This is a genomic window from Flavobacterium sufflavum (genome assembly GCF_004016525.1).
Lineage (GTDB): Bacteria > Bacteroidota > Bacteroidia > Flavobacteriales > Flavobacteriaceae > Flavobacterium > Flavobacterium sufflavum.
Genome location: NZ_SACJ01000004.1, coordinates 173,015 through 230,685, shown reverse-complemented (window position 1 = coordinate 230,685; position 57,671 = coordinate 173,015). Strand labels below are relative to the sequence as shown.

Here is a 57,671-nt window from a genome sequence, read left to right as displayed (position 1 = left end):
TTCCAGTATTTTTCTATTATTTCAGTAGATTCTTTTGGAGAAACAGTGTTTTCTGAAATCGATTTTTTGCTGGTACAGCAAGAAGTAAATAATAGTAATAAAGAAAATAAACTAATTGTGGTTAAGTAGTGTTTCATTTTTGAATTTTTAAGCGGAGATTAAATTTGGGATTCTTTTATAGTCATTACTGTTTATACAAAGATAAAAAGCATTTACTCAATCATTGTTTATAATATCCTAATTTTTCGAATTAAAAGTGCTGCTATTATTTGGCTATATTTGGTTCTTCTAAAAAAATAAATATGGGATTCAAGCATTTGTTTAAAGCTAAATTAAATTGGACATCAGTTCCAAAAGAAACGATTTCTGATTCAAAAAGATACAGTAAAACACACCAAATAGCCATTGAAGGAAAAGCAATATTAGATGTTTCGGCTGCCAAAGCATTCAAAGGAGATCCTGTTTTGTATAATCCGGAAGATTTGTTGCTGAGCAGTGTGATTTCCTGTCACATGATGTCGTATTTGTATGTGTGTTCACAAAACGGTATAACGGTAGTTTCTTATCAAGATGACGCTGAGGCAACGCTTGAAGTTTCTGAAAATGGTTCTGGACGTTTCATAGAAATAAGATTAAAACCCCAAGTTATCATTAAAGAAAAAGAAAAAATAGACGAAGCTTTAAGTTTACATGAAAAAGCAAACGAACTTTGTTTTATTGCCAATTCATGTAACTTCCTGATTTTGCATTTTCCAAGTTGTGAAGTTGAATAGAAAGTGAACATTATTAAGGGTTTTCCATAACACCACAGGATAGAGTTCGAATTATATAATGATATATTTACGCCTTAAATAAAATTAGTTTATGAAATAACTATTTTTGATTTTTAAACCAATCATTTTTAAACAAAATAATATTATGAATGCTAAAACAGCAATTGTTACTGGAGGAAATTCAGGATTAGGTTTTGCAACGGCAAAAAAATTATGCAACAACGGTGTTAAAACTTATATAATAGGTAGATCTAAAGATAAAACCGAAGAAGCTTGTGCTGAAATAGGCAGTAATGCCATTCCCGTAATTTTTGATTTGGGTAATTTAGATGGAATTCCGGCTATGATTGCCGAAATTGCTAAAGATACACCAATCGATATTTTAGTTAATAATGCAGGGATTAATCTTAAAAAAGAATTTACTGATGTTACTGATGAGGATTTTCTATCGGTCATTCATACTAATCTTTTAAGTGTTTTTGCTGTGAGCAGAGAGGTTGTCAAAAACATGAAAGAACATAAAAACGGAAGCATTGTCAATATCAGTTCTATGGCTTCTCAATACGGAATCCCAAAAGTAATTGCTTATAGCGCAAGTAAAGGTGCCATCGAAGCTATGACTCGTGCGATGGCTGTTGAATTGGCAACTTTTGGAATTCGTGTAAACTGTATTGCTCCGGGATTTATCAAAACTAAAATGTCAGCTAAGGCATTAGATACTGATCCTGAAAGAAAAAATAAGGTTTTAGGAAGAACACCTATGGGGTATTTAGGTGAACCGGATGATATAGCTGATGCAGCTTACTTTTATGCTACGGCCGAATCAAAATATGTAACGGGAACAGTTTTACCGGTAGATGGTGGAAATAGTATCGGATTTTAATTTTTTTTCCAATGATAAAAATGCAACATAACATGCGTTGGTTTGGACCTCAGGACGCAGTAAATTTAATAGATATTAAACAGGCCGGTGCAACCGGAATTGTTACTGCTTTGCACCAAATTCCTGTGGGAGAAATTTGGACTGTTGAAGCCATTCAGGAAAGACAAAACCTGATTAAAGCAGCCGGAATGGAGTGGACGGTGGTAGAAAGTTTACCTGTTCATGAAGAAATTAAAAGAGCTTGTGGCGATTTCAAAAAATATATTGAAAATTATAAAATTAGTCTGAGAAACCTTGCCCAGTGCGGAATTGAAGTTATAACCTATAATTTCATGCCTATTCTGGACTGGGTTAGAACAGACCATGATTATAGTAACGCAGATGGCAGCAAAGCATTATTGTACAACCATATTGCATTTGTTTATTTTGATATTCATTTATTAAAAAGACCTAATGCCGAAAATGAATATACTAACGAGCAAAAAGAGCAGGCTCTTGCTTTTGGCGCATCACTTTCTACCGAAGAAAAAGAGTTATTGTTTAAAAATGTCCTTTTAGGATTGCCGGGAAGTAAAATCAATTTTACAGCGGAACAAATTCTTTCTTTATTGGATAACTACAAGGATATTGATGATACTAAATTAAGAGAGAATCTTATTTATTTCCTGTCTGAAGTTGCCCCTGTAGCAGAAGAATTAGGGTTGAAATTAGCCATCCATCCTGATGATCCTCCTTTTTCGGTTATGGGATTGCCCCGTATTGTTTGTACCGAAGCCGATATCAAAAAAATATTTGAAGCCGTTCCTTTAAATGCCAACGGTTTATGTTACTGCACAGGTTCTCTGGGGGCTGATCCTAACAATGATTTGCTTAAAATAATTGATGATTTTGGCGATAGAATCCATTTTTTGCATCTTCGAAATGTTATCAGGGAAGATGAAAATATCTTTAGGGAATCAGAGCATCTTAATGGCGATAACCCGATGGAAGCAGTTATGGAGAAATTGATTGTTCTTATGAATAATAAAAAAGTGAGTTTACCAATGCGACCTGACCATGGATTTTTACATTCGGTGGAAGATGGAAAAGATAAATATCCGGGCTATTCTTTGATAGGAAGATTAAAAGGATTAGCTGAATTGAGAGGGTTAGAAATGGGAATACAATACACGTTAAGCCATAACTAATTTTTGCTTTATGAGGCATCTTAAAAAGATTCTCACAGCGACATAAAAATTATTAAATCGGGACAGAAATATATTCTATCCCGATTTTTTTATTCTTTTTAACTGATTGAGATATTGGGAACAACCGCTTTCATTGGGAAATATTCATATTTATTTATTTTTCCGGCAGGGTCGTTTGCAATGATGTCTTTTAGTTCCTGTTCATTATCGACAGCTACGATTCCAAGTCCGTAAATTTGTTTAGGATCCATAACAGGCCCAAAAGCATAAACTTTTCCTTGTTTTAGAATTTCTGTCCAGTAGGCTACATGTTCTGTCATGATTGCTCTTTCTTCCTCAGTCATTGTCATTGCAAAGTCAGGTCTTGAGGGGTTCAGATAAACTGCATAAAATTGTTTTTCCATTTTTTTGTTCTATTTAAATACTATTATAATCCGTTGGGTGAAATTATTAAAAAAGTCTGTTCGAGGTATAATTTTTAGCCTAAAAAAAGTAATATGAAATGACGTTTGTGTTACATCCGATTGTGTCCTTAGCTTCCGCAGTCGAGTGTCAAATGTTTGAAGAATACGTAAAAAGAAAAGCTGTTTGAGCGTAGCGAGTTTCTTTTCTTTTAGTATTCGAAAACTAATTTGACCGAGGAGGAAGCGTAAGACTTGATTTTTTTGTTTCTTTTTTGATCAAGCAAAAAAGAAAATTAGTAAACCGTAATTTCACATTTAATAAAAAAGTCATTGGTAGTGTTCTTTGTTCTGTCCCGACACTTCGGGACGAGAACCGTTTTATTGAAATTTTTCTTGTTCTCGATACAATCCCGTCCAAAAACGGGATCACTCGAACGGACGAGAAATTATCATCAAAAACTAATTTCACCCAAAAGTTTATTATAATGATTGGCAATGTGAGTTCGTTTAAAATCTTTTAAGTTTTCTGTTTGGCTATGCCAAAACTTTAATACAAAAATAACCTCAGTTTTTATTTTTTCCATTTTTTGTCCGAAGATGCAAATAGATTGAGGATTTCGATTTGAGCTTTTCCATCCAGTCCAATTTCGTCCCTTTGTTTTTGAAATTCCAGAAAAGAAGGAACGTTCAACAACTGTTTTTGAATATCTTCATTTTTATATAAAGAATGGTGGACAAATGTTAATCCATCTTGTTTGGTGAATACTTTGTATTCGAATAGAGAAGAATCTAGTTTTTCAAAATCCTTTATGAATGTCTCAATATTGGCTTTGTTTTGCTCAATAAATTCTTTTTTGATTTGGTAGGTGACAATTACGGATATCATTATTTTTTTTCTTTAGTTTGAATTACTTTTAAATTCTTCCATTGTTTCTTCCATTGTTTTTCCTCAATTCTTTCCTGAAACATATTCCAATCAAAATTAGGAGTAGGGGCAACCACTAAATTAAATAAATCATTCAAACCATGTGGTGCCAAAATTTCGATTTCTTCATTTGGATTTAATCTTGCTGCAATGGCTGTAGCCGTTTCAGGCCAATAAGAAATGGCGTTTTCGGTGTTGCTGTATTGCTTATGATTGTTGCGTAAATGCATTCTTGCCTGATTTTTAACCGACCATTTCACGTTGGGATTGATTTGGATCAGTTTGGCTTCTATTTCTTTTTCCAGAGCTTCCGAAAGAGTAGTCGCATCAAAAAAGACAACATCGATATCATTGCGTTTTGTTGTTTTTATCTGGTGTAAGCTATCCCAAACCGCATTTCGAATCAATCCGGCGCCTACCCAGCAATCATTTAGCTTTAACCCTTTAGCGATAGCAAGAGTTTCCATAATGAATGCATCTTTTTCAATGATGTTAATTAATTCGGTTTTATATTTCGTAGAAAGTAAATCCACTGTTCAGTTTTTTTTTGATTAGTTCAACTGTAAATATAGCCGATTTAGCTTATAATTTTTAGTTTGATTTAGTTGTTAATACAAAAATAAACCCCGCTTAAATCATCTTAAACGAGGTTGTAATTTATGGCTGTTTTGAAAATTAGTAGTTTTTAAATCTTTGAATAAAAGTTTCTTTTGTTAGCGATTGTTTTAACTTATTGAACACTTTTATATTCTTCTTCTGTTACCGGATTTAACCACGTTACTGATATATCATCTTTAAAATTTGTGATAGCTATATGTATCATTTTGCTTGTTGCTGAAGCTCCGTGCCAATGTTCGATGTTTTCAGGAATATTTATAACATCACCTTTATTTATTGGTTTTGCCGGTGAATCTTTTTCTTGGTAAAATCCACTTCCTTCAATAACTATCAGAACCTGACCTTTTGGATGTGTGTGCCAATTTGTTCTTGCTCCCGGTTCAAAAGTAACACAGCCTGCAGAAAATTCGTTGTTCTTATCTTTTGTAACTAATGGAGTTAAAAATGCATTTCCAACAAACCAGTCATTTGGTAATTGTTGCCCTTTTGGGAATATATCAGTTGTGTTCATAAAGATTAGTGTTTATTTGTTTTAAAATATAGGATGTTTATAAGTCCCGGCATCCACCCAGTAATCATTTAGTTTTAATTCTTTAACGATAGCAAGAGTTTCCATAATAAGCGCATCGGTTGTGATAATGTCAATTAATTTGGCTTTATATTTTATTAAAAATATTGGGCTATAATTTATTCAGCTCCAATAGTTCCTGTTTCGACTTTACCAGCCCGCTTGTAATTGGCAATAATGATTCCGCTTGGTGTAACAGTGCTCTCTATTAATGTAAATGCTGCGGCTATCGTGCCAAAGTCAAACAACTTTTTTCCTTTACCAAGTGTCAACGGAAAAATTTTGAGCCAGAGTTCGTCCACTAAATCATTTTCTAGTAGTGTCTGGACGAGATTGGCGCTGCCCCAAACTTTAATATCAGAACCTTCTGTGGCTTTTAGTTTTTTGATGTCTTCCAAGTTTTTGAGAAAAACAGAGTTTTTCCAGTTTGATTTTTTTACGGTCTTGGACAAGACGTATTTGGTGACCTCATTAATACCAGGCCATCCTTTTTCATGTTCTGGCCAGTAGGAAGCAAAAATCTCAAATGTTTTTCGACCTAAAAGAAGATCTGCAGCTTGCATTTGTTTTTCCAGAACCTTGGCAAAAACTTCGTCACCATAAGGAGCCAGCCAACCACCGTATTTGAAACCACCTGATTTATCTTCCTCAGGTCCGCCGGGTGCCTGCATTACTCCATCTAGGGTAATAAATGATAAAATAATTATTTTTCTCATAGCTTTAGGGGATTTTGTTTATCAAATTAGGATGAGATGAGAACCGAAAGTTAGTCGGCGTTTATTAATACAATAACAATAGAGGTAGAATTGTATTGACGAAATTCGTTTTGTTATTTATTGCTAATGTTTCGCGGCTATGTTTCCGCTGCGGCTAAACGAACAAGCGTTTTTTTCGCTAAGATATAATTTTTCGAGATGAAAAGGTGCAGTTATGAAAAACCAGCAATTATGCTTGACTGCTGTATAAACGTCATTAATTTTTATCTCTTGAATATTTAGCTAATAGCAGATATAGATTATTTAAGTTTTCCTCAAGAGAATGAATACTATCTTTCTTTACAGAAATTTGAAATTCTTTTTGTCGAATAGTAGAATTTTTAGCAACAATAGACTTTTGCAAATTTGTTTTGTCAACTTTTAAAATTTTGACTTGTTCATAGTAATCACTTTTTTCTTTATCAAATTTTGCTTGCCCAAAATATACTCCTAATGCAAATGCTCCACCTACAGAAATAGATAAAATTGTCCAAAATATTTCTGCTGAAAGTCCAATCGATTTGGTCTCATTTACATTTTTTGTTTGGTTCTTTTCAACTACTTTTTTATTTTCTTCAATTATTTTATCATCTTCATCAAATAGTTCAACCATTTCAATCATTTTTTCAAAATTTTTTATTTTGTTTTTTAAATCTGCTCTATATTCTTTTACTTCATCTAGCCAATATTCTCTTGCTGGACCCAAAGTTTTTCTTTGACGTTGATATTGTTCACTGATTGTTTTGTCAGAAAAAACTTTTTTTAAAAGTAAAACATTATAATTATCCCAATCTTCTAATCCATCTTTTAATTTTTCAAATGAATCATTCGTTGAGTTACTAGTACTATTTAATATATCCATTGCCTTATATATTCTATCTTTGAATAGTCGAATAGCTTCTTTTCTATTAATTAAAAGTTTTGGATAGTCATTCATTTGATGATGATTTATATTTGTTGCGCGGGTTATAACGTTCTGATGTTTTGAGTGGCTGGGGGGAATAATAGAGTATTTTGGTTTAATGGAATTATGTTAAAAAACGGTAATTCTACTAAATCCGCAAATCGATTAAAACGTGTGTTATAAGCCGTTTTTTTGTTTTTAATGATTGAATTTAGGATTATGAGATATTATTTTATTAAATTTCGGAATTAGATTTTTTTCCATAAAATCTATTAAATTTTCATCTGCTTCTTGTCTTTTAAAATGTGGTAAAGTATTACAAGTATAATGAGTTTCATTATTATCGTCTATTGAATAGTCAAAATATAAAAAACAAATTAATCCGAACGATTTATTTGGATTAATTTGTTTCTTTTTTAATTCCTCATCTAATTCTATTAATGTTTGAAAAATTAATTCATTTTCAAGAGTCAAGTTTATATTTTTTGAATGGTAATTTAAATTGGTAATATCTATAAATAAGGCAGTAGATGAATTCATATATTCTTTTATCATCTTTCCTCTTATCACGCTTTTCAATTTTTTTAATATTTGATTTTTTGTTGGAACTTTATCAAAATTAAATTGCGCACTTGTACACTCGATATAAATTTCTTTATTATTGTAGTTTATAGAAAAGTCGGGTCTTTCACTTTTTTTATATGTTATCTTTTTTTGAACTAAAGTCCAGTTCATATAGAGTTCAAAAATGTCTCCGAATATACCAACATTTTCTTTGTTATTTACTAATCTTCTTCTCCATATTTTCCATTCATCTTGTGAAGAATTTTTAATTGTTGATAAATATTCTAATGAATCAAATAAGGAATGATATAATATGTAGTTATATTTTTCAGATTTTGGTTGTAATTTTAATAATATTTGATAATTGTCATAAAATGCGTGTCCTTTATTTTTAGAATTTTCTAAATCAAAACTTAATTCTTTTAAGTAAAGTTTTTTTATGAATTCAATATCTTCGTTTGAGTTAATAGCATCTTTCATACTTTGGCTTTAGACTTTAGTTTGGATTGTTAAAAATGACCATTTTAATAATTTATAAATGAATCGAATTGGATATACAAGGGTAAAAACGATAATAGCTATCCATTTTATTAGATCTATGATATTATCTTTAGAATTTATTTTTTGCTTAGTTTCATTTATGTCTTTGTTTGCTTCATCAAACTCCTTCCTGTATTTTTTATAGGCAGTCGATGTACTTGTGGTTGGTGGTAATGGAAGCCCTTGCATTGTAAAGCAAAATTCTTTAAAGCCTACAATGATGCAATTTTTAGTTTTCAGAAAGTCATAGTAACGTTTTAGGTTCTTCTTTTCTGGAAAGTTAGTTTCAAATTTTTTAGAGATACTTTGCAAAGTGTCAAATGGAACAGGCTCCTGTAATTTACTAAAGGGACTTATTTTAAATCCATCAAACTTGGCAAATTGGTTTATTGAATCAATGTCAAAAGGTGGTTTGAGTTTTTGTAGGAGTAAAAAAAGTCGTCTTTTAGTGAAAAAGCTGGTTTGTTGAACTGAAAATTCGTCAAACATTATTTCATCAAAAAAAAAATCAGGTGGTATAATGATAGGCGGTCTCCCTTTATCAAAATATTCAGTCGGTACATTTTTCCTGTCGAGCATTTCTTCGAAGGATATTGATTTTGAATATCTTGTTTGAATGGAATCAATATCATGTGAAAGAATTGATGTTTTCTTTTCTAATTTTTCCGCCTTACTAATACGGAATTCATTTATAGACCAAAGTATTACCCAACTAAGTCCTATAAGAACTGAACAGATAAATAGAATAATTATTTCTCTCGCTACTTTTCTTTTGGTTATTTGTTTCATTGTTTGTTTTTCTATTTCTTAGTTAAATATTAGTAAAGTCATCATAGAAAAACCAGTAACATATTTGTTTTCTCTATTGTTACATTTTTTCCGCAACATTTTATTTTAGTTCACTCAAATAATTAAGACATTCGATGCTTAATTCTTTTTTAACGTCTTCAATATTGAATATATTTTCCATAAAATACATTAATTTTTCTCCAATTACTCCTCTACTATTCTTGTCATATTCTTTTAGGCAAGCAGTATAAAGTAATGCTTTTCTACAATTATTAATAGTCCAATAAGTTGCATAAGTTACATAGTCTGGCGTTCCAATATAACTATTCATTAATTTTTCAAATTTGTATCCGTAGTCCATAGTCTTAATTTATTAGTTTTTGCTAAAGTTTTAAAATATTTTTACTGTTTTCCGTTATTCTTTTGTGTCATTTTTGGAATTGGTTGCACACAACTTGTATATTTTTATTACAGAATCATAAAGAGTCATCCAATTTTCGGATAGATAGGTAACGCAGTAGTCATACTTTATTATATTCCAAATATATTTATTTTTTCTTACAAATGATTTAGGGTTTTAATAGTATGTCAAAAATCAATATCAATTTTAAAAAAAAATGATACACTTGTACGCATAAAAAAATCCGAGTTGTTTGTCAATCGGATTTTAGAGTATTTTCTGTAATGATGTATCGCTGTCAAAAAGGAATGGTTTTATCCAGAAAATACGAGTTTACTTTTTTGCCGGTTTCATTTCTGTTACAATCAATTTTAGGGTTGTCATACCGGTATTTTTAGCCATGTGGGTTACCGCAGGCATATAGATGGCAGTTCCGGCTTTGATGTCCATAGCCATGGCTTTTTTGCCTTTTTCGGTAATCTCAATTTTTCCTCCTGCCACAACATAAACAGTGTGGTTAGGATGGCTGTGCATGGCTGCGGTTGCACCCGGAGCAAAAACTACTTCCATCACTCTTACCTTGTCATTTTCTAATAACACTTTTTTATAGACGTTGTGGGCCGCTTTCATTGGGTCTTGCGCATACAAACTGACACTCTGAAAAGTGAATACTCCAAAGAGTAAAGCCATTACTATCATTTTAATTGTTTTCATCTTGTTTGAATTTTAAATTTTAGACTAATTTAAATTGCGCTACTCCTAAAGCTCTTGGTTGGGCTCATTTTTTAGAGTAGTAGATGGTTGTTGTGTGTAATTGATACGGTTAGGCATAAAGAAAAATCTTTGGTATGGATTGTTCTCTCTGTCCGTTTTATGAAATATAAAGTGTTTTGGGGTTTGTTTATATCTCAAAACTTTGTGTACTAAAGATTCCGTAGGAATTTTGAAGTACACGGCGCTGTTCCTTTTTGTAAATCTAAATTTACGAAATATTCGGCTTGAAAATATAAGTAAGCTCTTGTTTTTTATGTTTAAGGTTTTGGTTTTGAGTGTTTTTTGGTGTGTGTTTTATCTTTTGGAATCAAAATAATAAGCATAAAAAAATCCGATTGCTTTTACAACAATTGGATTTTGTATATAATCTGAAATCTTTATTCTATCCCGATAGCTATCGGGACTAAAATCTATAAGTGGACACATCATCTTTTAGTCACAATTTTTATTTGGGAGAAAATAGTTGTTTAATTTAAGAAAGGGTTTTGCTTTTTAATTGGTTTTATAATCGTGGGATTTTTTGTTTCTGGCTTCCATTCGCTAGTGTTTGGTTTTAACCAGAACAGAATTAAATTAATGATGTTCTGCTAATATGTGGCTATATACATAATGTACCGGCATTACTGTAGGTGCTTTTTTAGGTATGTTGTTTTTTTCAAGTATTGGCATAAGTATTTCGCCAAAATTTTTGAAATCTTCTTCGGATTCCCATTCATCGACTACCATCCAGCCATCTGAAGTTGGAGCGCCAATATGGTATAACAACCCATAAGGGTTAGAATGACCTGTAGCACGTAAATCGTCCCATACGCGGTCGTATTCTTTTGATGTCATGCCAGGAAAATTGAATAAAATCATTACATTTTTCATTGTATAAATAATTTTTGTTACTAAATTTTGAATACTGTATTTCTTGTATCCGTTTTGAATAATACAGTATATTATAGAAGTTTAAAGATGCTCTTTTGAATAGAATGAGCTACAATAATTTGTTTATATAACCAATGTGCCTAAATGGCAAAACCCTTTTTCAGTTAATAGCTGTTACCAGTGATTTTTGGGTATACTAAGTTACGAAAAAATGCAGTTAATTGTTTGGTTTTTAGTTTTGTATTTGTGTTTTTGATGCAAAAAATCCGTCCCGATAGCTCGAGACGGATTTTGTATATAATCTGAAATCTTTATTCTATCCTGATAGCTATCGGGACTGAAACCTATATGTGAATTACCTCACCATAAGCAGCGGCAACCGCTTCCATAACCGCCTCACTCATTGTAGGGTGAGGGTGGATTGATTTTAGGATTTCGTGTCCTGTAGTTTCCAGTTTACGGGCTACAACTGCCTCAGCAATCATATCAGTAACACCGGCACCAATCATGTGGCATCCTAACCATTCGCCGTATTTAGCATCAAAGATTACTTTTACAAATCCGTCAGCATTTCCAGATGCTTTTGCTTTTCCAGATGCTACGAATGGGAATTTTCCAATTTTCAAATCGTATCCTTTTTCTTTAGCTGCTTTTTCAGTTAAACCTACAGAAGCAATTTCAGGAGTAGCATAAGTACAACCCGGTACGTTTCCGTAATCGATAGGTTCTACGTGCATACCTGCAATTTTCTCCACACAGTTGATTCCTTCAGCTGAAGCTACGTGAGCTAAAGCCTGTCCCGGAGTTACGTCACCAATAGCGTAGTAACCTGGAATATTAGTAGCATTGTAAGCGTTTACTAAGATTTTATCTCTGTCAGTAGCAATACCTACTTCTTCTAATCCGATGTTTTCGATATTAGTTTTGATACCAACAGCAGAAAGTAAAATATCAGCTTCTAAAATTTCTTCTCCTTTAGCTGTTTTAACGAATGCTTTAACTCCTTTTCCAGTAGTGTCAATTTTCTCAACAGAAGAGTTAGTCATAACTGTAATTCCGGATTTTTTCAAAGATTTTTCAAATTCTTTTGAGATATCTTCGTCTTCAACAGGTACTACATTAGGCATGAATTCTACAATAGTAACTTCAGTTCCCATTGAGTTGTAGAAGTGAGCAAACTCAACTCCGATAGCTCCAGAACCTACGATAATCATCTTTTTAGGTTGTGTTGGCAAAGTCATTGCCTGACGGTAACCAATTACTTTTATACCATCTTGTGGTAAGTTAGGCAACTCACGAGAACGAGCACCGGTAGCAATAATGATATGATCAGCACTGTATTCAGTAACTTTTCCGTCTTTATCAGTAACGTCTAATTTTTTACCTGGTTTTAATTTTCCAAAACCATTAATAACGTCGATTTTGTTTTTCTTCATTAGGAAAGTAATTCCTTTGCTCATTCCATCTGCAACATTACGGCTACGTTGAATTACTGCAGGGAAATCTTTGTCAAATTCAGAAACCGTCAATCCGTAATCGGAAGCGTGTTTTAGATAATCAAAAACCTGAGCCGATTTAAGTAAGGCTTTTGTTGGGATACAACCCCAGTTCAAACAAACCCCGCCTAAGTTTTCTTTTTCAACTACGGCTACTTTAAAGCCTAATTGTGATGCTCTAATGGCAGTTACATACCCGCCAGGACCACTTCCTAAAACAATAACGTCGTATTTCATTTTTTTCTGATTTATTTTTTAAGTTGTAAAAATAAAATTTGCTAATAATGCGCCTTTCATTTTATATCTAAATTCTAATATTAATTGAGACTGCGAATTTAATGATTTATTCTGTTTTTAAAAGTCGCAAAAGCACAAAGTTTTAACAGAATGCTGTTTATAAAGGATGATTTTTCGAAATCTAACAAAATACCTTCTGTTTCTTATATAATTTTAGGAATCCGTTAATACTGTTTTTTAACCGCAAAGACTTACAAAGAAAACACAAAGACTCGTTAAGCTTTTTTTAATCGCAAATTTAAAATCATTTTATAAATCAATAATTTGCGAATTTGCGGTCAAAATTTGTATCTACCCCACCATTTTCTGTTTTCTTAGTAATAACCAAATCACTATTGGTGCACCAAAAATAGACGTTACCGCATTGATAGGCAAAGTAATTTCGCCACCGGGAACTTGCGAAATGGTATCGCAAATCAGCATGATAATGGCTCCAAAAAGCAGGGTACTCCAAAATAAAATAGTATGATTGCTGGTTTGGAAAACCAATTTAGCAATATGAGGAACTGCCAGGCCAATAAAGGCAATAGGACCTGCAAAAGCAGTGATGCTTCCCGCTAAAATACTGGTGGCAAACAAAATAATCAATCTTGCTTTTTTGTAATTCAAACCGAGGCTTCGGGCGTAGTTTTCTCCAAGTAGTAGTGCATTCAAAGGTTTAATACAGGCTACACTCAATAGTAATCCCGTTAGCACACAAACAGCTAAAATAATAATCGAAGTCCAGGAAAGATTTCCTAAATTCCCTAAAGACCAAAAAGTGAATTTTTGCAATTGCTCAGCAGTGCTAAAGAAACTCAATGTTCCTACAATTGCAGAGCTTAAGCTGCCAAACATTAGTCCCACAATCAGGATGGTCATGGTATCCCGTAAGCGTATGGAAACCAATAAAACGGCTACTAATACACAAGAACTTCCTATGGTTGAGGCTAAGACGATTCCGTAAGACGAAAGTACTATTTCCTGTAAAAAAGGAGGAAGTAAACCCGCACCTAAAATCACAAAAGCCACTCCTAAACTCGCTCCTGAACTCAGTCCCAAAACATAAGGTCCGGCCAATGGATTCCTGAATAAGGTTTGCATCAATAAACCACTAATCGAAAGTCCGATTCCAACTAAAACTACCGTAATTGCTTTAGGTAACCGATAATTGATAATAATGTATTCCCAAGTTGACTTGCTGGCTTGCCCGCCACTTAGACTTTGATAAATTTCTTTAAAAGGAATAGTTATCGAACCTAAACTGATGTTTGTAAAAAACAAAAAAAGCAGTCCTATAACAAGGTAGGAAAATAGAATTGTATTTCGTTTTTGGTTTTTCAATTGGGCTTAATTTAGTTTCGTTGCAAAGGTAAAATTATAGTTGGCTAATAATTCAGGATGAAAAATCTTGATGTAATCTTTCAGAACTAAATCAGGTCGGCTAGGGGCTAATTCATAATAAATAGTTCCTCCCGTTGTGCCTAATTTGCTTTCAAAAGTATAGACGTTTTTCACAGCAAAAGCATCAAATTGGTTGTAATGCGGATTGCTGTCTCCTAATTCTTTTGAGTTTTTAAAAGAGCCTGTCGCAATCCAAACCTTCGCAGTTTTTGCTTTGTCTAATATTTTTTCGAACGACAATCCTAAACTTCCGCTGCCTTCAATATCAGCCCATAAATAATTGGATTTGGCGTCTTTCATAAATTGGGCAACCCAGCTGTTTCCTTTGGCTACAAACCATTGGTTTTGGTACATAGAACCGTATAAAACTGTTGCCTCTGCTTTTTGATTAGCGACTAATTGCAAGGCTTGATTGTAGTTTTTTACAATGTTGTCAAAAAGGATTTTGCCTTCTTTTTCTTTGCCAAATAAAGCTGCATACAATTTAATCCATTCGGCTTTTCCCAGCGGGGATTGCTCCATCCAATCGGCCTGGATAATTACATTTAAACCACTTTTTTCCAGATTGGCAATCATCGGATTGTTATTGTCTACGCCAAAAGTCACGATGGCTTCGGGAGCTAAATCAATTAGCTTTTCCATATTCAAACGTTCGTTTTGTCCCACATTTTTTACGATTCCTGAATCAATCAGTTTTCGGGTTTTTGCAGAAGAAACATAATTGGTGTGTGGAAAACCTACTAAAGATTTTTCTACCTGAAGCATTTCTAAAAAAGGAATGTTAGTAGTCGAAGTAACCACTATGGATTTTAAAGGAACCGATAGTTGAGTATACTTTTGCAAACTATCAGGAACAGTGGCGTTTTTTTCTTTTAAGATATAGGTGAAATCTTTATTGGCATCAGGCCAGGGATTTAAAACCTTAACAATCGAGTAACCATCGTATTTGTAAATGGAAAGATTGCTCGAATATTCAATTTCGTTTTTTATGGTTGCTATTGGAGCGGTAGTCGATTGTTTGTTTTTTTGACAGGCTGCAAGGCTTAAAATAGCCACAAAAAGAAATATTTTATTGTAAAAAGAATTCATGTTTTTATTTTCTATGCCGGCAAAGGTATAGCAATTTGTAAAAATTACTGTATATTTTCTAGGATAAAAAAAACAACAAATACTATCTTTACCTCATGAATGCTATAAAAGTAAAACGCTGTTCCGGTTGTGGAATTGCCTTTGATTGCGGAGATATTTCTCAGAAAAAGAAATGTTGGTGCAATGATTTTCCACCTATTTTTACTCTTTCGGAAGGAGCGGATTGTCTTTGTCCAGATTGTTTTAAGAATAGTTGTATGATAAAGATTGAAGAATATGTGGCTACCATCTCTCCAGAAAATGCTTTAGAAAATAAAGCCAAAGATTTGCCTAAAACTACTCATTTGATTGAAGGAATCGATTACTATTTAGAAAATGGGAATTATGTTTTCAAAGCCTGGTTTCATCTAAAAAGAGGTTCTTGTTGTGGTAATGGCTGCCGTCATTGTCCATACTGAAAAAGTTATGAGTTGTGTGTTATGGGTATGATGGAGGGGAGTTTTTGACATAGAGGTTTAGAATTTTTTGGAAAAATAATAAATGAAGATTAAAGTTTTATAGCTGTGTTAATTGGAAAAGAAAGCGTTGTTTATTAAGAGGTTCGACGTCCTTAGCTTCCGCAGTCGAGTGTCAAATGTTTGAAGAATCCGTAAAAAGAAAAGTTGTTTGAGCGTAGCGAGTTCTTTTCTTTTAGGATTCGAAAACTAATTTGACCGACGAGGAAGTGTAAGACTTGATTTTTTTGTTTCTTTTTTGATCAAGCAAAAAAGAAAATGAATAATTAATGTTTTTTATTTTCAATAAAAATGTCATAAGTGATTATTCAAGTGTCTTTGAAAAAAGTCTTCGAAAAGCTCAGACTGACAACATAAACAGATAAATTTATACTAAAAAAACAATTAAAAATGATTTATTTCATAACAGGAGGAGAGCGCTCAGGAAAGAGCAGTTATGCCGAAAATATAGCCAAAGAATTATCGGCAAGACCTATGTATGTTGCTACAGCCCGAAAATGGGATGATGATTTCCAGAAGCGAATTGACCGTCATCAAAAAGATAGAGATGAGCGTTGGATTAACATTGAAAAAGAAAAATTTTTAAGCGAAATTGATTTTTCAGGTCAGGTTGCTGTGATTGATTGCGTAACTTTATGGTTGACAAATTTTTTTATTGATACTCAAAATGATGTCGAGTTGAGTTTGATTCAGGCCAAGGCAGAATTTGAAGCTGTGGCTAATCAGCCTAATGCAACAATTATTATTATTTCTAATGAAATAGGAATGGGCGTTCATGCCGAAACGCATATTGGTCGAAAGTTCACCGAATTACAAGGTTGGATGAACCAATATTTGGCAAAAAAAGCGGATAAGGTGGTGTTAATGGTTTCCGGAATTCCGGTAACAATAAAAGGAGGATTATGAATTTTGTAACCTCTTGGTCCGGTGGAAAAGACAGCTGTTATGCGATGATGCAGGCAGTCAAACAAGGATTTACGCCAAAGGTTTTGCTCAACATGATGAATGAAAATGGTAAAATTTCCCGTTCGCATGGTTTGCCATTAGCTATTTTGAATCAACAGGCACAAAAAATGCAATTGCCGATAGAAACTGTACCAGCCACTTGGGGTGATTATGAGGAAAAATTCATAGCAATTTTAAAATCACTAAAAGCAAATTTTGATTTGGAAGCTGCTGTTTTTGGAGATATCGATTTGCAGCCTCATAGGGATTGGGAAGAGAAAGTTTGTCAGGCGGCCTCGTTGAAAGCTATTTTGCCGTTGTGGCAGCAAGACCGTATTGTACTGGTAAATGAAATGATTGAAAACGGAATCGAAACCATGATTGTTTCCTGTAATACGATGATGGGGGAAAGTTATTTAGGGAGGATTTTGACCAAAGAATTAGCCTTGGAGTTATTGGAGAAAGGAATAGATCCTTGTGGGGAGAATGGCGAATTTCATACTATGGTAGTTAACTGCCCCTTGTTTTCAGAAGCTATTGAATTGCCTGATTTTACGACTAAAACCTATAAGGATTATTGTTTTGTTGTTTGGGAATAAATAATTTAGCAGATTTCAGAAAGCAGATTTCAGAAAGCAGAATTCAGTCTGGTATAATGTCTAAATTCCGTAGGAATGCCTTATATTGTTGCAACGTCCCGAAAGCATTCGGGATTAATCCGTTGAAATAAAAAATAAAGAAATAATTGACGATGACCAATTTAGACGAAATAATTAAATCACGCCGCGATACCCGTCATTTTACTAATGATGCCGTTCCTGATGCCGTAATCGAAAAAGCATTAGAGGCTGGGCATTGGGCGCCTTCTGTTGGTTTGACTGAAGCAACTAAATATTATCTTATCAAATCGGCGGAAATTAAGAAAGCAGTTAAGGAATTGTTCTTGGAATATGATAAAAAAGCTGCAGCCTGTACGGATGACGAATTACAAAAAGTACAATATCAAAACTTAAAGCTTGAGGCAATTGAAGAAGCACCACTGGGATTAGTCATTTGTTACGACCGTTCGGTGTTGAATCATTTTACTATCGGGACAGTGGGAAGCAATGAAGCCATAAAGTTTAGCGCAGTTTGTGCGGCTCAAAACATTTGGCTTTCGTTAACCGAACAAGGCTATTCAATGGGCTGGGTTTCGATTTTGAATTATTACCAATTCAAGAAAATATTGGGTTTACCGGAACATATTGAACCGCTTGGATATTTTTGCGTAGGCAAACCAGCGACAAATTACGAGAACCAACCGATGTTGCAACAACTGAATTGGAAACAAAAATCGGAAGCACCTTTTGTTTCAGAAATTAGGCAACTTCATTCAATAGCAACAAAGGAACTTGAAGAAGATGTTGTTCGTACCAATAAAGTTGATTTTTCATTGAAAGCCTTGGAAGATAAAATCAACAAAAAAACAAAACCGATTGGTTCATTAGGTGTTTTGGAAAAAATAGCGAAACAAATAGGAACTGTTTTTCAAACTTTGGAACCTAAAATCAGCAATCCAAATATTGTTGTTTTTGCTGCCGATCACGGAATTGCGCAACATGGTGTAAGTGCTTATCCGCAGGATGTAACGCGCCAGATGCTGACTAATTTTCTGGAAGGTGGAGCGGCAATAAATGTGTTTTGTAAGCAAAATAAAATAGCTCTTTCGGTAGTTGATGCGGGTGTGAATTATGATTTCCCGTCTAATACAACACTGATTTCGGCTAAGATTGACAAAGGGACACATTCATTTTTAAGTGGTCCGGCTATGAGCAAAGCGCAAGTGGAATTGTGTTTTAGCAAAGGAAGCGAAATTGTGGCAGCTATTGCAAAACAGGGGAGTAACTGTATTGGTTTTGGCGAAATGGGTATTGGCAACACAGCTACAGCTTCGGTTTTAATGAGTGTACTTTGTAATTTTTCTATCGAAGATTGTGTAGGCAGAGGTACAGGAGTTGATGACGAAAAGCTGCAATTTAAGATTGATATTTTAAAAAAAGCGATTGAGAATTACCATGGTTCGAAAGATTTAGAGAGTTATTTGACTTATTTTGGAGGATTTGAAATTTTGCAAATGGCTGGTGGAATGCTGGAGGCTTACAGACAGAATATGATTTTTCTGGTAGATGGTTTTATTTGCAGTGTCGCCTTTTTAATCGCTTTCAAAAAAAATCCTGCCATAATGAATAACGCTATTTTTAGTCATCAATCGGCTGAAAAACCACATAAAAAACTTTTGGATTATCTTGGAGTGTCGGCTGTTTTACAATTAGATTTGCGCTTGGGCGAAGGAACGGGTTGTGCGCTTGTGTTTCCAATAATTGAATCGGCTGTAGCTTTTTTAAACGAAATGGCCAGTTTTGAAAGTGCTGGTGTGAGTGAAAAATAAAAGTTAAAAGTTAGAGGTGGGAAGTTAGAAATAGGTTAAAAAGATTTATAAAAAAAATGAAAAAAGAACTCCATATATTTTTTACGGCAATGATGTTTTACACCCGAATTCCTTGTCCTAAAAATATAAATCACCATCCTGATTACTTAAATAAAGCTTCGAGATATTTCCCTGTAATTGGCTGGTTAGTAGGTGGTATTAGTTTTGTTGTTTTTTATTTTGCAGCTTTGGTTTTTTCAAATGAAATTGCCGTTGTACTCTCGATGATTGCCAGTATTCTTGTTACCGGAGCTTTTCATGAAGATGGTTTTGCCGATGTTTGTGATGGTTTTGGAGGCGGATGGACCAAAGAAAAGATTCTGTTAATCATGAAAGACAGTGCCATTGGAGCTTATGGAGCGATTGGTTTGGTTTTACTTTTTTTATTAAAGTTTCAGAGTTTGGTTCAATTAACAGACAATATTCAAATACCAGATTTTGGTTTCGGAATTTATGATGTAAATATTGGAATTTGGCTTCTTTTTATAACTGCTCATTCTTTAAGTCGATTAGCGGCAATATCTATTGTTTTTACCCATGAATATTCAAGAGAAGATGCAACTAGCAAAAGCAAGCCTATTGCTCAAAATTATACTTGGAGAGAAGTATTTGGTGCTTTCTTTTTCGGATTGTTACCACTTTTAGTATTGGCTGTTTCTCATTGGCAAATACTGTTTGCTGTAATCCCCGTTTTCTTATTCCGATTTTTTCTGGCTCGATATTTCCAAAAATGGATTGGCGGTTATACCGGTGATTGTCTTGGTGCAACACAGCAGGTTTGTGAAGTAGTTTTTTATCTTTCAATAGTAGCATTATGGAAGTTTATTTAGTGCGTCATACCGAAACGGTTTGTGAAAAAGGCATTTGTTACGGACAAACCGATGTGACTTTGAAAGAACCTTATTTGGAACAATTTGAATCGATAAAAAGTCAAATACCATCTGATGCTGTTGTCTATTCGAGTCCTTTGTCCCGTTGTGTCCAATTGGCTAATTATTTAGCCCCATCGATAATTACTGATTCCCGATTGATGGAGATGCATTTTGGTGATTGGGAAATGAAAAAATGGGATGACATTCCCGAAGCCGATTTTACACCCTGGATGACCGATTTTGTAAATGTAGCCGTTCCTAATGGCGAATCTTTTGTTGAATTACATCATCGTGTAACCGATTTTTTAGCGACACTGATTTCAGAAAACAATTCGAAAAAAATAGCCATTGTTACCCATGCTGGAGTAATCAGAAGTATTTTGTGTGCCAATTCAAATACGCCGTTGAAAGATGCTTTTACTAATAAAGTAGATTTTGGAGCTGTTATAAAAATAGAACTATAACTTCAAATAAAATTATTTAATTAGCTGGTTATTAGTTTTTTATTTGTTCTAAATCAAATATAGATATAAATTTGATTTTTAGCTGAATTAAGTTTTATCTTTGCCGCCGTATTGAGGTTGCTGTTTTTCTATTTGAAAATAGCATTAAAAGGGAATCAGGTTAAACACCTGAGCTGTACCCGCAACTGTAAGTTATCAAGCTTGTTGTTATCTACAAAACCACTGTCTCGTCACAAGACGAGATGGGAAGGTCAACAACAAGACGCAAGCCAGGAGACCTGCCTATTACATCGAGTATCAAACTTTCGGGAAAAAAGGTTTGGGTATGGGTAATTCTATGCTTTTCTCCCATTTATTAGTCATGTAACAGTTAAGCTGTTATTAAATGTTTTTTAAAATGAACAAAAAAATCGTTCGTATTAGTGCGTTATTCGTATTAATAAGTGCTTGTGCTTTTGCGCAAAAAAAGGGAGTTGTGCTTCCGGTAACCAATGAATTAGCTGAAGTAGTTGTTTCAGATTCTAAATTTGCATTGCCTAAGGAAAAATCAGGAAAGGTGATTGTGAAAATTACGGCTGATGATTTAAAGAAAAGACCAGGACAATCAGTAGCTGCTGTTTTGAGTACTGTGGCAGGAGTGGAGATTAACGGAAATCAAAGCAGAAACGGAAAAGATTTAGGGGTTTTTATTAGAGGAGGAAGAGGACATCAAGTTTTAATTTTAATTGATGGAGTTCCTGTTACAGATGCTTCAGGAATTAGTTTGTCTTATGATTTGCGTTTGCTTTCAGCTGATCAAGTACAAAGTATTGAGGTAATGAAAGGGGCTGCCAGTACGCTTTACGGTTCAGGAGCAGCAACCGGAGTAATCAATATTACTTTGAAAAAAGCAGCTAAGAATGCTATTGCAGGAAATGTTTATATGAATGTAGGAACACAAACAGCTGCTAAAGACAAAGATTATTCTGCTCAGGATTTTAATCAGGGATTTTCATTTAATGGAAAATCAGATAAGTTCAATTATTTTGCTTCTTTAAATAGTACTGAAACTACAGGGATTTCAGAAGCTAAGCCTGCTTCGGATGCTCAAACTTTTGAGGATGATAGTTTTTCCAGAGTGAATTCGATTGTGAAGTTTGGCTTTACGCCAAATGAAAAACTATCATTGGATTTCTTTGCTAATTATGATAAAATAAAAAATGAATTCGATTCAGGTTCGTTTGCAGATAATCCTGATAATTTTTCTACTTCAGAGCAATATAGAGTTGGTTTTTCTCCAAAATACAAATATACAAATGGAGAAATAGTGCTTAATTCTAGTGCTAATATGATTGATAGAGCACTATTTAATTATGGGAGTTTTTCTTATTATAAATCAAGAAGCATCAATACTGATTTGTTTAATAAGTACAGTATATTACCGGAATTGTTTCTTGTAACTGGTGCTCAATTTCAATTTCATGAAATGTCTAATAAGAGTGATTATGTTGACTTACCTAAAGAATTAGCTAAATTCAATATGATTGATCCTTATGTAACAGCGGTTTATAATTCTGATTTTGGATTCAATTTTAATGCAGGAGCACGTTTTACTATTCATAGTAAATATGGGAATAATTGGGTTTTTAATTTAAATCCATCATATTCAATTCCGAATACCTCAATAAAAATATTAGCAACTTATAGTACGGCATTTATTGCGCCTAGTTTGTATCAGCTTTATTCTTCTTATGGAGATTTGAATTTATCACCGGAGAAAGATAAAACTTTAGAGGCTGGTTTTGAAGCTGAATTATTTAATAAAAAACTGACTTTAACTTCAATTGCATTTTTAAGAGATGAAGTTGATGCTATAGGTTTTGATATGACTTTATATAAATATTATACTGTTTCAGGTGTAAATAAGGTAAGAGGAATTGAGACGATGCTTTCTTATAAACTGAACAGTAAAATAAAATGGAATGCAAATTATACTTTTTCAGAGATGGAAAAGCAGTCTAGCATTTTGAACCCTAAGCATAAAGTAAATACTGGGTTAGATATTCAGGCAACAGAGCGTTTAGCTTTTAGTGCTACGTATCAATTTGTTTCAGATAGGTATACAGAGTACACAACTTATCCTGCACCAACGTATGATGCTGTATTGAATTCAGAAATTTTAAAGGATTATCAATTAGTGAATGCTAACGTTCGTTATACGGTAATTAAAAACAGATTGAATGTTTTTGCTGCTGCAGATAATATTTTAAATAAAGATTTTGTTGAGGCCAGAGGTTTTAGTACCAGAGGCAGAAACTTTAAACTAGGTTTGAATATCAATTTATAATATTCAATTTTGGGGTTTAACAAAAAGGCTTTCAGTGATGAAAGCCTTTTTTTATGGTCAAAATGTTTTTATTGTTCAAAGTACATTTGATTTTGTCCTCTGAGTGTTTTAGAATCATTAAGGAATTCAAAATCAGTTGTTGTTTTTTCGGGTACTATAAATTTAGCAGTTCCGGTTATTTTTCCAATAGCTGTACTTAATAGAGGTTCAGCAGGATCTCCAAGGACACCTAATGTTATTATTCTTTCGGACAATTTATAATCAGGAATTAAGCCATCTAAATAGTCACCAAAACCTACGGCATTTACCGAATGGGCAACAATAGGTTGCATAGCATAGCGATGAGATGGATTTACATTAGTTTTAGTAAGAGTAGGAGAATCATAAAGGGTAACCGAAGCGACATTTTTTCCATAGGTCGCATCACCTATTTGAACCACATTAATATAGGGGGCGAGACCATTAATGATGAGTTCACTTGCCGAAGCGGTACTTCTGGTGGTTAAAACATAAACGGTGGTTAGATTTAAATTATTAAGAGCTGTACCGTCTATTGTACTTGTAAAAAGGTACTTCCTGTTGAGGTATGATTTTCTGTTGTTATAAGCCAATTCGCTGAAAACTTGCCCGTTAAATTGCCCTGTAAGCATACTGGCTAATCGGGTTGCCGTAAGTACAGAACCACCACCGTTGTATCTTAAGTCTAAAACCAAATCGGTTACAGCTTCTGATTTGAAATAAGCAAAGGCATCGTTTAGTTTTGAATCATAGCTTTGGTAAAAACCATTGTACATCAGATAACCAATTTTATGTGAGCCACTGCTGATTGTTTTTTTTATAAGAATGGGGTTTTCTGCTAAGTTTGTTTTGGTTAAAGACAGACTTTTACCATTAGGAGTAATTACAGGATTGTTATTGGTGTCATAAGTAAGGTTGGCAAAATTTAAAGTGTAATTTGTGGCGGAACTATTTAATAAACTGGAATAATTAGTTAGATTTAAGCTGGTTCCGTTGACGGCATAAAATACTTCGCCGCGTTTAATATCTTTTGTTGCAGCATCAGAGTTTGGAATAATATAACGCACATAACCAATAACCTGGTCGTTACCCGAAGAAACAAGACTTAGACCATATTCTACACCGTTATTTTTTGTAGTTCCTTGTAATTGCTGCTCTAATGTAAGATAGTCGCTAACTATCCAGCTGAATCGATCTACAATTTTAGGGTCTTCAGTATCATTAGGGTCTTTTGGTCGAGGAGGTAGGTAAAGTAATTTTTGAAATAATTCTTCTGGTGAATATTGTTCCAGAAAACTATAATATTCTGAATTTGAGGCAAATCTATTATTGGCCAAATCAGGAATTTCTTCTTGCCACAAGTACATTTGGTTCAATCCTCTCCATATAAATTTTTGAACGTCAAGACTGGTCGATTCAGGCAATGTATCATCTTGATCCTGACAACTTTGTAATAACAGGAAAGGAATAATCAGGAGAAATAAGCGTTTGAATAAAATGTTCATATTTTGTTAACGATTATGGGTGTTTATGTAAAAGTACTATCTTTATTTTTTAGAATTAATAATTTTCTAATTTTTGCATAAATCTTGCTATTTAGGCGTTATAGGCTGTAAGAGAAAGGTCAAATATTTTGGCATGAAAATGGTAAGTATTCTTAGAAAGAAGAATGTAATTTTAATATAAAGATATAAAAATGAAAAAGACACTAATCACATTGTTAATTGTGTTTGTTGCTTCGGTTACATCTTATGGGCAGGCTGTTTTTGATCAATTTGATGGGCGGGAAGAAATTGTTTCGGTAATTGTAAACAAAAAAATGTTTGAGTTAATGAGTAAGGTAAAAGTGGATCCTTCGGATAAGGAAACGCAACAATATTTGAAATTAATTCAAAATTTAGACAATTTAAAAGTTTTTTCGACCACTAATACTAAGGCTGCCCTTGAAATGAAAGCTGCTGCAGATGGTTACATTAAATTAGCTGATTTAGAAGAATTAAAGAAAGTAAATGAAACTGGGAAACAAGTTACAATAGACGTAAAACGTACCGGAGGCAATAACCAGCTTAGAGAGTTTTTGATGTTTATTGACGATGATGCTAATGGAATTAAGCGTTCTGTTTTAATGTCGTTGACAGGAGTTTTTAGTTTAAGCGATATTTCAATTTTAACTGATAAAATGCAAATTCCAGGTGGGACAGAACTTAAGAAATTGACTCAAAAGTAATTTTATCAAAAGAAAAAAACAAAAAGAGTAAGCCAGCAGCTTACTCTTTTTGTTTTATATATACTTTTCTAATAACAATTAAAACAGGAATTAAGACCGAATAGATGATAAAAAAAGGAATGATAAATTCAATCCAATTTAATAGTAACATTACACAAATTAATAATAATTGAAATCCTAATCCATATAGGGAAACTAAGCTCATGAACCAATTAGGGAAGGTTTTTAATTGGGAAGCACTGCGGTCTAGTTTGTAAATTATTTTATCAAAAACACCGTAAACAATAATGTAAATCCGGAATAGGATAGTTACCCATTTTTGATTTTCTCCTTCAAATGCTTTTGGAGTTTTGTTTTCAAAAATTCTACTGGTTTTATCTCCATCGACTGATTTGGTTCTTAAAATCACATAATAATAATTGTATAAGGTTCCCTGTAACTGAATACAAAAAAATGCGAGAAGAGTAGTCTGAAAAGAGTTGTCGGAAACAGTACAAATAGCCATTAGAAACAAAAAATTGAGAACAATGTCAAACAGACTGTCAAGGTACCTTCCTGTATAAGAAGGCGTTTTTTTTATCCGTGCCAATTCGCCATCAGCGGCATCAATAATGGATTTTAATATAATGAAAAAACAAGCTAAATTATAGTGACCTTTTAGGATACAGTAAATCGCTATGATTCCCGATACTCCAAAAAGTAACGTGACATGAATAGGTGTAAATCGCGTGTTTTTTAGTGTATTGGCAATCCATTTTCCAGCAGATCTTCCGTAATCAGATAAATCAATAAATCTGTTTTGTGAAGCAAGTTTAGACATTTATAGAAATGAATAAGAAAATGCGACAATATAGTCTGTAGTAAATATAGTCAAAAAAAAATACTATTTAGACAATCGGTGTAAGCTGTAAGTCATGGCTGACAACAGGAAAAAAGCATTCACTTGATGAATTAGTCCCAACCATAACGGAACTCCATAAAGCAATGTGAAAACACCCAGAGCAAATTGAACGAAGACAAGGAAAACCAATGTTTGGATTCCTTTTCTCTGATTGTAATCTAAATTAAATTTTCTACTTTTAAAATATAAAAAGAGTATAAAGGCAACAACTACATAAGCTAAAGTTCTGTGGACAAATTGTACACCGCTTTTGCCTTCGGTAAAACTTAAAAGAAGACTGTCTTGTTCTAAAAATACACTGTCATGAATAAATTGTCCATCACTCATTAAAGGCCAATGATTGTGGATTAAACCGGCATTTAAACCTGCAACAAAACCACCGTAGATAATTTGTAATAACAGAAAAAACAAAGCGTATCGGGCAATAGAGCGAAGTGATTTTTCTACATTTCTTTTTACAGGATATATTAAATCTAAGGCTACCCAAAAAGTATAGGCAAAGGTGATAAAAGCCGTAGTAAGGTGTAGTGCTAATCTAAAATGACTTACATCAGGATTGTCAATTAATCCGCTTTTTACCATAAACCAGCCAAAAAATCCTTGTAATCCACCCAATCCTAAAAGAATAACACATTTTTTAATAGTGCTATTGTCGAGTTTTTTTCGAATTAAAAAATAGATAAAAGGAACAATAAATACCATTCCGATAGCACGACCTATAAAACGGTGAAACCATTCCCAGAAATAAATGAATTTATAGTCAGAAAGTGTAAAATCGTTATGAACGTTTATTAATTTGTATTCTGGAAATTGTTTGTATTGATTGAAAGCTTCCTGCCATTTGGCTTCGGTAAGCGGAGGCAGGGTGTCGGTGATGAGATGCCAGTCGGTCATGGATAAACCGGAATTAGTCAGTCTGGTGATTCCACCTACAATAACCATTATAAAAATTAATACACAGCCTGAAAGTAGCCAGATAATAACGGATTTATTTTTTTTCATGAGATTCAAAGTTTCAAAGCTTATATGATTATGTGATTCACTTTGTTTGGTATGATAATTCTAATTTTTTCAGTTGATTTTTTTTAATCCCAATTTTTCCGCACGTTTTAAAACAAATTGATAGGCTGCTTCGTATTCGTTTGGAATTTCTCCTTCTAAAATAGCTTCTTTTACAGCTTCTTTTAAAATACCGATTTCTCTGGATGGTTTTAAATCAAATATTTCCATGATTTCTTCGCCTGAAATTGGGGGCTGGAAATTACGAACAGAGTCTTTTTCTTCGACTTCGACTATTTTTTGGCGGACTATTTCAAAGTTTTTATGGTATTTTTTAAATTTTGCTGGGTTTTTAGTTGTAATATCAGCTTCGCAAAGGGTCATTAAATTTTCGACATCTTCGCCTGCATCAAAAACCAAACGACGCACAGCCGAATCGGTAACGATATCTTGAGAAAGGACAATAGGTCGCGAACTCATGATAACCATTTTTTGAACAAATTTCATTTTTTGATTCAAAGGCATGTGTAGGCGTTCAAATATTTTTTTTACCATTTTGCCACCCAGATATTCATGTCCGTGAAAAGTCCAGCCTTGCTTTTTGTTGAAGCGTTTGGTAGGTGCTTTTCCTATGTCGTGCAATAAAGCCGCCCAACGCAACCAAATGTCATCTGTATTAGGACAGATGTTGTCTACAACTTCAAGGGTATGGTAAAAATTGTTTTTATGTGTTTGACCTTCTATTTCCTCCACTTGATTTAAAGCCGTCAATTCAGGTAATAAAATTTCCAAAAGACCTGTTTTGTACAGGTGTAAAAAGCCTATGGATGGTTTGCTGGTAGAAAGGATTTTATTCAATTCATCTACAATTCGTTCTCCGGAAATAATTTTGATGCGTTCAGCATTTTTGGTTATGGATTGTAGCGAGTGTTTTTCTATGTCAAAATTCAATTGGGTTGCAAATCGGATGGCGCGCATCATTCGCAAAGGATCGTCAGAATAAGTAATGTCCGGATCCAAAGGTGTTTTTAATATTTTGTTTTCAATGTCTTTAAGTCCGTCAAAAGGATCTAATAAATCTCCAAAATCAGATTCGTTTAAAGATAATGCCAATGCGTTGATGGTAAAGTCGCGTCGGTTTTGGTCGTCTTCTAATGTGCCATTTTCGACAATAGGATTTCTACTGTCATGAGTGTAAGATTCTTTTCTGGCACCCACAAATTCTATTTCGGTATCTTCAAAACGCAACATGGCTGTTCCATAGGTTTTGAAAACCTGAACTTTAGGTTTTTTAGGTAATAATTCGGACACTTTTAGGGCTAATTCGATTCCGCTGCCTACAGCAACAATATCGATGTCTTTTTTAAAATCACGTCCTAAGATTAAATCTCTCACAAAACCACCAATGACGTAGCTGTCCACTTGAAGCTCTTTTGAAGCCTGAGAGATAAATTTAAAAATAGGATTATGTAAGGCTGATTTGTAGTTCATTAAAAATTTCAATTGAAAAAATCCAAATTCCAAAATGTTTTTAGGAATTGGAATTTGTTTTTTGGAAGTTACTTCCTTATTATTTTTACCTGAGAATCATTTGTTAATTTGATAATTGTAGATGGTTTTCCGGCAATTTTATCGCGGTGCAAATTTACAATATAGTCAACACCTTTTATAATTTCGGGACTAATATCTTTGAAAGCGATAGGAGTAGGCTGTCCTGAGATATTTGCAGAAGTAGAAACCAGTGGTTTTTTCATGCGTTCTAATAGTTTGTAGCAAAAAGGCTCTTTAACAAGTCTCATGGCAAGCGTATTATCAGGTGCAATTAAGTTAGCAGCAACATTTCTAGGTTGGTCTAAAACCAGAGTTGTTGGGTTTTCGGATAAATCCAGAATTTGCCAGGCTACTTCAGGAATTTCTTTGAAGACGTTGTAAAGCATTTTTTCGCCATTCATCAAAACAATCATGCTTTTGCTTTCTTCCCGCTGTTTTAGAGCATATATTTTTTTTATTGCTTCTGCATTGGTAGCGTCGCAGCCTATTCCCCAAACCGTATCGGTAGGATAAAGAATAATGCCTCCTTCTTTTATTATTTCGTAGGCTTTGTGTACTTCGGTATTAATATCTTGCATAAGAATTTTAAATAAAAGCAAAGGTATTCAATACAACTTGTTTTAAGAAATATGTTTTCTGTTTTCGTAGAAAATAAAATTTGTATTTTTGAACAAAATTTTATCGATGCAACTACTAGTTTATTTACTAACATATCCTTTATTAATATTAATTTCCCTTTTACCATTTAGATTGTTGTATGTGTTATCGGACTTCATTTTTGTGTTGGTATATTATGTTGTTGGCTATCGTAAGAAAGTAGTGCGGGAGAATTTATTGTTGGCATTCCCTGATTATACTGAAGTTAAACGCAAAGAAATCGAAATCAAATTCTATAGACATATGTGCGATATGTTTTTAGAAATGATGAAAACCATGTCTATTTCGCAGAAAGAAATGGAAGAGCGCTTTGTTTTTAAGAATTTGGATGTCTATTTGGATTTAGAAAAGAAAGGTAAAAGTATTGCCATGATGATGGCTCATTATGCCAGTTATGAATGGGCTATATTGATGAATACTAAAATTAGTTTTGAAGCATTTGCCATTTATAAACGTTTGAGTAATCGATATTTTGATAATCTAATACGCAAAATACGCTCTAATTTTAAAACCAGATTGATTCATACCAGGGAGAGTGTTTCTGTTATTGAGCACAATGAAATTAAAAAGAATAAAGGGCTTTATGGTTTTATTAGTGATCAATCACCAAGGGCGAGGGGTACTAGACATGTAGGGCAATTTATGGGGGTTAAAGTGCCTGCTTTTACAGGAGCTGAAATGCTTTCGAAAAGATTTGATATGAATGTGATCTATTTAAGAGTTACCAAAGTAAAAAGAGGTTTTTATGAAGCCGAAATTGAAATTCTTTCAGAAGATGTAAAAAGCGTTCCTGATTATCAAATAACAGATTTGTTTCTGAAAAAAGTAGAAAGTCAAATAATAGAAGCTCCGGAATACTATTTGTGGACCCATAAACGATGGAAACATAAAGAAAAGTAATGAGTGATTATCATCCTTGTTAGTTCTGTAAATGGGTCATTAAAGAATATTTTTTTTTAATACTTCATGTATATTAACTTTTAGATTTGGGGGGTATATTCAAATTATATTTGTAAATAAATGAAATATAATTATGAAAATACTAGATATTTTGGGAGCAAAAGATTGGGGAGGAAATGAACAACAAATTAATTTGTTTAATTAAAATCCTAACATCAATCTCACAATATCATCTTAAACTTATCTATTATTGTGTAATAAAAAAATCGTTACAAAGATAATTAATAATGACAAAAGTAAAAAGAATTGCAATCGTTACTACTGATTCATTCGGTTATGTTGACTATTTGGCTGATAAATTAAACGCTGTAGAAAATGTTGATTTAGTTTATATCAATATTGACTCTATATCCTTTTCATATAAAAATAAACTTTCAAGAATTGGAAATGTACTCAGGAAAACTTTTTCCTTTCCAGGTTTGAAAGAAATAAACAGAACCAATTATATTAAAAATAAACTTTCTAATCAGTTTTTTGATCAGATTTTGGTCATTAGACCTGATAAGATTTCAAAATCAGCTTTATTATGTTTAAGGGAAAACACACAACAACTGGTTTGTTATTTGTTTGATGGTATTGAGAATTTTAAAGACCAAAAGAAAACATTGAGTTATTTTGATATTGTTTACAGTTATGATAAAAAAGATGCAGAAAAATATAATTTTACATTTCTGAGCAATTATATTTACGATGATGAAATTGAAAAAAAGCCAATTACTAATCTGGCTTTTAATATTTCTTCTTATGATAAAAGATTTCCATTTTTAGAAAATCTGGCAAAATATTTAAAACAAATTAAAGTTTCTTTTCGCTTTATTGTCAAAAATGAGAAACTTTTTAGTCATGATTTAATTGAAGTTTCTGAACGGTATTTATCAATATCTGAAGTGAAAATTATTATAGCCGAGAGTTTAGCTTTAGTTGATATACAAAAAGAAAATCAACAGGGACTAAGTTTTCGTATTTTTGAAGCTTTAGGATACAGAAAAAAAATAATTACAAATAATCAGGATATTATAACTTATGATTTTTATAATCCGAACAATATTTTTGTAATTACTGAAGATAATTATCAGGTTTCAAAAGATTTTTTTGATAGTCCTTATGTAGAAATCCCTCTTGGTGTTTTAAAAAAATATCATATAAATAACTGGATTTTAGTAGTTTTTAATGTTGAGTGTGATTTGTAAATGATTTGTATAAACGATAATAATTTTGCTTCATTACGTTTAAATTATGGTTTTTTAGAACCAATTCATAAGCATTAGTTTTTATAGTTTCGGCTAGTTGCTTGTCATTTAAAATTTTTAAAACACCCTTTGCAAGGTTTTCGGAATCTTTTAAGTTGGTTACAAAACCTGTTTTGGCATTTTCTATTACTTCTGCAATTCCTCCGGCATTTGTGGCTACGACTGGAATTTTTGTAGCAAATGCTTCATAAATTGTTAATGGTAATCCTTCTGTTATGGATGTTAAGAGAAAAATATCGAATTCCGGTAATAATTCCTGTATGTTGTTTCTAAAGCCCATAAAAATAATATCATTTTCCATGTTTTTTGAAGCAGCATATTTTTCCAGTTCTGGTCTTTGATCTCCATCTCCAATGACAACAAATTTCAGAGATAGATCCTCAGTTTTTTTGTTCATTATTTCTCTAGCCGTGTCAATAAAGGTGAAAATATCCTTTTGAGCGGTTAAAGCGGCAACATTACCAATAATAAGAGTTTCTTTTGGTAATGAGAATTCCTGATGAATTAATCCTTTACTTTTATTTTTTGAGAAAAAAGTAACATCTATAGCATCGTAAATAGTGACTAGTCTACTTTTATCTTTTATGATAGTATCAAAGATGGCTTCTACGGCTTTAGAAACGCATATTATTTTTGTTATTTTAGGATGTGAGTATTTGTACCTATTTAAAAATTTATCTTTAATCCTATTGTTTCTTTTTCTACTTAAGACAATTTTTGTTTTTGATGGAAGAAATACTGAAGCTAATAAAGTTGCAGTTAATGCATTTGAATCATGTACATGAATTAAATCGACTTTTTCTTTTCTGCAAATTTTAATAATAGGCTTTATAAGACTAAATATTTTCGAGGTTTTAGAATAGGTGTAATGTTTAGAATTGTCCTGTATGCATTTTTTTGATAGTATAGAATTTTCGGGACACAATATAATTTGGTTTAAATCCTTATATTCTTCTAGAAGCTTAAAACCTGTATATAATTGAGCATCTCCTCCTCTCCATTCAGTCACTGTTGTAATATTGAGAATATTCATGTTTTAGAAATGTTAAAATGAGAGCTGCAAAGTAATATTAAATATTTGAATAATAAAAATTGGTATGTTTAGGTTTTCTTTTTACTTTATAGATTTACTCCAATTTCCTGTATTTCATCCAAAGCAGAAAGTAAGCTTTAAGGATGGCAAAAGTATGGATGTAAGCCAGTATAAAACCTTCTTTTCCATCTAAAAAACCTAAGCGAAGCAGATATTGTCTGAAAAAATATAAATTAGGCTTTATGATAAAGTGATAAAAGTTGGGTTTTTGGTTTTTGCTGTAAAGGTATTCAGCTTGCAATTTACCATAAAAACTGAGCTTTGTGTTATAACTGTCAAAACTTTTGTAGCTAAGGTGTTTTACTTTTTCTTTTAATAGTTTAGTTTTACTACTGATTAATCGGTTGCCAAGGACAAAGTTTTCGTCGTATTTGCAAAATTTCTTATTGAAAATTCGAATCACTTTATCTGATTGCCAACCTCCAAATTTTATCTGTTTCCCAAAGAAATATAAATTTCGTTTAACGGAATATGCTGTAAAATCATTTTGAGAATCAAGGTTTTTAAGAATTTCGCCGCTTAACTCTGGTGAAATAACTTCATCTAAATCAAAAAAAACAATCCAGTCATTTTTTGCTTGCCCGATTGCAAAATTCTTTTGTTTGGCAAAATCGTCAAACGTTCTTTGAAAAACAACAACTCCAGCTTCTTTGGCTATTTCTACTGTTTTATCAGAGCTAAATGAATCGATAAAAATAATTTCATCGGCAAAAGATAAACTTTGAATATAACGTTTAACGTTTTCTTCTTCGTTTAAAGTAATGGCTAAGGCAGTTATTTTTGGTTTCAAAATATATTTTGATTTCTGGTTTTAGATATTTAGGCGCAAATGTATAAATTTACACTCATAATTTTGAACTTAAAATTTGCAAATGACACGTTTACCTATATTGATGTACCACAATGTTTCTAATGATCTTAAAGATAGTAAAGGTTTGACTGTTTTTTGTGGTGCTTTAGAAGAGCAGTTTCGTTATTTGCAGCAGGAAAGATATACGACTTATCATTTTTCGGAATTAGAGAATAGAGCCTCAATAAATCCTAAAAGCGTGGTGATTACTTTTGATGATGTGACTGTGAATCAATTGGATTACGCAGTTCCTTTACTTCAAAAATACAATTTAAAAGCTACTTTTTTTATTCCGTTTAGTTATATTGGAAATGTGGACTCATGGAATTCAGGAAAAGAGAAAATTATGTCTATTGAACAATTGAAAGCATTAGATAGTAGAGTAGAGTTGGGGTTGCATTCTTTTGCACATAAAAGATATGCTGCTTTAACTGAAGCTGAAATCAATACCGATTTTTCTAAATGTTTTGAAATTATAGAGCAAAATGATTTAAAAGTCTATAATGCTCTGGCATATCCTTATGGGAACTATCCTAAAAAAGAGCCTAGTAAATCTATGTTTACTACTGTTTTACGACAAAATAATGTAAAAGTGGGATTGAGAATAGGTAACAGAATCAATAAATTCCCCTTTATTAATCCGTATGAAATTCAGCGAATTGACATTAAAGGAGAAGATAGCCTGTTGAAATTTAAATTTAAATTGCGTTTCGGTAAGTTGAAATTATTTTAATCCTTTTTCAATCAAAATCATTTTAGCATATCTGGAAAAAACACCATAAGAATTAATAGTTGCTACGGCAAGACCAGGAATACCATCAAGAAAACCTCTTTTGATAATGTAAGAATGGAAGAAACGATAAAAAGGCTTGAAGATTAATAAAAAAAGGTTCACTTTTTTGTTTTTTTCTAATGACATTTGGGCTTGAAACCACGCATAAGAATCTTTCTTGTTTATATAATGAAGTAAACCTTTATAGGTGTAGTGGATTACAAAATTGTCCAAAACCCCTGTTTTTCCTGTAGTTTTTAATTTTTCGTGAACAGCTCCTTCAAAATAGACACCATTATTTTTGACTAATCGGAGTACTTTGCTTTCCGAATGGTATAAAAAACGATTCATGTAAAAATGAGGAAACTTTAGTTTGTAGGAATTGTATTTAGAGCTGTTAATAGCTTCTTGAATTTCGATTTGCAGTTTTTTTGAAATTCTTTCGTCGGCATCCAAAAATAAAATCCAATCGCCTGTTGCAAAAGAAATTGCGTGATTTTTTTGATTGGAAAAATTATCAAATTTTCGGTCTAACACTTTACATCCTAATTCAACCGCTTTTTCTTTAGTCCCATCAGTACTAAAAGAATCAATTACGATAATTTCATCAGCAAATTCAATTGATCTTATTGCATCTTCAATATAATCAATTTCATTATATGTTGGGATTATGGCGGTAAGTTTAGTCATTTTTTTTTAGTGTTAAATGTCGCAAAATTAGTAATTTTGATTATTTTTGGGAGATTATGCAAAAAAATATTTCAATTATTATCAGTACCTATAATTCGCCTGAATTATTAAAGAAAGTTTTATTTGGTTATAACACTCAAACCTATAGGGATTTTGAGGTTGTTATTGCTGACGATGGTTCTTCGCAAGATACTTTTGATTTGATTGAAAAAATGAAACAAAAAGTTTTTTATAGCATACGTCATGTTTGGCATCCGGATAATGGTTTTCAAAAAACAATGATTCTTAATAAAGCAGTTTTAGAGACATCGGCAGATTATATTTTGATGACCGATGGCGATTGTATTCCTCGTGCAGATTTTGTAGAACATCATATCAAAAATCGTGAATTGGGTTTTTTTCTTTCAGGCGGTTATTATAAATTAACGGATTCTATTTCGAAAAAAATTACGAAAAACGATATTTATTCAGGTAGCTGTTTTGATCTTAAATGGTTGAAAAAAAATGGAATATCTTTTTCTTTTAAAAACAATAAAATCTGCGAATATGGATTTAAAAGTTGGTTTTTAAATAATATTACACCAACAAAACCAAGCTGGAATGGTCATAATGCATCCGGGTGGAAAGCTGATTTTATAGCGGTAAATGGTTTTGATGAACGTATGCAATATGGAGGCGAAGACAGGGAATTTGGGGAAAGATTGGTTAATTATGGTGTCAAACCCAAACAAATTCGTTATGCTGCTATTTGCTTGCATTTGGATCATCCTCGTGGTTATGTTAAACCTGAAATGATTATAAAGAACCAACAAATTCGTAAAGAAACTAAAACCTTAGGTAAGGTTAGAACTGAATTTGGATTGCAAAAATAAATCCTAATTCTAATCCTTTTTCAATAAAATAATTTCGATATACTTCTGAAATACCTCATATATATTGTACTTGTGAGGAGTTGTTTTAAAAATATTCATAAAATCTCTTAAATAAATCACAAAAAACGTTTGATATTAAATAGAAACAAGCTGATTTTCTCTTTTTTTTTAACGTTGTATTGGTTTGAAACCAAAAATAGGAGTCTTATTTTTGCAAAAAATAAAAAAACCGTTGTTTGTTAAGGAATCATGGAAAAAGATTTAAAAAAAAATTAAACTTTTTTAAACTTTTAGGGTCTAATCTACGGTTAGAATTAACAACAGTATTAATAAAAGCAATTCCCAAATCGCTAAAAAAAAGAAAATGAAAATATCTGTAATTGTAAGTACTTATAATTCTGTTGAATGGCTTAAAAAAGTCATTTGGGGTTATAATACGCAAACATATCGCAATTTTGAAATGGTCATTGCTGATGATGGTTCACGTCAGGAGACTTTTGATTTAATTGATGAATTGAAAAAAGAAGTTTTTTATCCTATTATCCACGTTTGGCATGAAGATAATGGTTTTCAAAAATCTCAGATTTTAAATAAAGCTATTTTAGCCTGTACAACTGATTATATAATGATGTCTGATGGCGATTGTATTCCGCGTCCGGATTTTGTTGAGCAGCATATCAAGTTTAGGGAGGAAGGTTGTTTTCTTTCAGGAGGTTATCATAAATTACCGATGCAATTGTCCCAAAATATTACAGAAGAAGATATTTATTCCATGAAATGTTTTGATGTTTCCTGGTTAAAGAAAAACGGAATGAAAGCTTCTTTTAAGAATAATAAAATAAATGCGACCGGTGTAAAAACTTCAATCTTAAACTTTTTGACGCCAACTACTCCAAGTTGGAACGGGCATAATGCTTCGGGCTGGAAAAAAGATATTTTGGCTATCAATGGTTTTGATGAACGTATGCAATATGGCGGTCAGGATAGGGAATTAGGTGAACGATTGGTGAATTATGGTGTGAAACCGAAACAAATTAGATACAGTACGGTTTGTTTGCATTTAGATCATCCACGTGGTTATGCCACACCTGAATCTATTAATAAGAATAAAAATATTCGAAAAGAAACCAAATTGCAAAAGAAAAAATGGACTGATTTTGGAATCCTAAAATAAGCAAAAAAGCATTCGTTATGGCGAATGCTTTTTTGTTATAAATTGTTTTTCAGGAAGATGTCCAATTCAGGAATAATCATTTCAGGAGTTAATTGTTTGTATAATTCATCTGGATTTTTTTCAATTCTTTTGCATTCCTCAAAAGTAAAACTGTCAAATAAATTAGGTCTCATCTCCAATAGGTGTACCGAGTGATGGAATTTTCCATCTTCAAAACTGGCCCAATGGTCTTTGTTTACATACGGGGAAAAGATTGTAAAAGTGGGTTTATTCAAGGCTTTGGCAATATGTACGCTTCCTCCTTCATTGGAAACTAAAACACTACATTGGTTCATTACTTTTATAAAATCCCGAATACTTGGAGCATAAATGTCTAAAATGATATTGGCTTTGTTTTGGCAAAGTGCATATATTTTTTCAGCTTCTGCTTTTTGATGAGGTGCATAGTTGAATAAGATGTAGGCATCATATTGATTGGCTATAAAATCAACCATTTTTGCTACATAATTATACGGCATCGATTTTTGAGGAGTACTTCCTAATATACCAAAAACGATTACTTTTTTATCGGTATAGTTGCCTAATTGATTTTCGGATTTCTCCTCATCAGTTAAAAATAATTTTGGGACATAATCAATGTTCGAAAATGTTTCGGCTTGTTGTAACAAGTGAATTCGGTCTTCAATGGCTTTACCGCAAATTTTAGTTTTTTCTTTGGATATCGCAATTGGATGAGTGTAATAACCCCAGTTTCCCAGTTTTTTTCGGCTTTTGTGACCAATAGTTTGCTTGGCTCCCGAAAATTTACAAATCAGTTTACTCTGTGTTTTAGAATAAGGATCAAAGATAATGTCGTATTTCTCTTTTTTGACGGTTCGAATAAGCTTTAGTAAGACAGGGAGTTTTTTTAGTTCTTTGTCGTTGATAGAAATAATTTTATCAATATTGGGATTGTTTTGAAGTACTCCGTGTGTGAAATCATACGCCATAAAGTGTATTTCACTATCAGGATGTCTGGCCTTGTAGTTGTTGGCAATTAAGGAGCTGATTAAAACATCTCCAATTCGTTTATTTTGTATGATCAGGACTTTCATGCTGTTTTTATTGTTTTTATTGGAGGCATGTAATTCGCTATTTTGGATAGTTGAAAGCAATTAAATTTGGCATGGCTCATTTCTTCATAAAACTATTTCTTGCCGCAAAGTACTATTTTTTATACTTTTAAACCAAAAATAATATTCAATATCGTGCAAATCACTGTTCATCCACAATACAAAGAAAAAGAAGTCCTTATTCCTCAGCTGATTGATGTTTTTTTTGATAGTGGCGATTTGATTGTGCAAGGCGCGAGAAACACTATTAAATCTAATTTTCTAGGAACTGAAAAAGTTAATATTAAGTTTTTTCAAAAACCGGGACTTTTTAAATCGATTGTTTATTCTTTTTTTAGAAGTACCAAAGCCAAGCGTTCTTTTGATTATGCCAATTACCTTTTGAAAAACGGCATTGCAACCCCTTTTCCGGTTGCTTATATCGAACAAAAAAATAGTTTTGGTTTACTTCAGGACAGCTATTACATCTGTCAGCAAATAGATTATGATTTTACTATTAGAGAATTAATTCACGATCCATTGTTTCCGGAGCGAAATGTTATTTTGGAACAGTTTGCAGCTTTTACCTATAAGATGCATGAAGCCCGAGTGAATTTTTTAGATCATTCACCGGGAAATACCCTTATTGTTAAAAAAGGCGAGGGGCAATTTGATTTTTATTTGATTGATTTGAATAGGATGAAATTTGAAAATTTATCAATCGAAGCACGAATGGATAATTTCAAAAAAATGTGGCTTTCGAAAACCATGGTCAAAGTAATTGCGAAAAAATATGCAATATTAAGCGGAGAATCAGAAGTGAAATTACATCAAATTTTACTCGAAAAGACAAAAGCTTTCAAAGGTAAAATTACCCGAAAGAAGTATATGAAGCGAAAACTGAAATTAATGAAATAAAAAATTCCAAATTTCAATCGTTACAACAATTGGAATTTGGAATTTAAAATATTTTGAATTTGAAATTATACCGCTACGTCGTATTCTCTTAACGCATTGTTTAATGACGTTTTCAAATCAGTAGATGGTTTACGAGTACCAATGATTAAAGCACAAGGCACTTGGTATTCACCACCAGCGAATTTTTTAGTGTAACTTCCAGGGATTACTACTGAACGTGCAGGAACAAAACCTTTCATTTCAACTGGAGTCTCTCCTGTAACATCGATGATTTTAGTAGAAGCTGTTAAACATACATTTGCACCAAGAACGGCTTCTTTACCTACGTGAACTCCTTCTACTACAATACAACGAGAACCTACGAAAGCACCATCTTCAATGATAACCGGAGCAGCTTGCAATGGCTCTAAAACTCCACCAATACCAACACCACCACTCAAGTGAACGTCTTTTCCAATTTGAGCACAGCTACCTACAGTTGCCCAAGTATCTACCATAGTTCCGGCATCAACATAAGCACCAATGTTTACATAACTAGGCATCATGATTACACCACTGGAAATAAAAGAACCATAACGAGCAGAAGCTCCAGGAACTACACGAACACCTTTTTCAGCATAGTCTCTTTTTAATTCCATTTTGTCATGGTATTCAAAAATTCCGGCTTCTATAGTTTCCATTTTTTGAATAGGGAAGTACATAACTACTGCTTTTTTAACCCATTCGTTTACTTGCCATCCGTCACCTTTTGGTTCAGCAACACGTAATTTTCCTGAATCTAATAATTCGATAACTTCTCTAATCGCGTTAGTAGTTGTTTCTTCTTGCAACAAAGCTCTGTTTTCCCAGGCTTGTTCTATAATTGTTTGTAATGCGCTCATTTTTGAATATTTTTTGACAAAGATATGTTTTTAAAGCAAAAACCAAAAGTCAAATTAATTTAATATATTTCAAAAGAGAAAAGCATTTTGTATCTTTAAATAATAAGAACTTTTATGAAAGATAATTTTTCAAAACAGGCTTCAGGCTATTCAAAATTTCGTCCGCAGTATCCGGATGAATTGATTCGCTATATTGTTTCTTTTGTCGAAAATAAATCACATGCACTTGATATTGCTACAGGGAATGGTCAGGTGGCGCATAAGTTATCAGCTTTTTTTGACATTGTTTGCGGAATCGATATTAGTCAGAATCAATTGGATAATGTTATTCAGGCTGATAATATAATTTATAAAGTTTCCCCGGCAGAAAAAACAAGTTTCGAGAATCAAAAATTTGATTTGATAACTGTAGCACAGGCAGTACACTGGTTTGATTTTGGTTTGTTTTACAAAGAAATATACCGGATTCTAAAACCCGATGGTGTTTTTGCTGTTATTGGATACGGATTATTTTCAACCAATGCCGATTCGGACAAAATTTTAAACCATTTTTATTATAATATAGTAGGACCTTATTGGGATAAAGAACGAAAATATTTAGATGAAAATTATTTGACAATTCCGTTTCCATTTGAAGAACAGGCAGTAGAGAAATTCGAAAATCAATTGGAATGGGCTTTTGAGGAATTGATAGGTTATCTCGAAACCTGGTCATCAGTCCAGCATTATATTTCAAAAAATGGTCAAAATCCAATAGATTTGATTCGGGATGAATTGAAATCTTCTTGGGAAGAAAATGATAAAAAAGTAACTTTTCCGTTGTTGCTTAGAATTGGGAAATTGAAGTGATTTTTTCAAAGGGATTATTCGATAAAAAATAGCTTGAAAAAGCTTATATTTGTATTGTAAATTACGACTGTTATGGAAGCGATTAGATTGGAATTTAAATCAGAGATTAAAGAGAAAATTTTAGAATTATTAAGTTCGTTTTCTTCGGATGATCTAAAAATAGTTCAAGAAGATCCTGATTTCGATGCAAATAAGAAAAAATTGGACGCTACTTTGGCTAAGATTAAAAATGGAACAGCCGAAAGTTGCTCTTTGGAAGAGTTAGATGCATATCTAGAAAAGACTATTTCGGAATATGAAAATTGAAATCACTAAAGATTTTAGGCTTGATTTAAATAGTCAGATTAGGTACATTTCGAAAGACAAACCTATTGCAGCAAGAAAGTTTAAGACTGATTTAATTAAAAATATCAAGAAAGATTTAAAAAATCCACTTCATTTTAAGAAATCCAAATATTATGATGATGAAAACATTAGAGATTATGTTTTTAAATGTTATACTATTGTGTATTATATAGATACAGAACAAGAAATTGTCTCAGTATTCGGTTTCATAAAACATAAAAACTCTTTGTAAAATGCCAAGAATTCTCGCCATAGACTACGGTCAAAAACGTACAGGTATTGCCGTTACAGATGAAATGCAAATCATTGCTTCGGGATTGACTACTATTCCCAGTTCAACAGCAATTGCTTTTTTGAAAGACTATTTTGCTAAAGAAAAAGTAGAGCTGGTACTCATTGGTGAACCCAAACAAATGAACGGACAACCATCCGCGAGTGCGTCTATTATAAAAGGTTTTGTAACTCATTTTACAAATCATTTTCCAGATATGAAAGTATTGCGTGTAGACGAGCGTTTTACTTCTAAAATGGCTTTCCAAACCATGATTGATAGTGGGTTAAAGAAAAAACAACGTCAAAACAAAGCGTTGATTGACGAAATTTCGGCTACAATTATGCTGCAAGACTACTTATCCCGCAAAATGTTTTAATAATTCTTTGTTAAAACGATTAAACGTAGTGATAAATGTAACTTTTTACCCCTCAAATGGTCTTTTAATTATCAGAATAATAAAGTAACTTTGCACTTTATAAAAAAATACTTATGTCTGATACAACCATACGTTCAAATAGTGATGTAGTTCTTATTGGAGCTGGAATTATGAGTGCCACTTTAGGTTTAATTCTAAAAGAATTACAACCTGATTTAACCATTGATATTTACGAAAGATTAGATAGCGCAGCTGCTGAAAGTTCTGATGCATGGAATAATGCAGGAACAGGACATTCTGCTTTTTGTGAATTGAATTATACACCGGAAGGTAGTGATGGAAGTATTGATCCTAAAAAAGCCATCAGTATAGCGGAGTCTTTTGAGGTTTCTCGTCAATTTTGGGCATATTTAGTTCAACAGGAAAAGGTATCAGCTCCGGAAAATTTTATAAAAAGAATTCCACATATCAGTTTTGTATGGGGAGATAAAAATGTAGACTATCTTAAAAAACGATTCGAAGCTTTACAGGCTAATCCGCTTTTTGAAGAAATGACATATAGTACTGATTTTGCCGAATTAAAAAAATGGATGCCTCTGGTAATGGAAGGCAGAAAAGAATCAGAAAAAGTAGCTGGTACTTCAATGGCTATTGGTACTGATGTGAATTTTGGTGAATTGACTCGTAATATGTTTGGTTACCTGACTAAAATGGAAGGTGTAAACATGTATTTTAATCACGAAGTTAGAAAGTTAAGACAACGTGAGGATAAATCCTGGAGAATAAAAATTACTGATTTAGGTACTGGAGAAAAAAGAAAAGCCTATACTAAATTTGTATTCATTGGTGCAGGAGGAGGTTCATTGCCGTTATTAGAAAAAGCAGATATCCCAGAAGGAAAAGGTTTTGGAGGTTTCCCAGTAAGTGGACAATGGTTGAGATGTACTAATCCAGAAGTAATTGCGCAACACGAATCAAAAGTGTATGGAAAAGCATCAGTGGGTGCACCACCAATGTCGGTTCCTCATATTGATTCCAGAATGATTAATGGTGAGAAACAATTATTGTTTGGACCTTTTGCAGGTTTTTCAACCCGTTTCCTGAAAAATGGTAAATATTCTGATTTGCCAAAATCAATACAATTGGATAATATTGTACCAATGGTTATGGCGGGAGTTAAAAATATTCCGTTAACCAAATATTTAATTGAGCAAGTAAGACAATCTCCTGCTGATAGAATTAAAGCTTTAAGAGAATATGTTCCGGGAGCTAAATCTAAGGATTGGGTGATTGAACGTGCAGGACAAAGAGTTCAGGTAATTAAAAAAGACGAAAAAGAAGGGGGTAAATTAGAATTCGGTACAGAGGTAATTACTTCGGCTGATGGAACTTTATCAGTATTATTAGGAGCGTCACCAGGAGCTTCAACAGCAGTTTCTATTATGATAGATGTAATAGGAAGATGTTACAAAGAAGAAATGAAAACTCCGGAATGGCAGCAGAAATTTAAAGCTATGATTCCTTCTTACGGACAAAAATTGAATGAAAATCCAGAATTGTTAAAAGAAGTAAGAGAAAATACTGCCGAAGTTTTAAAATTAAAATAATAGCTATTTGCTCATATTTATAAAACGAGAATCCCATTAGCCGCGGCTAATGGGATTCTTTTTTTACAGCCATTAACAGCTGCGTTGTTTTTACAATGTTTTCAGATAAACTAGTCAACCAAATTAACTGTTCGATGACTAATTGCGCTTCCTGCATCTTGATTTGGTACTCCTCTTCGTCGATTAGTTTTATTTGTTTTAATTCCTTTGCCCGAATGTTTTTCAATTCAGTAAGTCTTTGGTTTAAATCTTCGTTAGATGCTGCTATTTTCGAATCAGGATTACTTAAGGTATTCATGGCAAACTCTAAATTCTCAATTACTTTGTCTACTACTACATTAAAAGCTTTGGAGGCTTCGGTTGTTTTGTGCGATTGAATATAAGTGCCTAACGAAGCAATAGAAGACAATAACGAATGATTCAATACCGTGAGTTTGTATACCTGAGGAAGTTTGCTCTGCTTCGATTTTGGTTCTTGCAACATTCGCTGAAAAGAAGCCATTAAATTCCCAATTTCGATAAAAGCCTGTTTTCTGGCTAATCGATATTCGGTAGGAACGTCCCCTTTTTGATTGTACAAAATTGAGATTTGCTTCAAATAATTTCGGTTCGCTTCTATAGCGTCTTGTATATAAACCGGTAAGCTTAAAAACTCCCATGAAGGCCATAAAAAATAATTAGCAAGCAGACATAAAACGGCACCTACAAAGGTGTCCAAAATTCGATATTCGATTACATTTCCATTGTCAGGAGATAAAACACCGTAAATTAAGATAACATAAATGGTAATAAAAGTAGCGCCAATTTTATAATTGGTAGGATTGAACGAAAAACCTAAAAGCATGGCAATAATGGCGAGGGTGCTAATAACGTAAGAATCATGAACCACCGATAAGATTCCGAAAGCGATAATACCACCAGCTAAAGTGCCAAAAATACGATGATAAGTGCGCTCATTTGTAAGCCCAAATCCCTGTTTCATAATTACCACTATGGTAAGAATAATCCAATAGACGTTTTCTAAAGGAAGGACTTTCCCAATCATATAACCTAACAAAATAGTGATTGTTATTCTAAGCGAATGCCTGAAAACCGTAGATGAAAAGCTGAAATTTTCAACCAAAGTACTCAGCGGGTAATACTGTGGTTTGATGAATTTTTCAATGTCTTTATCCCGTCCTTTTAAATCTCCGGAATTAATGTTAACAGTATAAGCACGTTCTAAGGTTTTTATTTTTTCGACCTGTTTTTCGGCATAATGCAACATGGTAATGAGCATCAATACCTCTTCGGAAGAGGAATCGGCCTTTAATTCTTTTTTGTAATTGCCAATTGTAATTTCAAATTGATGTAAATCCTCAATTAGATTATGTTCGGATTCATAAGGTTTTCTTTCTATGATGCTTTTGGACAGTAGCTTTAGGCTTTTAGCCAAGTTATACGCTAAATTTTGATAAGTTTCCAAAGCTTTCGGATAGACATCAAACTTTTGATGCAGTTTGTTATGGTCGAAAGAAGTTGATATGGCTAATTCCATTATTTCTACCAATGTGATAAAACTCAACAGCATTTTTCGGTTTTGCCCTGACGAACCTGATTTGGTTCTATTGGTAATTAAAACTTCTCTAATATTTTCGTGAATAGTGTTCAGTTCTACCTGAAAATGCAGTTGCTTTTTGGTAATTGCTTTTCTGTTCGAATTTAATTCCCAAAGATCTCCCCGTAATTTCAGGTATTTTGAGGTTAGTCGGATGCATTCTGCCATTTGTAATTCGACATAATGATTGGGTTTTATGTGGAAAAAAATGACAGAAATAAGGGTGTAGAATAAACCTCCGGCAAATAAAAGTCCTGAATATTGTAGCATTTCCCAACCCGAATTCAGATGGGCAAAAGCTAGTGAAAGCGATAATAAAGCCGAAAAAGAAACCATGGTGGCACGTTGCCCATAGACTAAAATCATCGAGACATTAAAAATCAAGGCGATGAGTACGGGATAGAACAACCACGGATAAGGATAACAAAGGTTAATGATCAGGTTAACTCCCGCTATAATTAATGAAGTAACCAGTAATCCTTTAATTTTATGTTTTAAATTACTGGGAATATCACTCGGGAAAGTAAAGAAAGCCCCTAAAGCAATGGTGAAACCAATATGGAAATTATCTAAGTAAGAAAACAACAGTACGGGAGAAACGGCTGCAATAGTAATTTTTAGGGCGTTGCTGAAATCAGTACCGGCAATAAATTTCTGAATTTTAGAGGTCATAAATTTCGGATTATACACAAAGGTATGAATTGTGCGATTTATCTATTGAATAAATGAAAGTGTTTTTAGTATTTCATTTAAAAATACTATTTCTCGGTTTTCCGTTTAAGCTTTGTCTAAATTTTTACTATTTTTGGCAATCCTAATTCAGGATGTAGAACCTTTATTTGAGGTTAATAATATTTAATACAACAACAATGATTTTACCAATTGTAGGATATGGCGATCCGGTTTTGAGAAAAGTATGTGAGGAAATAACAGCCGAATATCCTGATTTGAAAGAAACAATTGCCAATATGTACGAAACAATGTATAATGCATCTGGAGTAGGACTGGCAGCGCCACAAGTAGGAATTGCAATTCGTTTATTTATAGTAGATGCATCTCCTTTTAGTGACGACGAAGATTTAGCAGCCGATCAACAAAAACAGTTAAAAGGATTCAAACGTACATTTATTAATGCTAAAATCATTAAGGAAGAAGGTAATGATTGGGCTTTTAACGAAGGTTGTTTGAGTATTCCTGATGTTCGTGAAGACGTTTATCGCAAAGAAAAAATTACTATCGAATATTGCGAGGAAGATTTTGTGATGAAAACAGAAGTTTTCGACGGATTGATTGCGCGAGTGATTCAGCACGAATACGATCATATTGAAGGTATTTTATTTACCGATAAAATTTCGTCTTTAAAAAAGCGATTGATCAAAGGGAAATTGAAAAACATCATGGAAGGGAAAACGTTCCAGGAATATAGAATGCGTTTCTTCGGTAAAAAAGGAAGATAAAAAGCCTTCAAAATTCCGTTTTTGGTATTGTTTTTGAAGAATACCAGAACAATAAATTGTAAAAATTGAATTCTTAATAATAATTTAAAAAGCATGAATTTAGAAAAAATATTAGCGATTTCTGGTAAACCAGGTTTATATGTTTTAAAAGTACAAACACGTACTGGTTTTGTAGCAGAATCATTGGCAGATGGAAAAAAAATCACAGTAAATTTAAAAAGTAATGTGAGTTTATTATCTGAGATTTCAGTTTACACTTATGAAGGAGAGAAACCGTTGAAAGAAGTAATGGATGCTATCGCTACTAAAGAAAATAACGGTCCGGCTATTTCTCATAAAGAGGATAATGCAGCCTTAGCAGCTTATTTTAAAGAGGTTTTACCAACTTATGATGAAGAAAGAGTTTATGCTTCAGATATTAAGAAAATCTTAAACTGGTACAACACTTTACAAGCTAAAGGTTTAATTGTTGAAGAAACTGCAGTGGAAGAAGTAGTAGAAGCGGCAGTTGCTGAAGCAGAAGCTCCAGCTGAGAAACCAAAAAAAACTAAAAAAGTAACAGAATAATTGATTTTGAATTTTTATAAAAATCCTGTGTTCTAAACTAATTAGAACACAGGATTTCTTATTTTTACCCAAAACCCAATGCAATGAATACAAGACAAACCCAGTTACAGGCTTTTGAGCGATTATTAGATATTATGGACGATTTGCGTGAAAAATGTCCCTGGGATAAAAAGCAAACCCTGCAAACCCTTCGTCATCTTACTATTGAAGAAACCTATGAACTAGGTGATGCAATCTTAGATAATGATTTGAATGAAGTTAAAAAAGAGTTGGGCGATTTGTTATTACACATTGTTTTTTATGCCAAAATAGGCAGCGAAACCAATGATTTCGATATTGCCGATGTATGTAACGAAATTTGTGAAAAACTCATTCACCGTCATCCTCATATTTACAGCGATACAGTGGTAAAAGATGAAGAAGAAGTCAAACAAAACTGGGAAAAATTAAAACTCAAGGAAGGCAAAAAATCCGTACTGGAAGGCGTTCCCCGAAGTTTGCCGGCCTTAGTAAAAGCCAGTAGAATTCAGGATAAGGTAAAAGGAGTGGGCTTTGATTGGGAAGAATCGCATCAGGTTTGGGACAAGGTGCAGGAGGAATTACAAGAACTGCAAGAGGAGGTAAAATCAGGAAATCAGGACGAAATAGAAGCCGAATTTGGCGATGTGCTGTTTTCGATGATAAATTATGCCCGTTTTCTGAATGTAAATCCCGAAGATGCGCTGGAACGAACCAACAAAAAATTCATTAAAAGATTCCAATATTTAGAAAGCAAAGCCAATGATTTAGGAAAATCCCTAATGGATATGTCCCTGGCTGAAATGGATGTTTTTTGGGAAGAAGCGAAGAGATTGTAGATTCCAGATTTTAGAAAGCAGATTTCAGATTTTAGATTACTGTCTTAATGATTTTAGGGCTTATCCGCAAGCTCGTCATTGCGAGGAACGAAGCAATCTCATCAAGTAACTCTACAAAGTATTTGATTGCTTCACTGTTGTTGGCAAGGATTATAAATCCACACTATTGGGCAAAATCTGTATTGGTAGTTTTACTTAGATAGCTTCAATTTCCATTAATACTGTTCTGTTTTGTGGTCCTAAATTTATTTTTCTTTTGAATGAAGACTTTTTCAGAATTCCTTTTTCAAAATTTAATTCTTGCATTGAACTTTCACTAATTTCAAAAATTTCATTTCCAAATTCTTGTTCAATTTCTTTTATATGATCTTTATTATTTTTCTTTAAATGCTCCATTACAGATTTTGTAAAAACTGCTCCTTCTACAATTTTGCTAGTTTCTATTTTACAAATTGAATTTTTATTATCGATGTTTACTAATTTTACTTTTTCAACTGCATCGAAAGGTGCACCGCCAAGGGGATTTGGAAATTTCATATTGTTAAGTTGTTCAAAGTCAATTTTGTATTTATAACCAAATGAAAAATTATAAAGCTTGATATGTTTTAATAATGCAATTTCTAAACCTTGTTTAGAAACAATCATTTGCTTTGCTGCATTATATTGAACTTTCATATTAGGACTTATGTCTTTTCCATTAAGTTCATCTATAGCTTTATTGGAAGCTGTTCTTATTTCCTCAACATTCACAAGTTCAATGAATCTACCAAAATTTGATAATTTTATTTTAAATTTTGTATTCAAAAGTTTAGCTAATATGTTATTTTCAAAATTTGGGTCTTTGTTTGCTATTACTGAATTTGTATAAATCCATTCAACTAAATATTCTGTTTCGCTTTTTTCTAAAACTTTAAAATTAGCATTGAAAGTTGTCAAATATGTAAATGGTTTCTCTTTTACAATATCAGTTGTTGTGCTTTTAATTATTATAGAATGAGCTTCATTTTTTTCCCAGTGAGGAATAATTTCTACTTCTGAAGTATTTAATGTTTCATTTTGTCCAAATGACAAAAATGAAATTGATAATAATGTAATATTTATTAGAATTCTGTTTAATTTCATTTTTTGCTCATTTTCTGTTGTTAAAAATTTCCGCTAATAAATCTGCGCTATCGGTTTATGCATCTGGAATATTAGGTTCTACCAAACGTTTTAATTTATCCAATGATTCCTGCCAACCTAAATAGCACATTTCAGTTGGTATTACATCAGGTATTCCTTCTTGTGTTGCAAAAAGTTCAGTGCCACATAATACTTTTCTTAATTCTATTGTTGTAATCATTTGTCCGGGTAAATTTGGATCGTCAAACTCGTCAGTATATTTTAATAGTTCATTAGGTATAATTTCTAAATATTCGCCACCAAATGAATGACTATTGCCCGTAGTGAAATTTGTAAACGACATTTTGTATTTACCTCCAATTTGCACATCCATACTATGTACTTTGCAAACAAAACCATAAGGCGGTAACCAGGACGCCATAGCGTCAGCATCTGTGAAAGCTTTATAAACTTTTTCAGGACTTGCAGTAAAAACTCTGTGAAGTGTAACTTTATTTGCCATTGTATTCTTTTTTAAATTAATAAAATTAAATATTTTCTTTTTGATAGAATTCTAATTGTTGGATTTGCCCAATCATCCAAAATACAAAACTAACTTTCCATAAAGCCAATTGCCCAAATCTGTTGTAGTAGCTAGTACTTTTTTGTCGCAATTATAATACCTGTTGACCAATTCATCTTTGTTAAGTTGAAATCCATTCTGTTTTCTAAATATTCGATTAGTTTATTGACATTTTCTTGATGTCCTTCAGGCCAATTTGGTTGTGTCAACATATCATCAATAATATAAAAACCTCCGACTTTTACCAATTCCAGAATTTCATTTATTTCACTATATTTTCCTGGCCAAGCATCTGCAAAGACTAAATCAAATTTTTCACTATTGTAGTTTTTAATCCATTCACTTCCGTCCGCACAAATAATTTCAACTCTTTCATCAGTTCCAAAATAACTTTTAGCTATATCAGTTAGTTTTGGGTCATTGTCAATAGTAACTAATTTAGAATCAGAATCCATTCCGTCAATCATCCAAGAAAGTGACAGACCAATTCCGGTTCCAATTTCTAATATTTTTGATTTTGGTTTGGAAGTAATAAGTGTCTTCAATAATGTTCCAATCAACAAATCTGAAGGCATACTGAAACCGATTTCTTTCGATTTTGCATCAATTTCAAAATGAAGCTTAGGGATATCTAAGATATTTGAATCTTTCATAGTTTTATTTTTAGTATTAGGCACAACGTTCTATTGCTACAAGCGGTTTGGGATTAAATTAAGCCCTATTTTCGGATTTGCAAAATGATTCCAAATACAAAACTAACTTTCCATTAAGGTTATTGTCCAAATCCTTTGTAGTAGATTTTAGGCGTTCGGTTGCTTATTTAATTTATGTTTCCATTTTCTGTTTTTCTCCCTATTCAATGTTTTCTACTCTGTATTTTTTAAAGAAATAGTAAATCACAAATCCAATTAATAAACTAAAACTAAATTCAAAATAAGTTTCAATTCTATATCTATTATAGCCATAAAACAAGAATTCTTTTAAACCATAAACTATCATAAAAATTGGAAATACTATTTGTTTAAAAATTATGTAAATCTTAATTATTGACAATGAATGTTTTGTTGTTATGAAGAATGAAATGAAGGTAACTAAAGTTAAAAGTAGATTAAAATACCGCAAAATTATTGTAGAAGCGAAGTCATTATTGCTAGAAATTCTTGAAATTGTAATTATAAGATCAATTCCAACAAATAAAATTAATAATGTCCTAAAAATTTTGTTGGTAAATAATTTATCGATCATAGTTTTCAATTTTTATTTTAGGAAAGTGTTTTTTTTGTAATAATTTGATTTTAGGCTAATAGTTGCATTAATTGCGCTTTTACAGTTAAACAACTAAAACAAACATAATTATGAATTACCATACAATCCGCTAAATCATAATTTTCTCCAATACTATCTATTTGAGCATAAAAAGTCATTTCTTTTTTGCAATTATCGCAAGTTGGATAATCATCCTCACTAACTTCTTCAGGTTTTCCGCCTAAGAAATGTCTAGTTCCCGCAATCTCATTCCATTTGTAACCTATCGCAGATGTCGCTTCGTTTGTTTCTGGACTTGGGACTAATTTAATTTTTGGAATTTCCATTTTTTTCAATTTGTTATTTTCCATTTCGTTTCTTGTTAACTGACGTCTAACTTGTACATAGGTCTGACAGCAATCAGATTTTATTAATATCAAATATATAAAATATTCTTACAAAAAAATAAAAGTACTTTTAATTTACGGAATAGTTTTGATGGTTATTTCTAAAAACCTAAAAACCTAAAAACCTGTAAAACTTAGTTTTACAGGTTTTTAGCTTCTTGTATGTACGAGTAAGATACTCGCACCAGCTAGGGTAGTATTTACTTTCGTTAAAATTCTTTTTCTCCCAGTTCACTTGCAGGTAGTTTTGTTTTGCTGCTAAATTTGTTTAGGTTGATACTAAAATTTAATAGAAGAACATCTGTTTCATATACATAGTTTGTTGTGGTATAAAAATCGTTGCCCCAGGTTGTAATTCGTTGTTGGTTTGCATTCATAAAACCAAGATTCATATTTTGCCATTGTAGTCCCAAAGAATATTTACCATTCCCAAATGTTTTCTTTACTGAAGTATTGGGTGAAAAAAATCTTGAATCTTCACCTTGCGCAGTGGGTCTGTTCGACAAGTAATTGGCGTTGGCTTGTAAATTCCAGTTGTTTCCTAAGTCAAAGGTTGTATTCATATTGATAGAATACACCCAGTCAGCATTGTTTACAGTGGAAGTCGTCCCCAACACATTCAAAGGACCACTAATTTTATAGTTGTAAACATTAGCTCCCAGATAAGTAGTAATCCATTTTATTGGTTTTATTGTAGTGCCTAATTCTAAACCAATAAGCCTTGCTTTTTCGGCATTGGTAAAAAGCCTGTTTAAGATAGTATCAGCATAGACACTATTCACTCTTTGTATGGGATTCTTGATGTTTTGATAATACATTGTTGCAAAAAAGGAACCTTTCTTGAAATTGTGATTGATCCCTAGTTCAACAAGATCTATAAATTGGGGTAATAAATCAGGGTCGCCTTGCTCTAAGGTTTCAGAGTGTTCTCTCTCGGGAATTGGGTTTAATTCAAAGTTATTATTTCGTTGCACTCTTTTACTATATCCTGCCTTAATGCTCCAGTCATTATTAATGGTATAAAGCAAGTTTGCCGAAGGGAAAAAGTTGCTCAAATTGAGATTATGTGGATTAACGTCTGATGATAGGTTTACTTCTCTTGTGGCGTATTCGTACCTTAATCCTGCGGTATATTTTAGCTTTGAAATGGCGTTGGAATATTGAGCATAAGCAGCATTAATTATATTTATTGATTTAGCAGTTCCGCTAAATTTTGCAATATCAGCTTGGTTTGTAGATGGAGTTACGTTATAGTCAAATGTCCCATCTTGTTTGTCCCATCTGTACTGATAACCGGTTTCCAATTTCCCTTCTCCAATAGTGGTGCTATAATCCAATTTTAATCGGTAGCCGTTAATTGGGTTAGAGTAGGGGTTTGTTACCAATTGAAAAAGAGTACTCTTATTTGGAAGGTCTAAATTTTTATTGGTGGTATTGCCATATAAATTTGCCTTTTCGTATATAGCTGATGTAGAAAGTTTTGAATTGTTTTTAAAAGTGTGGCTATAATCAAAATTGCCTAATAAAAACTTACCTTCTTTATTTTGCAGATTGGAATTAAAATAAGAGAACTGACTTAAAAGATCCCCAGTTGTTAAGTCGGCTGTTGAATTGTTATAAGTAATATCCGCTCTTCGTTGTTGGTATTTTTTACTTGCAAAAAAGCCAATTCCAAATACGTCATTTTTATTAGCTGCATAGTTTATATTTGTTCTTAGACCATAATTATATTTGTCAAAACTTCTTTCACCTGTTGAAGGAAAATAGGTAATCGTGTTGTTAGTGAAATTCTTGGTATAAACGTTGCCTTCTCTTCTGCCGTTGGCATCGTTTCTTGTATAATTTCCGCTAACTGAAATATCCCATTTGCTTTTTTTGTAGTTGATGGTTGCATCTGCACCATACCTATGCGGATTTTCAAGATTGTTATAATTGGTGGTACTTGGCAAACCTGCCAGAACATTGGCCTGCAAAGCAAAACCATCAGTTGTTCCTTTTTTTGTAGTAATGTTTATTATCCCGCCTTTTCCGTCAGCATCATATTTGGCTGAGGGAGCAGTTATTAATTCAATGTTTTCAATAGTGTTGGCGGGAAATTGGCTTAGAATGGTTTGTGCATCAGTTAAAATCGGTTTTCCATTAATAAGAACCAAGAAACCTGTTGAGCCTCTTACACTTATTTCACCAGAGCTATTAACCGAAACTGAGGGTAGATTTTTTAAAACATCTGTTGCGCTGCCTCCTTTTGCTGCCTCAAAGTGGTTTGCTTTATAGGTTTGCTTATCAAATTTATTATTAATTGTACTTTTTTGTCCTTTTACAACAACTTCCTCTAATAATTTAGTAGACACATTTAAATAGATTTTGTCCAATGTAATGTGTTGGCTTTTGTCTAATACTGAAAAATTAGAATAAAATGTTTCATAACCAATGGAAACTATTTTAAGGATATAATTTCCCGTATTTATTTTGGGGATTGAAAATGTCCCACTCTTTTGAGTCAACACACCAGCTACAACAGTTGAGTCGGCTTGTTTTAGTATAGCCACACTTGCAAACTCTATAGGCAAATGATTTTGCTTCTCAATAACAATTCCTTTAATTGTTGCATTCTGAGCTTGTAAAATATTAAATAGAAGTAAAAGACTAAGGGATAAAAAGGATTGTTTTGAAAATGACATTTTGAAAGATGAATTGTTAAATCTGTTTGTAATAATTAGAGGCTTATTCTGAAAAAGTGATGCTCTTTTTTAGGCTATTCTGAAATTTCCAATTGAAGTATGACATCCCGATAGCGTTTTCCTAGCGAAAACAATTGTTCGGCGATAAACATGATAAATAGAGGCATAGCAAAGAAAGTAAGCAGATTTTCTTCGTATAAAAAATAGCTGGTTACAATGTAAATTCGGCCGTATTCCAGATAATAAATCCATTTTCGATGCTCTAATAAAGCTCCGCAATTGATGAGTGTAATGAGGATAAAAGTCAGCGCAAAAACTTTATCAGCAATATTTAAAAACTCAAAATCATAAGTAACGACAGTCAGAAATAAAATGCAAATTCCCAATTGGATGTAGAGATAATTCCTGAATTTAAGGCGCTTATTCGGATTCGATTTATCCTGAAGAAAGCGTTTCTCTAACTCAGGTCGGATATTCTGATCCATATGAGCGGGACTTCCAAATATGGCCAGTAATTTAGCTTTAAATCCTTTAGACCTTTTCCACAATTCGAAAATTTCGAAATAATAATGAAAATGCTGCCACAGAAAACTATAGCTTTTTAATGGATGCGTTAATCCGTATTTTGGTTTTTCTTCTTCGGATTGAAAAGTTCCAAAGAGTCTATCCCAAAAGGTAAACATATCCCCGAAATTCTTATCCAGGTATTTCTCGTCTGAGGCGTGATGCACACCATGTACTGATGGAGTTACAAAAACATATTCTAGCCATTTTATTTTTCTCACGAGTTGGGTATGCGTAAAAAAAGAATAGGCACCGTGAACTATCAACATGGTAATAACCATCGAAGGATGAAATCCTAATAAAGGTAGCACACACCAAAATCCCGTTCGGACAATAGCCTGAAAAGTAGTAATTCTGGCGGCGGTGGTAAAATTGAAAGCTTCACTGTGATGATGCACAATGTGGGCAGCCCAGAAAAAATTTACTTCATGTCCCAGTCTGTGGTACCAATACCAGACAAAATCGGTCATGAGAATCAATAAAAACCATATAAATGCATTAGTCGGAATATTAAAAATTCGATAATCATCATATATCAAATAATACAGCTGATAAAAACTCGCTGCTATAAATAAATTGATCAATCTTTCGGCAATTCCAATGCTAATATTGGAAACAGAACTTTCGTAATTAAAAATTTCCGGTCTTTTTCTACGTTGAGCAAGCTTAAATTCTAAATACAAAAACAGAAAAAAAGCAGGCATAACGAAGGCAAGAAAATTGATATGCTTCATTTTAATACTATAATTTAAAAAAAGAGATATTGATATCCATTAGTCGCTTTTACAGCTGACAAAAGATTCAATATCTCTTTCCGGTTTAGGGCAATTTTAATTTAGTTTATAGTTGTTTGTGACCAAAGCCACTTCTTTTACAGATTGTGTTTCGGCAACTTTTTGCAAAGCAAGGATATATGAGGCGATTCGCGGTGTTACATTGTATTTTGTAGCCGTTTTAAAGACAGATTTAAAGCTTTTCTCCAATATGTTTTCAAGCTGTCTGTTTACTCGATTGACTCCCCATTTTTCGATAAGCGTATTTTGAAGCCATTCGAAATAGGAAACCGTAACGCCACCGGCATTTGCCAGAATATCAGGAACTACCAAAACATTATTGGCATGCAAAATGGTGTCAGCATCTGAGGAAACAGGACCATTTGCACCTTCAACAATAATTTTAGCACGCACTGAAGCGGCATTCGTTCGGGTAATTACATCTTCTTTTGCAGCGGGTATCAGCACATCGACTTCCAAAAGCAGCAATTCTTCATGTTGTATGGTAACCGAATTAGGGTAGCCTTTGATGCTTTTATTGTTGAGGTTATAATACAAAATCAGTTCCGGAATATTAATACCTTCAGGATTGTACAAAGCTTCCGAAACATCGCTTACGGCAACTACTTTCAATCCTTTTTCATAAAGAAATAAGGCAGAATGAATTCCTACGTTACCAAATCCCTGTACTGCAACAGATGATCTTGCTGGCCTCAATTTCAATTGTTCAATTGCTAAAAGTGTGATGATGCTAACGCCTTTTCCTGTTGCTTCTACGCGTCCTAAAGAGCCTCCGGCGTGTAAATGCTTGCCAGTAACCACTCCGTGAACTGTTTTGCCGTGAACTTGCGAAAATTCGTCCATCAACCATCCCATTTCATCTGGTCCTGTTCCCATATCGGGAGCCGGAACATCTTTTTCGGGCCCAAAAATATCCGATAAACTTTTAGTATAAGCTCTGGTTATTTTTTCCAATTCTCTTTTGGAATGTGCTTTTGGATCGCAAATAATTCCTCCTTTGGCTCCTCCAAAAGGAATTCCAGTCACCGCCGATTTCCAGGTCATCCAGGCTGCCAGTGCTTTTACTTCTTCTAAATTCACTTCAGTATCATAGCGAATTCCGCCTTTAGAAGGTCCTAAAGCCGTATTGTGGATAATGCGGTAACCTTCAAAGTTTTGCTCTATTCCGTTATCTAATACGATTGAAAAGTTAACTACAATTTGTTTTTCGGGGCGTTGTAATTTTTGACGAATTGGGGCATCCAATTTCAAAATGTCTGCTGCTATATTAAACCTGTCAATCATTGATTGAAAGGGACTCTGTTTTATAATTTCTGCACTCATGATTTTATTCTGTTAAATCTGTTTGATTCTATTTTTTTAAATTTATTCCATAAAAAAGCTCTTTTGAGTTGTTACAAAAGAGCTTTATTTTTCTACAAATAAGACCAGGTAACAACAACATGGAGGAATTTTCATGTGACAGCATTGCATCATTCTATTTCTGTTTCTATTGGATCTCATGTTATTATTTATAAAATTTTAAAAAAAGCCTTCCACTTTGGATGAAAGGCTCCAAAAAAAAAATCAAGAAGCTATTAAAGCCATTTTATGTCGAAAAACTTCCAGGTTACATTCGATATAAAAATGTTGTTTAACTTAAATACTTTCATTGTTGATGCAAACCTACAAAATAATTTTATAAATCCTATAGAGTTAATCGAGTTTATTTATGAAAAATTACTGAACTCAGTATTTATAAGACTTTAGAAAGGATTTTTTTTGAAAAAATGTTGAAAAAGCTGATTGAGAATCTATTTTTGGAGGTTGTTTTAGGAATGTTTTGGGCATGATTTGAAAAACCACATTAACGTTTGAACTTATCTAAGCGGTCGGGTTCAAGCAACTATTCCCGCAAACTTGTCATGCTGACGAAGGAAGCATCTCCGCAAGAAACTGACGTTAGTTGGAGTTGCTTAGTTTGTGTAGCGAAGTCAGGAGACTTCGCCTAGCAGGTGTTTTTCATGAAATTAAAATAACTTTTATCGCAATCTTGTCTTTCCGACGAAGGAGGACACGAGCGATAGCGAACTGGCGAAGCAATCTTCGTAAGCAACTCGACAAAGTATTTACTTAACGTTGTTTGCTCATTATCGTGGGCACAGAATGAAATTCTGCGCTAACGTTTGCACATATTTGAGTAATCGTGTAACACCTTATATTTTAGTATAATTCAATCCTTAAACAGAGCGAAGGCTGTTTTTTAAAAGCAAAGTTATTGTCTTGAGGAAGAAGGATATTTTGGTTATCAATGGCTATGGCTACAGCCATTTTTTTGTTTTTTGCGGCACTCACAAAGAAAGGAATGCTTGCTACGCATAATACGCCTCCACCAATGGCAATATAAGCTCCGGTAAAATCGAAATCAAAACTATTACTTGCTTGATTTTCATGTTGTAATTGGACAATACCTCCAATTGCAGCAATTCCTAAACCAGCGCCTAATATTCTCCAGGCTGTTTTTTTTTGGCTTTTACTTTTTTCCAAATAGTAATCTTTTGAAAATGTTGTAGTTTGTGTCTGGCAAAAAGAATTTACAATGAAAAACAACATTGAAAGCGATAATGTAATTTTTTTCATGACCTAAATATTTGTTGCCTACTCTTTCAATATGCA

The 57,671-nt window shown here is 32.9% G+C and carries 59 protein-coding genes and 1 riboswitch (1 of these 60 cut by a window edge); of the genes, 25 read left to right on the top strand and 34 right to left on the bottom strand.

The window, feature by feature from the left end; genetic code table 11:
- On the bottom strand, window positions 1–137 hold the beginning of the coding sequence (locus EOD40_RS09040) for an META domain-containing protein (RefSeq protein ID WP_128194770.1). Its footprint begins 331 nt before the window's first position; 137 of the gene's 468 nt are visible here — the first part of the coding sequence; it begins with the start codon at window positions 135–137; its stop codon lies off the left edge, out of view.
- A 165-nt stretch (window positions 138–302) separates the two neighbouring features.
- Here EOD40_RS09040 and EOD40_RS09035 point away from each other — a divergent pair, with 165 nt between their 5' ends.
- The 3 genes from EOD40_RS09035 to uxuA all read left to right on the top strand — a co-directional run bounded on the left by EOD40_RS09035 (window position 303) and on the right by uxuA (window position 2,843).
- Window positions 303–773, top strand: a complete 471-nt coding sequence (locus EOD40_RS09035; RefSeq protein ID WP_128194768.1) for an OsmC family protein — start codon at window positions 303–305, stop codon at window positions 771–773.
- A 145-nt stretch (window positions 774–918) separates the two neighbouring features.
- Entirely contained in the window at window positions 919–1,656 is a 738-nt protein-coding gene (locus tag EOD40_RS09030) for an SDR family NAD(P)-dependent oxidoreductase (protein WP_128194766.1), read from the top strand.
- Window positions 1,657–1,667: 11 nt separating this feature from the next.
- Window positions 1,668–2,843 (top strand): mannonate dehydratase, encoded by a 1,176-nt coding sequence (gene uxuA / locus EOD40_RS09025; RefSeq protein WP_231129605.1) that lies wholly within the window; start codon window positions 1,668–1,670, stop codon window positions 2,841–2,843.
- Window positions 2,844–2,941: 98 nt separating this feature from the next.
- Here uxuA and EOD40_RS09020 read toward each other — a convergent pair whose 3' ends face one another.
- The 14 genes from EOD40_RS09020 to EOD40_RS08955 all read right to left on the bottom strand — a co-directional run bounded on the left by EOD40_RS09020 (window position 2,942) and on the right by EOD40_RS08955 (window position 15,219).
- Window positions 2,942–3,247: a YciI family protein gene (locus EOD40_RS09020; protein ID WP_128194764.1), complete on the bottom strand. Its 306-nt coding sequence runs from the start codon at window positions 3,245–3,247 to the stop codon at window positions 2,942–2,944.
- A 571-nt stretch (window positions 3,248–3,818) separates the two neighbouring features.
- Window positions 3,819–4,133: a hypothetical protein gene (locus EOD40_RS09015; protein ID WP_128194762.1), complete on the bottom strand. Its 315-nt coding sequence runs from the start codon at window positions 4,131–4,133 to the stop codon at window positions 3,819–3,821.
- On the bottom strand, window positions 4,133–4,705 hold the full coding sequence (locus EOD40_RS09010) for a nucleotidyltransferase family protein (protein ID WP_196781426.1): 573 nt from the start codon (window positions 4,703–4,705) through the stop codon (window positions 4,133–4,135). Before EOD40_RS09010 ends, EOD40_RS09015 begins: the two co-directional genes overlap by 1 nt.
- A gap of 197 nt (window positions 4,706–4,902) precedes the next feature.
- The gene (locus EOD40_RS09005; protein WP_128194760.1) at window positions 4,903–5,301 is read right to left on the bottom strand and encodes a (R)-mandelonitrile lyase; all 399 of its coding nucleotides are present in this window, start codon (window positions 5,299–5,301) and stop codon (window positions 4,903–4,905) included.
- A gap of 176 nt (window positions 5,302–5,477) precedes the next feature.
- The gene (locus EOD40_RS09000; RefSeq protein ID WP_128194758.1) at window positions 5,478–6,074 is read right to left on the bottom strand and encodes a dihydrofolate reductase family protein; all 597 of its coding nucleotides are present in this window, start codon (window positions 6,072–6,074) and stop codon (window positions 5,478–5,480) included.
- 256 nt (window positions 6,075–6,330) lie between these two features.
- Window positions 6,331–7,050, bottom strand: coding sequence for a hypothetical protein (locus EOD40_RS08995; protein ID WP_128194756.1), 720 nt, complete (start codon window positions 7,048–7,050; stop codon window positions 6,331–6,333).
- Between the two features lie 165 nt (window positions 7,051–7,215).
- Window positions 7,216–8,061 carry a hypothetical protein gene (locus tag EOD40_RS08990; RefSeq protein WP_128194754.1) on the bottom strand — a complete coding sequence of 282 codons (846 nt, stop codon included), beginning with the start codon at window positions 8,059–8,061 and terminating at the stop codon, window positions 7,216–7,218.
- Between the two features lie 9 nt (window positions 8,062–8,070).
- The gene (locus EOD40_RS08985) at window positions 8,071–8,910 is read right to left on the bottom strand and encodes a hypothetical protein (protein WP_128194752.1); all 840 of its coding nucleotides are present in this window, start codon (window positions 8,908–8,910) and stop codon (window positions 8,071–8,073) included.
- A gap of 100 nt (window positions 8,911–9,010) precedes the next feature.
- On the bottom strand, window positions 9,011–9,271 hold the full coding sequence (locus EOD40_RS08980; protein ID WP_128194750.1) for a hypothetical protein: 261 nt from the start codon (window positions 9,269–9,271) through the stop codon (window positions 9,011–9,013).
- Window positions 9,272–9,643: 372 nt separating this feature from the next.
- Window positions 9,644–10,024 carry a cupin domain-containing protein gene (locus EOD40_RS08975; RefSeq protein WP_128194748.1) on the bottom strand — a complete coding sequence of 127 codons (381 nt, stop codon included), beginning with the start codon at window positions 10,022–10,024 and terminating at the stop codon, window positions 9,644–9,646.
- A 633-nt stretch (window positions 10,025–10,657) separates the two neighbouring features.
- Window positions 10,658–10,918: a hypothetical protein gene (locus tag EOD40_RS08970; protein WP_128194746.1), complete on the bottom strand. Its 261-nt coding sequence runs from the start codon at window positions 10,916–10,918 to the stop codon at window positions 10,658–10,660.
- Between the two features lie 380 nt (window positions 10,919–11,298).
- Window positions 11,299–12,687: a dihydrolipoyl dehydrogenase gene (lpdA, locus tag EOD40_RS08965; protein WP_128194744.1), complete on the bottom strand. Its 1,389-nt coding sequence runs from the start codon at window positions 12,685–12,687 to the stop codon at window positions 11,299–11,301.
- A 351-nt stretch (window positions 12,688–13,038) separates the two neighbouring features.
- Window positions 13,039–14,070: an iron ABC transporter permease gene (locus tag EOD40_RS08960; RefSeq protein ID WP_128194742.1), complete on the bottom strand. Its 1,032-nt coding sequence runs from the start codon at window positions 14,068–14,070 to the stop codon at window positions 13,039–13,041.
- A gap of 6 nt (window positions 14,071–14,076) precedes the next feature.
- Window positions 14,077–15,219 (bottom strand): ABC transporter substrate-binding protein, encoded by a 1,143-nt coding sequence (locus tag EOD40_RS08955; RefSeq protein WP_128194740.1) that lies wholly within the window; start codon window positions 15,217–15,219, stop codon window positions 14,077–14,079.
- A gap of 95 nt (window positions 15,220–15,314) precedes the next feature.
- Between EOD40_RS08955 and EOD40_RS08950 the strand changes: the two genes are divergently transcribed.
- The 7 genes from EOD40_RS08950 to EOD40_RS08920 all read left to right on the top strand — a co-directional run bounded on the left by EOD40_RS08950 (window position 15,315) and on the right by EOD40_RS08920 (window position 22,808).
- On the top strand, window positions 15,315–15,677 hold the full coding sequence (locus tag EOD40_RS08950; protein WP_128194739.1) for a DUF5522 domain-containing protein: 363 nt from the start codon (window positions 15,315–15,317) through the stop codon (window positions 15,675–15,677).
- Between the two features lie 447 nt (window positions 15,678–16,124).
- Window positions 16,125–16,640: a bifunctional adenosylcobinamide kinase/adenosylcobinamide-phosphate guanylyltransferase gene (locus EOD40_RS08945; RefSeq protein WP_128194737.1), complete on the top strand. Its 516-nt coding sequence runs from the start codon at window positions 16,125–16,127 to the stop codon at window positions 16,638–16,640.
- A complete protein-coding gene (locus tag EOD40_RS08940) occupies window positions 16,637–17,278 on the top strand; it encodes a Dph6-related ATP pyrophosphatase (RefSeq protein ID WP_128194735.1) in 642 nt (213 codons plus the stop codon). The genes EOD40_RS08945 and EOD40_RS08940 overlap by 4 nt, the downstream gene beginning before the upstream one ends.
- A 152-nt stretch (window positions 17,279–17,430) precedes the next feature.
- Window positions 17,431–19,107 (top strand): nicotinate-nucleotide--dimethylbenzimidazole phosphoribosyltransferase, encoded by a 1,677-nt coding sequence (gene cobT, locus EOD40_RS08935; protein WP_128194733.1) that lies wholly within the window; start codon window positions 17,431–17,433, stop codon window positions 19,105–19,107.
- A gap of 56 nt (window positions 19,108–19,163) precedes the next feature.
- A complete protein-coding gene (locus tag EOD40_RS08930; RefSeq protein ID WP_128194731.1) occupies window positions 19,164–19,976 on the top strand; it encodes an adenosylcobinamide-GDP ribazoletransferase in 813 nt (270 codons plus the stop codon).
- A complete protein-coding gene (cobC, locus tag EOD40_RS08925) occupies window positions 19,961–20,482 on the top strand; it encodes an alpha-ribazole phosphatase (protein ID WP_128194729.1) in 522 nt (173 codons plus the stop codon). The genes EOD40_RS08930 and cobC overlap by 16 nt, the downstream gene beginning before the upstream one ends.
- 96 nt (window positions 20,483–20,578) lie before the next feature.
- A riboswitch (cobalamin riboswitch) is annotated at window positions 20,579–20,782 on the top strand.
- A gap of 97 nt (window positions 20,783–20,879) precedes the next feature.
- On the top strand, window positions 20,880–22,808 hold the full coding sequence (locus tag EOD40_RS08920) for a TonB-dependent receptor plug domain-containing protein (protein WP_231129604.1): 1,929 nt from the start codon (window positions 20,880–20,882) through the stop codon (window positions 22,806–22,808).
- A gap of 68 nt (window positions 22,809–22,876) precedes the next feature.
- On the opposite strand, the gene EOD40_RS08915 is transcribed toward EOD40_RS08920, so the two are convergent.
- Window positions 22,877–24,331 carry a S41 family peptidase gene (locus EOD40_RS08915; protein WP_128194727.1) on the bottom strand — a complete coding sequence of 485 codons (1,455 nt, stop codon included), beginning with the start codon at window positions 24,329–24,331 and terminating at the stop codon, window positions 22,877–22,879.
- A gap of 191 nt (window positions 24,332–24,522) precedes the next feature.
- Here EOD40_RS08915 and EOD40_RS08910 point away from each other — a divergent pair, with 191 nt between their 5' ends.
- Entirely contained in the window at window positions 24,523–25,053 is a 531-nt protein-coding gene (locus EOD40_RS08910; protein ID WP_128194725.1) for a DUF4252 domain-containing protein, read from the top strand.
- A gap of 40 nt (window positions 25,054–25,093) precedes the next feature.
- Here EOD40_RS08910 and EOD40_RS08905 read toward each other — a convergent pair whose 3' ends face one another.
- The 4 genes from EOD40_RS08905 to EOD40_RS08890 all read right to left on the bottom strand — a co-directional run bounded on the left by EOD40_RS08905 (window position 25,094) and on the right by EOD40_RS08890 (window position 29,082).
- The gene (locus EOD40_RS08905) at window positions 25,094–25,873 is read right to left on the bottom strand and encodes a CDP-alcohol phosphatidyltransferase family protein (protein ID WP_128194723.1); all 780 of its coding nucleotides are present in this window, start codon (window positions 25,871–25,873) and stop codon (window positions 25,094–25,096) included.
- 63 nt (window positions 25,874–25,936) lie between these two features.
- Entirely contained in the window at window positions 25,937–26,956 is a 1,020-nt protein-coding gene (locus EOD40_RS08900; protein ID WP_128194721.1) for a COX15/CtaA family protein, read from the bottom strand.
- A gap of 69 nt (window positions 26,957–27,025) precedes the next feature.
- Window positions 27,026–28,444 carry a CCA tRNA nucleotidyltransferase gene (locus tag EOD40_RS08895; RefSeq protein ID WP_128194719.1) on the bottom strand — a complete coding sequence of 473 codons (1,419 nt, stop codon included), beginning with the start codon at window positions 28,442–28,444 and terminating at the stop codon, window positions 27,026–27,028.
- Between the two features lie 68 nt (window positions 28,445–28,512).
- Window positions 28,513–29,082, bottom strand: a complete 570-nt coding sequence (locus tag EOD40_RS08890) for an L-threonylcarbamoyladenylate synthase (RefSeq protein WP_128194717.1) — start codon at window positions 29,080–29,082, stop codon at window positions 28,513–28,515.
- Between the two features lie 106 nt (window positions 29,083–29,188).
- On the opposite strand from EOD40_RS08890, the gene EOD40_RS08885 reads away from it, so the two are divergent.
- Together EOD40_RS08885 and EOD40_RS08880 are read left to right on the top strand one after the other, a co-directional pair.
- Entirely contained in the window at window positions 29,189–30,061 is an 873-nt protein-coding gene (locus tag EOD40_RS08885) for a lysophospholipid acyltransferase family protein (RefSeq protein WP_128194715.1), read from the top strand.
- A 347-nt stretch (window positions 30,062–30,408) separates the two neighbouring features.
- Window positions 30,409–31,311 carry a hypothetical protein gene (locus tag EOD40_RS08880; RefSeq protein ID WP_128194713.1) on the top strand — a complete coding sequence of 301 codons (903 nt, stop codon included), beginning with the start codon at window positions 30,409–30,411 and terminating at the stop codon, window positions 31,309–31,311.
- Here the strand turns inward: EOD40_RS08880 and EOD40_RS08875 are convergent.
- Together EOD40_RS08875 and EOD40_RS08870 are read right to left on the bottom strand one after the other, a co-directional pair.
- Window positions 31,289–32,404: a glycosyltransferase family 4 protein gene (locus EOD40_RS08875; RefSeq protein ID WP_128194712.1), complete on the bottom strand. Its 1,116-nt coding sequence runs from the start codon at window positions 32,402–32,404 to the stop codon at window positions 31,289–31,291. The genes EOD40_RS08880 and EOD40_RS08875 overlap by 23 nt on opposite strands.
- Before the next feature lie 94 nt (window positions 32,405–32,498).
- The gene (locus EOD40_RS08870) at window positions 32,499–33,254 is read right to left on the bottom strand and encodes a glycosyltransferase family 2 protein (RefSeq protein WP_231129603.1); all 756 of its coding nucleotides are present in this window, start codon (window positions 33,252–33,254) and stop codon (window positions 32,499–32,501) included.
- A gap of 82 nt (window positions 33,255–33,336) precedes the next feature.
- On the opposite strand from EOD40_RS08870, the gene EOD40_RS08865 reads away from it, so the two are divergent.
- On the top strand, window positions 33,337–34,047 hold the full coding sequence (locus EOD40_RS08865) for a polysaccharide deacetylase family protein (RefSeq protein WP_128194708.1): 711 nt from the start codon (window positions 33,337–33,339) through the stop codon (window positions 34,045–34,047).
- On the opposite strand, the gene EOD40_RS08860 is transcribed toward EOD40_RS08865, so the two are convergent.
- Window positions 34,039–34,776: a glycosyltransferase family 2 protein gene (locus EOD40_RS08860; RefSeq protein ID WP_128194706.1), complete on the bottom strand. Its 738-nt coding sequence runs from the start codon at window positions 34,774–34,776 to the stop codon at window positions 34,039–34,041. The genes EOD40_RS08865 and EOD40_RS08860 overlap by 9 nt on opposite strands.
- A 56-nt stretch (window positions 34,777–34,832) precedes the next feature.
- Between EOD40_RS08860 and EOD40_RS08855 the strand changes: the two genes are divergently transcribed.
- A complete protein-coding gene (locus EOD40_RS08855; protein WP_128194704.1) occupies window positions 34,833–35,648 on the top strand; it encodes a glycosyltransferase family 2 protein in 816 nt (271 codons plus the stop codon).
- A gap of 364 nt (window positions 35,649–36,012) precedes the next feature.
- Window positions 36,013–36,822: a glycosyltransferase family 2 protein gene (locus EOD40_RS08850; protein ID WP_128194703.1), complete on the top strand. Its 810-nt coding sequence runs from the start codon at window positions 36,013–36,015 to the stop codon at window positions 36,820–36,822.
- A gap of 35 nt (window positions 36,823–36,857) precedes the next feature.
- Here EOD40_RS08850 and EOD40_RS08845 read toward each other — a convergent pair whose 3' ends face one another.
- Window positions 36,858–37,916 carry a glycosyltransferase family 9 protein gene (locus EOD40_RS08845; protein ID WP_128194701.1) on the bottom strand — a complete coding sequence of 353 codons (1,059 nt, stop codon included), beginning with the start codon at window positions 37,914–37,916 and terminating at the stop codon, window positions 36,858–36,860.
- 153 nt (window positions 37,917–38,069) lie between these two features.
- Here EOD40_RS08845 and EOD40_RS08840 point away from each other — a divergent pair, with 153 nt between their 5' ends.
- On the top strand, window positions 38,070–38,831 hold the full coding sequence (locus EOD40_RS08840) for a lipopolysaccharide kinase InaA family protein (protein WP_128194699.1): 762 nt from the start codon (window positions 38,070–38,072) through the stop codon (window positions 38,829–38,831).
- Window positions 38,832–38,896: 65 nt separating this feature from the next.
- On the opposite strand, the gene EOD40_RS08835 is transcribed toward EOD40_RS08840, so the two are convergent.
- Entirely contained in the window at window positions 38,897–39,712 is an 816-nt protein-coding gene (locus tag EOD40_RS08835) for a 2,3,4,5-tetrahydropyridine-2,6-dicarboxylate N-succinyltransferase (protein ID WP_128194697.1), read from the bottom strand.
- 114 nt (window positions 39,713–39,826) lie between these two features.
- Here EOD40_RS08835 and EOD40_RS08830 point away from each other — a divergent pair, with 114 nt between their 5' ends.
- The 5 genes from EOD40_RS08830 to EOD40_RS08810 all read left to right on the top strand — a co-directional run bounded on the left by EOD40_RS08830 (window position 39,827) and on the right by EOD40_RS08810 (window position 43,163).
- Window positions 39,827–40,561, top strand: a complete 735-nt coding sequence (locus tag EOD40_RS08830) for a class I SAM-dependent methyltransferase (RefSeq protein WP_128194695.1) — start codon at window positions 39,827–39,829, stop codon at window positions 40,559–40,561.
- 72 nt (window positions 40,562–40,633) lie between these two features.
- Window positions 40,634–40,867, top strand: coding sequence for a hypothetical protein (locus tag EOD40_RS08825; RefSeq protein ID WP_128194693.1), 234 nt, complete (start codon window positions 40,634–40,636; stop codon window positions 40,865–40,867).
- Window positions 40,857–41,138 (top strand): type II toxin-antitoxin system RelE/ParE family toxin, encoded by a 282-nt coding sequence (locus EOD40_RS08820; RefSeq protein WP_128194691.1) that lies wholly within the window; start codon window positions 40,857–40,859, stop codon window positions 41,136–41,138. The genes EOD40_RS08825 and EOD40_RS08820 overlap by 11 nt, the downstream gene beginning before the upstream one ends.
- A gap of 1 nt (window position 41,139) precedes the next feature.
- Window positions 41,140–41,556: a Holliday junction resolvase RuvX gene (gene ruvX / locus EOD40_RS08815; RefSeq protein WP_128194689.1), complete on the top strand. Its 417-nt coding sequence runs from the start codon at window positions 41,140–41,142 to the stop codon at window positions 41,554–41,556.
- 113 nt (window positions 41,557–41,669) lie between these two features.
- Entirely contained in the window at window positions 41,670–43,163 is a 1,494-nt protein-coding gene (locus EOD40_RS08810) for a malate:quinone oxidoreductase (protein WP_128194687.1), read from the top strand.
- Window positions 43,164–43,209: 46 nt separating this feature from the next.
- On the opposite strand, the gene EOD40_RS08805 is transcribed toward EOD40_RS08810, so the two are convergent.
- On the bottom strand, window positions 43,210–45,432 hold the full coding sequence (locus tag EOD40_RS08805) for an FUSC family protein (protein WP_128194685.1): 2,223 nt from the start codon (window positions 45,430–45,432) through the stop codon (window positions 43,210–43,212).
- 197 nt (window positions 45,433–45,629) lie between these two features.
- Between EOD40_RS08805 and def the strand changes: the two genes are divergently transcribed.
- The 3 genes from def (at window position 45,630) to mazG (ending at window position 47,641) form a co-directional block, all read left to right on the top strand.
- Entirely contained in the window at window positions 45,630–46,217 is a 588-nt protein-coding gene (gene def, locus EOD40_RS08800) for a peptide deformylase (RefSeq protein WP_128194683.1), read from the top strand.
- A 93-nt stretch (window positions 46,218–46,310) separates the two neighbouring features.
- Window positions 46,311–46,784 (top strand): DUF5606 family protein, encoded by a 474-nt coding sequence (locus EOD40_RS08795; RefSeq protein ID WP_128194681.1) that lies wholly within the window; start codon window positions 46,311–46,313, stop codon window positions 46,782–46,784.
- Between the two features lie 83 nt (window positions 46,785–46,867).
- A complete protein-coding gene (gene mazG / locus EOD40_RS08790; protein ID WP_128194679.1) occupies window positions 46,868–47,641 on the top strand; it encodes a nucleoside triphosphate pyrophosphohydrolase in 774 nt (257 codons plus the stop codon).
- 195 nt (window positions 47,642–47,836) lie between these two features.
- Here mazG and EOD40_RS08785 read toward each other — a convergent pair whose 3' ends face one another.
- From EOD40_RS08785 to EOD40_RS08750, 8 genes are all read right to left on the bottom strand, one after another.
- A complete protein-coding gene (locus EOD40_RS08785) occupies window positions 47,837–48,763 on the bottom strand; it encodes a hypothetical protein (protein ID WP_128194677.1) in 927 nt (308 codons plus the stop codon).
- A gap of 55 nt (window positions 48,764–48,818) precedes the next feature.
- The gene (locus tag EOD40_RS08780) at window positions 48,819–49,265 is read right to left on the bottom strand and encodes an SRPBCC family protein (RefSeq protein ID WP_128194675.1); all 447 of its coding nucleotides are present in this window, start codon (window positions 49,263–49,265) and stop codon (window positions 48,819–48,821) included.
- A 131-nt stretch (window positions 49,266–49,396) separates the two neighbouring features.
- Entirely contained in the window at window positions 49,397–49,978 is a 582-nt protein-coding gene (locus EOD40_RS08775) for an O-methyltransferase (RefSeq protein ID WP_128194672.1), read from the bottom strand.
- Between the two features lie 642 nt (window positions 49,979–50,620).
- Window positions 50,621–50,941, bottom strand: coding sequence for a hypothetical protein (locus tag EOD40_RS08770; RefSeq protein ID WP_231129602.1), 321 nt, complete (start codon window positions 50,939–50,941; stop codon window positions 50,621–50,623).
- A gap of 245 nt (window positions 50,942–51,186) precedes the next feature.
- A complete protein-coding gene (locus EOD40_RS08765; protein ID WP_128194670.1) occupies window positions 51,187–53,658 on the bottom strand; it encodes a TonB-dependent receptor domain-containing protein in 2,472 nt (823 codons plus the stop codon).
- Between the two features lie 74 nt (window positions 53,659–53,732).
- Window positions 53,733–54,956 carry a sterol desaturase family protein gene (locus EOD40_RS08760; protein WP_128194668.1) on the bottom strand — a complete coding sequence of 408 codons (1,224 nt, stop codon included), beginning with the start codon at window positions 54,954–54,956 and terminating at the stop codon, window positions 53,733–53,735.
- Window positions 54,957–55,052: 96 nt separating this feature from the next.
- Window positions 55,053–56,339 (bottom strand): Glu/Leu/Phe/Val family dehydrogenase, encoded by a 1,287-nt coding sequence (locus EOD40_RS08755; protein ID WP_231129601.1) that lies wholly within the window; start codon window positions 56,337–56,339, stop codon window positions 55,053–55,055.
- An 879-nt stretch (window positions 56,340–57,218) separates the two neighbouring features.
- Entirely contained in the window at window positions 57,219–57,635 is a 417-nt protein-coding gene (locus EOD40_RS08750) for a hypothetical protein (RefSeq protein ID WP_128194666.1), read from the bottom strand.
- Between the last annotated feature and the right edge of the window lie 36 nt (window positions 57,636–57,671).

Coding starts and splice junctions, on each gene's coding strand:
- EOD40_RS08820 (WP_128194691.1), top strand. CDS start 40,857: ATGAAAATTGAAATCACTAAAGATTTTAGGCTTGATTTAAATAGTCAG.
- EOD40_RS08830 (WP_128194695.1), top strand. CDS start 39,827: ATGAAAGATAATTTTTCAAAACAGGCTTCAGGCTATTCAAAATTTCGT.
- uxuA (WP_231129605.1), top strand. CDS start 1,668: ATGATAAAAATGCAACATAACATGCGTTGGTTTGGACCTCAGGACGCA.
- EOD40_RS08835 (WP_128194697.1), bottom strand. CDS start 39,712: ATGAGCGCATTACAAACAATTATAGAACAAGCCTGGGAAAACAGAGCT.
- mazG (WP_128194679.1), top strand. CDS start 46,868: ATGAATACAAGACAAACCCAGTTACAGGCTTTTGAGCGATTATTAGAT.
- EOD40_RS08805 (WP_128194685.1), bottom strand. CDS start 45,432: ATGACCTCTAAAATTCAGAAATTTATTGCCGGTACTGATTTCAGCAAC.
- EOD40_RS08970 (WP_128194746.1), bottom strand. CDS start 10,918: ATGACATCAAAAGAATACGACCGCGTATGGGACGATTTACGTGCTACA.
- EOD40_RS08900 (WP_128194721.1), bottom strand. CDS start 26,956: ATGAAAAAAAATAAATCCGTTATTATCTGGCTACTTTCAGGCTGTGTA.
- EOD40_RS08850 (WP_128194703.1), top strand. CDS start 36,013: ATGAAAATATCTGTAATTGTAAGTACTTATAATTCTGTTGAATGGCTT.
- EOD40_RS09005 (WP_128194760.1), bottom strand. CDS start 5,301: ATGAACACAACTGATATATTCCCAAAAGGGCAACAATTACCAAATGAC.
- EOD40_RS08975 (WP_128194748.1), bottom strand. CDS start 10,024: ATGAAAACAATTAAAATGATAGTAATGGCTTTACTCTTTGGAGTATTC.
- EOD40_RS08985 (WP_128194752.1), bottom strand. CDS start 8,910: ATGAAACAAATAACCAAAAGAAAAGTAGCGAGAGAAATAATTATTCTA.
- EOD40_RS08890 (WP_128194717.1), bottom strand. CDS start 29,082: ATGCAAGATATTAATACCGAAGTACACAAAGCCTACGAAATAATAAAA.
- EOD40_RS08750 (WP_128194666.1), bottom strand. CDS start 57,635: ATGAAAAAAATTACATTATCGCTTTCAATGTTGTTTTTCATTGTAAAT.
- EOD40_RS08845 (WP_128194701.1), bottom strand. CDS start 37,916: ATGAAAGTCCTGATCATACAAAATAAACGAATTGGAGATGTTTTAATC.
- EOD40_RS09035 (WP_128194768.1), top strand. CDS start 303: ATGGGATTCAAGCATTTGTTTAAAGCTAAATTAAATTGGACATCAGTT.
- EOD40_RS08940 (WP_128194735.1), top strand. CDS start 16,637: ATGAATTTTGTAACCTCTTGGTCCGGTGGAAAAGACAGCTGTTATGCG.
- EOD40_RS08765 (WP_128194670.1), bottom strand. CDS start 53,658: ATGTCATTTTCAAAACAATCCTTTTTATCCCTTAGTCTTTTACTTCTA.
- EOD40_RS08785 (WP_128194677.1), bottom strand. CDS start 48,763: ATGAAATTAAACAGAATTCTAATAAATATTACATTATTATCAATTTCA.
- EOD40_RS08760 (WP_128194668.1), bottom strand. CDS start 54,956: ATGAAGCATATCAATTTTCTTGCCTTCGTTATGCCTGCTTTTTTTCTG.
- EOD40_RS08825 (WP_128194693.1), top strand. CDS start 40,634: ATGGAAGCGATTAGATTGGAATTTAAATCAGAGATTAAAGAGAAAATT.
- EOD40_RS09030 (WP_128194766.1), top strand. CDS start 919: ATGAATGCTAAAACAGCAATTGTTACTGGAGGAAATTCAGGATTAGGT.
- EOD40_RS08895 (WP_128194719.1), bottom strand. CDS start 28,444: ATGAACTACAAATCAGCCTTACATAATCCTATTTTTAAATTTATCTCT.
- EOD40_RS08990 (WP_128194754.1), bottom strand. CDS start 8,061: ATGAAAGATGCTATTAACTCAAACGAAGATATTGAATTCATAAAAAAA.
- EOD40_RS08915 (WP_128194727.1), bottom strand. CDS start 24,331: ATGAACATTTTATTCAAACGCTTATTTCTCCTGATTATTCCTTTCCTG.
- EOD40_RS08945 (WP_128194737.1), top strand. CDS start 16,125: ATGATTTATTTCATAACAGGAGGAGAGCGCTCAGGAAAGAGCAGTTAT.
- EOD40_RS09015 (WP_128194762.1), bottom strand. CDS start 4,133: ATGATATCCGTAATTGTCACCTACCAAATCAAAAAAGAATTTATTGAG.
- EOD40_RS09000 (WP_128194758.1), bottom strand. CDS start 6,074: ATGAGAAAAATAATTATTTTATCATTTATTACCCTAGATGGAGTAATG.
- EOD40_RS08865 (WP_128194708.1), top strand. CDS start 33,337: ATGACACGTTTACCTATATTGATGTACCACAATGTTTCTAATGATCTT.
- def (WP_128194683.1), top strand. CDS start 45,630: ATGATTTTACCAATTGTAGGATATGGCGATCCGGTTTTGAGAAAAGTA.
- cobT (WP_128194733.1), top strand. CDS start 17,431: ATGACCAATTTAGACGAAATAATTAAATCACGCCGCGATACCCGTCAT.
- EOD40_RS08905 (WP_128194723.1), bottom strand. CDS start 25,873: ATGTCTAAACTTGCTTCACAAAACAGATTTATTGATTTATCTGATTAC.
- lpdA (WP_128194744.1), bottom strand. CDS start 12,687: ATGAAATACGACGTTATTGTTTTAGGAAGTGGTCCTGGCGGGTATGTA.
- EOD40_RS08775 (WP_128194672.1), bottom strand. CDS start 49,978: ATGAAAGATTCAAATATCTTAGATATCCCTAAGCTTCATTTTGAAATT.
- EOD40_RS08770 (WP_231129602.1), bottom strand. CDS start 50,941: ATGGAAAATAACAAATTGAAAAAAATGGAAATTCCAAAAATTAAATTA.
- EOD40_RS08795 (WP_128194681.1), top strand. CDS start 46,311: ATGAATTTAGAAAAAATATTAGCGATTTCTGGTAAACCAGGTTTATAT.
- EOD40_RS08910 (WP_128194725.1), top strand. CDS start 24,523: ATGAAAAAGACACTAATCACATTGTTAATTGTGTTTGTTGCTTCGGTT.
- EOD40_RS08995 (WP_128194756.1), bottom strand. CDS start 7,050: ATGAATGACTATCCAAAACTTTTAATTAATAGAAAAGAAGCTATTCGA.
- EOD40_RS08855 (WP_128194704.1), top strand. CDS start 34,833: ATGCAAAAAAATATTTCAATTATTATCAGTACCTATAATTCGCCTGAA.
- EOD40_RS09020 (WP_128194764.1), bottom strand. CDS start 3,247: ATGGAAAAACAATTTTATGCAGTTTATCTGAACCCCTCAAGACCTGAC.
- EOD40_RS08860 (WP_128194706.1), bottom strand. CDS start 34,776: ATGACTAAACTTACCGCCATAATCCCAACATATAATGAAATTGATTAT.
- EOD40_RS08885 (WP_128194715.1), top strand. CDS start 29,189: ATGCAACTACTAGTTTATTTACTAACATATCCTTTATTAATATTAATT.
- EOD40_RS08955 (WP_128194740.1), bottom strand. CDS start 15,219: ATGAATTCTTTTTACAATAAAATATTTCTTTTTGTGGCTATTTTAAGC.
- ruvX (WP_128194689.1), top strand. CDS start 41,140: ATGCCAAGAATTCTCGCCATAGACTACGGTCAAAAACGTACAGGTATT.
- EOD40_RS08920 (WP_231129604.1), top strand. CDS start 20,880: ATGAACAAAAAAATCGTTCGTATTAGTGCGTTATTCGTATTAATAAGT.
- EOD40_RS08950 (WP_128194739.1), top strand. CDS start 15,315: ATGAATGCTATAAAAGTAAAACGCTGTTCCGGTTGTGGAATTGCCTTT.
- EOD40_RS08810 (WP_128194687.1), top strand. CDS start 41,670: ATGTCTGATACAACCATACGTTCAAATAGTGATGTAGTTCTTATTGGA.
- EOD40_RS08755 (WP_231129601.1), bottom strand. CDS start 56,339: ATGAGTGCAGAAATTATAAAACAGAGTCCCTTTCAATCAATGATTGAC.
- EOD40_RS08780 (WP_128194675.1), bottom strand. CDS start 49,265: ATGGCAAATAAAGTTACACTTCACAGAGTTTTTACTGCAAGTCCTGAA.
- EOD40_RS08930 (WP_128194731.1), top strand. CDS start 19,164: ATGAAAAAAGAACTCCATATATTTTTTACGGCAATGATGTTTTACACC.
- EOD40_RS08980 (WP_128194750.1), bottom strand. CDS start 9,271: ATGGACTACGGATACAAATTTGAAAAATTAATGAATAGTTATATTGGA.
- EOD40_RS08875 (WP_128194712.1), bottom strand. CDS start 32,404: ATGAATATTCTCAATATTACAACAGTGACTGAATGGAGAGGAGGAGAT.
- cobC (WP_128194729.1), top strand. CDS start 19,961: ATGGAAGTTTATTTAGTGCGTCATACCGAAACGGTTTGTGAAAAAGGC.